The following is a 40,730-nucleotide window of genomic DNA, read 5'->3' as shown; positions in this document are numbered from 1 at the left end:
GGTCGCTGGTCGCGGAGGTCGGGGGTCACGCGATGAGCCATATTCAGGACCTCGTTCCCCCCCGCGCCGCCCCGGCCGTTGCGGACAGGCCGCTTACTATTTCGCGAAGCGTCGGCATCGCCGTCAGCACGCTCGGGCTGCTGCTCGCCGCCGGGCTGATCTTCGCCATGATCGAGGGCTGGGACTGGGACAAATTCCAGCGTTACGGACCGCGCTATATCGATGGTCTCATCACCACCATCACCCTCGTCGGCAGTTCGATCATTCTCGGCGCCATTCTTTCCGTGCCGATCGCCTTCGGCCGCATGTCGGAAAACCGCATCATCGGCGCGCTGGCCTATGCCTATGTTTACGTCTTCCGCAGCACGCCGCTTTTGGCGCAGCTTTTCCTGATCTATTACGGCCTCGGCAGTTTCCGCCAGGGGCTGGAAACCGTCGGCCTGTGGTGGTTCTTCCGCGAAGCCTGGTATTGCGGCCTGTTGTCGCTCACCCTCAACACCGCCGCCTATCAGGCCGAAATCCTGCGCGGCGCGATCCGCAGCGTGCCGCGCGGCCAGCATGAGGGCGCTGCCTCGCTCGGCCTGTCGAAACTCGTCACTTTCCGCAAGATCATCCTGCCGCAGGCGCTCATCGTCGCGCTGCGTCCCTATGGCAACGAAATCATCCTGATGATCAAGGGTTCCGCGGTGGTCTCTATCGTCACCGTCTTCGACCTTATGGGCCAGACCCGCTACGCCTTTTCCCGCACCTTCGATTATCAGGCCTATCTGTGGGCCGCGATCTTTTACCTGACGATCGTCGAAACGCTACGGCATGTCTGGGCATGGCTGGAAGCCCGCCTGACCCGGCATCTCAAGCGCTAGTCGCAACGTTGGCAGCACTCATCAATGAAGGCTGCCAACATTTTGAAAAATATAAATATTTTGTGACAACCCATGTCTTTGGCAAGCTTGGATTAACCATGACGTGTTCCCATATTCGATACAGCGGTAACGCTGTGATCGGCAATCATGGAAACGGGAACCGCCGTCATGAACAAGGACATGGAAATGATGCTGAGAGGCTACGGCCTCACCACCGCCCAGATATTTTATCGCCTGCCGGATCATCCGCTGGTTCTCCAGACCTATGTCTGGCAGGACTATGATCTTGCCCCGGACTTCCCTGAGATGCATGGCTTCCTCAAATTCTGGAAGGAAAAGCTCGACGGACCGCTGCATTCCGTCCGCTACGTGCACCGGCAGGTCATCTCGGCGCAGGAATGGCGCGCGCTCAAGGGGGAGTTCATCATCCACTGAGCCATCGCACCACATAAATATTGCGCCCGCCCCCGATGCGGCTTACAGCAAACCTCAACTGAAGATGCTGACGGATAAGGCACGATGACCAAGAACCAGAAAATCGACGAAGATGCGCTTGCCGAGGCCTATAACCGCGCGCTCGCGCTTGAAAAAGCCGGCGATGTGGACGCGGCGGTGAAGGCTTATGAAGAGGTTCTGGCCATCGATCCCGACGATCACGGCGGAGCGGCCGTTCGCATCGCGGCGATGGGCCGGGGCGAAACACCGCCGAAGGCGCCCGACGCCTATGTAGAAACCCTGTTCGACCAGCATGCAGAAGCTTTCGAGGATATTCTTGTCGAACAGCTCGGTTACGCCGTTCCGATGATGGTGCGCCAGCGGCTGCAGACGCTGAACCTCGGCCCCTTCAAGCGCCTGCTCGATCTCGGCTGCGGCACCGGCCTCACCGGCGAAGCGCTGCGCGACATGGCCGACGATATCACCGGCATCGACATTTCCGAAAACATGGTCGAAATCGCCCATGAAAAGGACCTCTACGAGACGCTCTACGTCGCCGAAGCCGAGGATTTTCTCGAGGATAATGACGACGAACCTTTCGACATCATCACCGCCACCGATGTGCTGCCCTATCTCGGCGCGCTGGAGCCGCTGTTTTTCGGCGCCGCCGAAAACCTCAATGCCGGCGGCCTGCTGATCTTCTCGTCGGAAACCCTGCCCGAAGAAACCCTGGCCGGACGCCCCTATATGGTCGGCCCGCACCAGCGTTTCGCCCATGCGGAAACCTATGTCCGCGAAAGACTGGCCGCGACCGGTTTCGAGGTTCTCGAGGTGACCGACATCAACGTGCGCATGCAGGACGGCAATCCGACACCCGGCCATCTGGTGATCGCCAAGCTAAAGGGTTGATGCCACATAGGAGGCTTGTGCCCCCGACGTTTCGGCAGTTTTCTTCTCCCCCCCCGGGGAGAAGGTGGCCCGAAGGGTCGGATGAGGGGGCTAGCTCTCCGCATATCTCTACCCTTGCCCCCTCATCCCGCTGCCGCGGACTTCTCACCGGCGGGGAGAAGAAACAAGCGGCACGGGCTCGCCCTATGCGGCAAGAATGGCATTTTCCTGAATCAACCTCTCAGCAACACCCGCCAGCAGGTTGAAGAGACTCACCTTTTCCGACCCGCTCAGCTCGCCTTCGGCCGCCAGACGATATCCGCCACGTTGAGTTTCTTCGGCACGATCTTCAGATCGTAGAACTCATCCGCAAGTGCCTGCTGATAGGCGATGGCTTGATCCGGAACCAGCGAAACCCGCCCGAGATCGGCGCCCGGCCGCGTTAGCGAGACCTTGGTGACATCCTCGGGAACGCCGGTGATCGACGCCAGCGACTTTGCCGTTGCATCGATATTGGCCTGCGCTTTCGCACCCACATTCGCCAGCTCCTTGAGGATCAGTGGCACGAGATCGGGATTGGCCTCCACGAAATCGCCATTGGCAAGGAAATAGCTCCACGGATCGACGATTCCTTCGGCGGTCGAAAGAACCCGTGTCGTCGGCTCTTTTTCCGCCACCGCAAAATAAGGATCCCAGATCGACCAGGCATCGATGCTGCCGCTGCGGAAGGCGGCGGCCGCATCCGGCGGGGCAAGATCGACCGGCGTAATATCATTCAACGTCAACCCTGCCTTTCGCAACGCCTTGACGGTGACATTATGCGCGCTGGAGCCGCGCTTGAAGGCGACTTTTCTGCCTTTCAGGTCTTCCAGCGTCTTCAGCGGCGAATCCTTCTGCACGAGGATGGCCGATCCGCCGGCCGCCGCTTTGTAAGTGCCCACATAACGCAGATTGCCGCCGGCGGCCTGCGCGAAAAGCGGCGGCACATCGCCGGTCGGGCCGATATCCAGCGCACCGGCACCCAGCGCTTCGAGAAGCGGCGGCCCGGAGGAGAATTCCGACCATTTGACCTCGATACCGCGATCCTTCAGCAACGCTTCGAGCGCGCCCTGGCTTTTCGCGAGCGCTATCACGCCATTCTTCTGCCAGCCAATCCGCAATGTGGCGGTTGCGGCACTCGCCCGCCGGATATGCGGCAGAAACACCGCCCCGGTCGCACCTGCAATCAGTCCCAATGTTCCGCGTCGTGTAAGCATATGGATATCCCTCGCTATTCCATCCTTCGACAGTAAAAGCGTAGATATTCGAGAGATTTTATCAAAATCGCAGTTTGCGCGCAGACAGCTCCGGGAGAATTGAATGTGCGAATTTGCCACGATGGGCGGAATAGAATTGTCGTGCCCCGGCGGCGGCTACCGGGATGGACCTTCCGGCTGGATCAGCCCTTGGCGGGCCAGATCGACGGGAAAAACGACCCGCAAATGAAAATGCCCTCCCCGGCAACCGGAAGGGCATTGGTCGAAAAACTGGCCGGCGGCGGATCACTCCTCGCCGGATTTCGGATTGTCCAGCAGCATGTAGTCGAGCGGCAGCTCGGTCGTATATTTGATCTGCTCCATCGCGAAGGCGGAGGACACGTCGCGAATTTCGATCTTGGCGATCATGCGCTTGTAGAAGGCGTCATAGGCCGCGATATCGGGCACAACGACGCGCAGCAGGTAATCGACATCGCCGCTCATGCGATAAAATTCGACGACTTCCGGAAACTCGGAAACCACCTCGGAGAAACGCTTCAGCCATTCGATGGAATGGGAGGCGGTGCGGATGGAGACGAAAACCGTGACCTTCGTGTTTACCTTGACCGGATCGAGCAGCGCCACGCGCCGGCGAATAACGCCGTCTTCCTCCATCTTCTGGATACGCCGCCAACAGGGCGTCGTGGAAAGGCCGACCTTTTTCGCCAGATCGGCAACGGCCAGCGTGGAATCCTCTTGCAGAATGCGCAAAATCTTACGGTCTAGGCGATCCAATGCGTCTATCCTCCTGAATTAATTTCCTTTCAATACACTAATTTTTGCAGAAAAACAGAAAATTGTTTCACTAAAGCCGCATTTCCACATGTTGTCGCAGAACCGGCAGCAGTTCCTCGGTGAACCATGGGTTCTTTTTCAGCCAGCCGGTATTGCGCCAGCTTGGATGCGGCAGGGGAAAAATGCCGGGGCCGGAATTGGCATGGAGAAAGCCGCGCCAGTCCTGCACCGTTTCCGTCATGGTCTTGCGCCGCCTTTCACCCAGATGAAAAGCCTGCGCATATTGGCCGATGGCGAGGATCAGCTCCACCTGCGGCATCGCCATTATTACCCGCTCACGCCATTGCGGCGCGCATTCGCGCCGGGGCGGCAGGTCGCTGCCTTTTTCGTCATAACCGGGAAAACAGAAGCCCATGGGCACGATGGCGAAACGATCCGGATCATAGAATGTCTGCCGGTCGACGTTCAGCCATTGGCGCAGCCTGTCGCCCGAGGCATCATTGAACGGCAGCCCCGTTTCATGCACGCGAAGCCCCGGCGCCTGCCCGGCAATCAGGATGCGCGCCTTGGTCGACATGACGACCACCGGCCGGGGTTCGTGCGCCAGGCGATCGGCCATTCCCCTGAGCGGCTTGTCGCGACAGAGACGACAACGGGCGATTTCGCCGCGCAATACGTCAAGCCCGTCATCACGCACCGGCACTGGTTCAACCATGATCCCACCCCAGAAGATGACGGACAATGGTGAGGAAACCCGCCGCCGGCGTTTCCAGATCCGCGGCACGGTGTTCCCGCCGCCATTGCGACGGTTTCTCGAATTCTCCCGCCCAGATGCCGCGTGCCTGCCTGCGCGCCGCCGCCTGCTCGCTGGAGAACTGGAAATAACCGGATGCGACGGCAAAACCCGCCGACACCATTTCCAATGAGACATCTCTGCCGCCGGCGGAACAATAAACCAGCAGCCGCCCGTAACGGTCCCTGGAACTGCCGGAACAGGAAAAATCCACAGCCCCGGCCAGCCGTTGCAGAACACGGCGCGCTTCCTCGCCGCACGGCCAGCTTTCGCTGCCGCGCAGGCATGTCTGCGCAAGCTCCGGCGCATCGATGCCAAGCAGCCGGAAACGTTCCTCCCCCTTCGACAGCGTATCGCCATCGATCACGAAGAAGCGGCCGCTATAGGTTTCGCTGTTGATCTGGTCGAGCTTGGCCGCGATCAGAATGCCCAGAAAAACCGTGGCGAGAAAAAGCCCGCCATCGCGAAATGCCGAAAACCGCCTGCCCTTGCCTCCATTTCGTCTCATGTAACAACAAACCCTTGTCAGAAATGGCAAACAAATCCTTTCACGGCAGCATCTTCTTAAGATTTTGCGCGTAGTCTGCAAGGGTTCATGTCACCCTGCGTTGTAACAATGAGTAAAAGCGTCAGCACGTCCACCGACAAGATCATCGTCGACCGGTCGAAAAAGCATCGCAACAAGGCGGTCTTCGACACGGTGAAGACGACGCGTGAACGCCTGCAGCAGGGGGCCGGCGCAAGCGACGCCTATGAACGCGAAATGCTGACCATGCACATCGCCGAAACCCTGCAGGGCGCGATGATCATGCCGCTTTTCATCCTGCTCGCCTCCATCATCGGCCTTTATATAACGCGCGACATCAGCCTGATCATCTGGTCGCTGATTGCGCTGAGCTTCCACGCCTTTTCCCTGCTCTTGGCCAAGCGGGCGGCAAAACAGGAAATCACGGCCGACAATCTTCAGCACTGGAAAAGTCTCTTCCTCGGCATGCAGATCCTCATCGGCTGCGCCTGGGCGATGTTTGCGTTGGCCGAACCCGTGCGCAACGACCCGACGCTCGTGCTTTTCTTCAAGGGCTCGACGCTGCTGATCGCGCTTTCGCTCACCGCCATGGCCAATTTCATGCTGCGGCGGGCGACCTTTATGACCTTTTTGCCGGTGCTCGCGGCTCTCTGCATGACCTCGGCCATTTCGCGCAATCCTTTCGATGTCGGTCTCGCGCTGATGTTCGGCATGGCCATCCTCTTCTGCCATCGCATCACCAGCCGGCTTTACCAGACCAGCATCAAGCTCCTCTCCTCGCAGACGGAAAAGGACGACCTGATCGCCGAACTCGAAGTCGCCAATTCGGTGTCCGACGAGGCACGGCGGCGCGCGGAAGAAGCCAATCTGGCAAAATCGCGCTTCCTCGCCTCCATGTCGCACGAGCTCAGAACGCCGCTCAACGCCATTCTCGGTTTCTCCGAGGTCATGTCCTCGGAAGTGCTCGGCCCGCTCAACAATCCGCTCTACAAGGAATATTCCGGCGATATCCATCGCTCCGGCCAGCATCTGCTTGATCTCATCAACGAAATCCTCGACCTATCGCGCATCGAAGCCGGGCGCTATGACCTGAATGAAGAAGCGATCTCGATGCTGGAAATCGCCGAGGATTGCATCGGCATGATCCAGCTTCGCGCCCGCGCCAAGAACATCAAAATTTCCCAGCAGTTCGAAAACAGCCTGCCGCAGGTCTGGGCCGATGAGAAATCCATCCGTCAGGTCATCCTCAACCTGCTGTCCAACGCCGTGAAATTCACGCCGCAGGGCGGCGAAATCCTCGTGAAGGCAGGCTGGACGGCAGGCGGCGGCCAATATGTCTCGATCAGGGATAACGGCCCCGGCATTCCCGAGGACGAAATTCCCGTGGTGCTGTCCGCCTTCGGTCAGGGATCGATCGCGATCAAGAGCGCCGAACAGGGAACCGGCCTTGGCCTGCCCATCGTTCAGGCCATCCTCGCCAAGCATGACGGCCAATTCATCCTGAAATCGAAACTGCGCGAGGGCACCGAAGGCATCGCCATCCTGCCAGCCAAACGCGTGCTGCAAAGCCTGCCGGCCGTGGAAGAAACCCACGCCATCCAGCCGCGCCGCCGGTCCTTCGCTTGAGGAATTTCCAGGAAAAGTGGCCCCGGGTTTTCCGTCCTGAAATGCCTTGAGGCTTAGAACTTCAGAAGAACAGCGTCGTTACCAGCGAATACAGCACGAAAAATCCGTTCGCCATCAACAGGCAGAAGACGGCGAAAGAGCCGAGGTCCTTGGCATGCCGCCCGACCGAGGAGATTTCCGGTGAAATGCGATCCACCAGCTCTTCAATGGCGGTATTCAACGCCTCCACCGAAAACAGAAGCAGCATCAGCACCGTAAAGACGAGAAGATGGGCAAAGGGTGCGCCGACGACCAGAAGCAGGGCAAGCCCGACGCCGAAGGCGAGAACCTCATGCCGGAACGCCGCTTCCTGCCACAGCCGGCCAAGCCCCTGCACGGAATAGCGCGCGGCGGCAAAAAGATGCCGCCAGCCTTTTTCCTTGCGGAAGGCGGGTTCCGGTTGCTTCTTTTGCGGCGTCACGTCCATCTTCAGCCTCAATGGTCGGTGCGGGAGCTGATGCGGGTGTCCACACCCGCCGCTTCGAATGTCGCCATGCCGGAATGGCAGGCGGCGGCGGCCTTGACGATGCCGGCGGCAAGCGCTGCCCCCGTGCCTTCGCCGAGCCGCATGCCAAGCGCCAGAAGCGGCGTCTTGCCGAGCTTTTCGATTGCGGCCAGATGCCCGGGCTCACCCGAGACATGGCCGATCAGGCAATGGTCGAGCGCCGCAGGATTGGCAGCCTTGAGGAGAGCGGCAGCGGCCGTCGCCACATAACCGTCGATCAGCACGGGAATGCGCTGCACGCGGGCAGCAAGGATAGCGCCGGCAATCGCTGCGATCTCGCGTCCGCCGAGACGGCGCATGATCTCCAGCGGATCGGACAGATGATCCTTGTGGAACTCCACCGCTGCTTTCACCGCCGCGATCTTGCGGGCCATGACTTCGCCTTCCGAACCGGTACCCGGACCGGTCCATTCTTCCGCGGTGCCGCCATAAAGCGCGAGATTGATCGCCGCCGCAATCGTGGTGTTGCCGATACCCATTTCGCCGACGCAGAGAAGATCGGTTCCGCCGGCAATCGCTTCCATGCCGAAGGCCATGGTGGCGGCGCAGTCGCGCTCGGAAAGCGCGGGCTCGCAGGTGATGTCGCCGGTCGGGTAATCGAGCGCCAGATCGAAAATCTTCAGGCCAAGATCGTTTGCAACGCAGATCTGGTTGATCGCCGCACCGCCTGCCGCAAAATTTTCCACCATCTGCTGGGTAACGGATGTCGGATAGGGCGTAACGCCGTGCCGGGTAACGCCATGATTGCCGGCGAAGATCGCCACCAGCGGACGGGTGACGGCCGGAGAACGGCCGGACCAGGCAGCCAGCCACATGGCGATTTCTTCGAGACGTCCGAGCGAACCGGCAGGCTTGGTCAGCTGCGCATTGCGCTCCTTGGCCGCCACAAGCGCGTGCGTATCCGGGCCGGGAAGCTCGCGCAGCAGCGCGCGGAAATCGTCGAAGGGCAATCCGCTCATGCTCATGATATCTGTCTTTCTCCTCGTCGGGTTGGCTGTCGCATCGGCTCATGCGTCCGGAACTTGTTTTTTCCGGCAAATCGGTCTTTGTTGCGCCTCTCATAATCGCGGATGCGCCGCGGAACAACCGGAAATGCAGCGACTGCAACGGAGAGAGCATGAAGGCCGGGGATTTTATAACAGATGTCATGCATTCCCTCGCCTTTCTGAGCCGCCTGCCCGTTCCCTCGCGGTTTTTCGATGATGCCGACGGCGTGTCGATGCGCCGCACAGCCCGCGCCTTTCCCGCCGCCGGCCTGCTGATCGCCCTGCCCGCCGCTTTCCTTATTGTGGTTTTCGCAGCCTTCGACGCCTCTCCGCAACTTACCGGCTGGCTCGTTATCGGCCTGACGGCGCTCATCACGGGGGCTCTGCACGAAGACGGCCTCGCCGACATGGCCGACGGTTTCGGCAGCGGCAAGGAGAAGGCCCGCATGCTTGAGATCATGAAGGACAGCCGCATCGGCAGCTATGGCACGATTGCCATGATCCTTTCCTTTGCGCTTCGCGCCACCGCACTCACCTCGCTCATTGAGACGCTGCCGGCAAAGACCGCCGCCGCCGCCCTGATCGCCGCACTCGTCCTGAGCCGCGCCCTGATGGTGTGGCACTGGCAGTCCCTGCCTGCCGCCAAAACCTCCGGCGTCGCCGCCGGCGCCGGTCAGCCGGGCTCCAGCGAGCGCAACATCGCGCTGGTGATCGGGCTGCTGCTTTTCACACTCTTCACGCTACACGCCCTGCCGCTCCTGTCGATTGCCCTCGTGCTGGCGGCAGCCTTTCTGGCAGCTGTCCTTTTCGGCAGGCTCTGCGACAGCAAGATCGGCGGCCATACCGGCGACACCATCGGCGCCTGCCAGCAGATCACGGAGATCGTTACCCTCATCGCCCTTGCCCTTGCGGCGTGACGGCCTGATATAAATCACCATGGAAACACCCTGCATCCATATCTGCCGCCTCGATGAAACCAGCAACCTCTGCATCGGCTGCGGGCGGACGCTGGATGAAATCGGCGGCTGGGCAGGCTATAGCGACGAGAAGCGCCGCGAAATCATGCGGTCGCTGCCGCAAAGACTGGCAAACCTACCCGAGACCGCCAAGGAGACGCATACCGCATGAACAGGCTGACCATCGTTCTCCTCCTGCTGACCGTCGGCCTTGGCCTGCTTCTCATCAATCACGACGGCGGCCGAACGCTCGGCATCGACAATGATCAATTCGCCCAAGTGCTTTATCTTCTGCCCATTGCCGGCCTATTATCGGCCGGCATTCTGGCGGGAAGACGCGGCAGCCTCAGCACCGTCATCCGCCAACTCGCCGTCTGGCTCGTCATCATTCTTGGCCTCGTCTCGCTCTATCTCTATCGCTACGACCTGCAATCCTTCGGCGACCGGTTGCTCGGCGGCCTGATGCCCGGCCGCGCCGTGGTGGTGACGACAGCTGGCGGCGAACAGGAAATCGCCCTGCACAAATCGATGAGCGGCCATTTCGAGGCAAATGTCGGCGTCGAAGGCAAGACGATCCACATGCTCGTCGATACGGGTGCAAGTTCCGTGGTGCTCGACAATGCGGATGCGGCAGAAATCGGCATCGACACCGCAAATCTCCGCTATACCGTGCCGGTGATGACCGCGAATGGCCGCACGGCGGCAGCCCCCGTCACCCTGTCGGAAATCAGTATTGGCCCGATCATGCGACGCAACATCCCCGCCCTCGTCGCGCAGGATGGCCAATTGGGCCAAAGCCTGCTCGGCATGAGCTTCCTGTCGACGCTCGGTTCGCTGCAGATGCAGACCGATGAATTGCGATTGCGGGATCGGTAAGCTGCTCTCGGAGAAGGCACCTTATCTTGCGATCAAACGCCCCCATCACAATATATGTGAAGTAACGAGGAAAGGGTTGATCAACGCTGACCCGCTGAAGCAGTGGCTTATCTCGAAAAATACCGCCACCTCGGCAAATCATTGACAGGCCGCATTGACCATGAGACAAGATTACATATTCAACGCAGGAGTTCTCAACATGATCGGTCCAGATCCTATCCTACTTTGATCTAAACGCCCTTCCACTGTAGAGAAGCGAAGCGTCGAACTATGGTTTCGGCGCTTTTTGGTTTTTTGAGATGCCCGGCGAACGGATTTTTCGCTTTAGTTTGTATCCCCTGTATTTTCCTTCCATTGTCTGCAAAAGCTTCTCGCCGGTTTTCTTTGCCTCTTCCGCGTGCTCGTAGAGGCTACGAATGGCACTCTCCCGACCCTCGAGTGAAATATTGGTGAAACTCTTACGGTATATTCCATCTATCTTGGCGCGGATTTTATCCAGAACACCATAGAAATAGACGACATCGCCAATATACTCTCTTCCAGTGGCCGATATGGAATCGATATTCTTCAGATAAAAATGGGTGTGACGCGCATCTGTAATATGCGGGACGAAATCTTTGTTTTCCTTGATGCGTTCCCTGAAAGTCACATAGGAAATAGGTGCGGCAAGGAAGATCGCCATATCGGCTGTATTAAAGTCGATTTCCGCATACAGGGACCGAATGAATTTCTCTTTTTCTCGCGATTTTTTCCAGAATCCTACGCCCACCGCTACAAATTGTCCAAGTATCCACAGCGTGAACGCTGTAGAAGCCGCGACCAACGCGGCAAGCAATTGCGGGCTTTCAGATATTTGCTGCGTCGCTGACATGCAACAATTCCCTTAAATATAAGAAAATACATATTGCGATAATGACAATATAAAAATCACAAGACGCCAATATTAACAACATAAATACGATACTTCAGATGGCGAACTGGCCAGGATTGCGCCGCCAATATCAAATCGGTCTCGATAGAAAAACGCAGTAGGAACTCGACCTGAAACGGGCGGAACTAAAATGCTCGTAGAAACGCCTTTCCGAGAGATTTCTTTCTGCCCGGCACCCGCCCAACGAACCATTGCCCCTTGATTCCTTCCCATTTGATAATTTATGTTGGTTCCGTTCTCAGGGCGGGGTGCAATTCCCCACCGGCGGTATCGGGATTTTTCCCGGAGCCCGCGAGCGCTTCCGGTCTCCAAAGCCGGAAGGTCAGCAGATCCGGTGAGAGGCCGGAGCCGACGGTATAGTCCGGATGGAAGAGGACAAGGCATAGGACGCCCGCGCGTGAGCGGGCTTCGCATTGCATTGTTCGCCCAAGGGATATTTGGCGCTTCTCGAAGCGCGAAAATGCCGCAAAACGGCATAACCCTTGAAAGGCTTGAAAGAAAATGACCATTGCCAAAATTGAAGACGCGATCGAAGCCATTTCCCGTGGTGAGATGGTGATTGTGGTTGACGACGAAGACCGCGAAAATGAAGGCGATATCATCGCCGCCTCCGACAGCATCACCCCACAGCAGATCGCCTTCATGATGAACCATGCGCGCGGGCTGATCTGCGTCGCCATGCCGGGCGAGCGTCTCGATGCGCTCGATATTCCGCTGATGGTGTCGCGCAACACCGAATCCCTCAAGACGGCCTTCACCGTCTCGGTGGACTATATTCCGGGCACCACCACCGGCATTTCCGCCGCCGACCGCGCAAAGACCGTGCGTGCGCTGGTATCGGAAGAATCGCGCCCGGAAGATTTCGCCCGCCCCGGCCACATCTTCCCGCTGCGCGCCAACCCACAGGGCGTTCTCGGCCGCACCGGGCACACCGAAGCAGCCGTGGACCTCTGCCGCCTCGCCGGCAAATATCCCTGCGGCACCATCTGCGAAGTCGCCAATGACGACGGCACCATGGCCCGCCTGCCCCAGCTCGAAGTCTTCGCCGAACGCCACGGCCTGCTGGTCGTGACGATCAAGGACCTTGTTGCTTACCTCAAGGGCGAGGTTGTCGAGGAAGTGGCGCAGAAGCAGGTCGCTTGAGCTGCGCCTGCTTGTGCTTTGAATACGAAAACGCCCGGCGAAAGCCGGGCGTGATGCTTGTGAAACCGTCTGGCTTCTCCTCTTCCGTCATGCCGGACTTGATCCGGCATCCAGCCACGGCGCGTCTGCGCCGTGAGAAGAGTCTTTTGCGATCAAAGACTTGATCGCACTGGACCCCGGATCAAGTCCGGGGTGACGGAGGGAAAAAGCCGCGTCAACCCGGCCCATAGGTCTGGCGCGCCCTATCGTCCACCTCAGCGCTACCGCGTCGGGAACCCTACCAGCAGCAGAAACCGCCATCCACCAGCAAATCAACGCCCGTCACGAAGCTCGCCGCATCGGAGAGCAGGAATATCGCCGGGCCGACCATTTCATCCACGCCCGCCATGCGCTGCATCGGCGTCTGTTCTTCGAAGAGCTTCGTCTGGTGCACCATTTCCGGCCGCGTGTTCATCGGCGTCGCCGTGTAACCGGGCGAGATGGTGTTGACGCGGATGCCGCGACCCACCCACTCCATCGCCATGGATTTCGACATGTGGATGACACCCGCCTTCGAGGCATTGTAGTGGCACTGCATCAGCCCGCGATTGACGATGACGCCGGACATGGAGGCGATGTTGACGATTGCGCCGCGCCCGTTCTTCAGCATGGCATTGGCTTCCGCCTGGCAGGACAGGAAAACGCCCTTCAGGTTGATGTCCATCATCGTCTGGAACTGGCTTTCCTCCATCTCCTCGGCAGGATTGGCATTGGCGATGCCGGCCGCATTGACGGCGAGTGAAAGCGCGCCAAGTTCGGCCTCGGTGCGGGCAACCGCATCGGTCAGCGCCTCTTTGCTGGTCACGTCAGCGGCAATCTGGATCGACTTGCGCCCGGCCTTGGCGATGAAATCCGCCGTCTGCGCCAGACCGTCATCGGTGCGGCGGTCAAGCAGCGCGACATTGGCGCCGGACTGGGCAAGCCCCATGGCGATCCGCTGGCCGATGCCGGAACCGGCGCCGGTGACGAGCGCCACCTGGCCGGAAAGATCGAACAGTTTCGGCGCGTTGAGGGTGATGGTGGACATTTCTGTTTCCTTCTTCAGATGGTCGCCAGTTCCATGACCGAGACGTCGTTTGCTTCGTCACGGTTGAGGATGCCGGCCTGTTTTCCCTGCGCAAGCACGAGGATGCGGTTCGAAACGCCCAGCACCTCCTCGAGATCGGAGCTGACGACGATGACGGCCACGCCGCTTTTGGCCAGATCGACGATGATATCGTAAATGCCCGCCCGCGCGCCGACATCGATGCCGCGCGTCGGCTCGTCCAGCACCACCACGCGCGGATTGCGGGCAAGCCATTTGGCAATGACCACCTTCTGCTGGTTGCCGCCGGAAAGATCAGATGCCGGCTGTTCGCTACGGCCCTTCACGCCAAACTTGGCGATGGCCTCCTTGGTAAAGGCGCGCTTGATACGCGGCGTGATCCAGCCGGTGCCTACGCGGTCGAGATTGGCATAGATCAGGTTTTCGCCGATCTCGTGCTCCACCACCAGCCCCTGCAATTTGCGGTCTTCCGGCACCATGACGATGCCCTTGGCGATGGCGTCCGCCGGGCTTTTCAACGTCAGCACCTTGCCATCCAGCAGCACCTCACCCGCACTCGTCGGATCGGCGCCGGAAATGGCCCGCACCAGTTCGGTGCGTCCCGCGCCGATAAGACCGGCAATACCGAGAATTTCACCGGCGCGAACGCCGAAGCTAATGTCGCGGAAGGCATTGGTCGCGCCGGTCAGCCCCTTGACCTCCAGCACCACCTTGTCCTGCGGTTCCGGCAGCGTCGGAAACAGGCGTTCCAGCGAGCGGCCGACCATGCTTTCGACAATGGTCCGTACCGGCGTCGCGCTATCGGCGAATTCATGCACCCGCTCGCCATCGCGCAACACGACGATGCGGTCGGTGATCTGTTTGATCTCTTCCATGCGGTGAGAAATATAGATGATGCCCACGCCCTCGGCGCGCAGCTTGCGCACCTGCTCGAACAGCGCCTGCGTTTCCGCGCCGCCAAGTGCCGCCGTTGGCTCGTCGAGGATCAGAAGTTTGGCGTCCAGCGCCAGCGCCTTGGCGATTTCGATCAACTGCTGGTTGGCGGTCGAAAGGCCGGCCACCTTGCGGGTTGCGGGAATGTGAAGGTTGAGGCGCGCCAATTGCTGCTGGGCTCTGCGCACCATCTCGGCACGGTCGACAACGCCGTTCTTCATCGGCCAGCGGCCAATGAACACGTTTTCGGCGATGGAAAGCTCCGGCAGGAGCTTCAATTCCTGATGGATGAGGACGATGCCCTTGTCGATCGCCTCTCGCGGCGAAGACGGTGCATAGGGCTGGCCGAGCCATGTCATCGTGCCTTCGGACGGCTCGCGCGAACCGGCGATGATGCCTGACAGCGTGGACTTGCCCGCGCCGTTTTCACCCAGCAGGGCCACCACTTCGCCGGGATAAACGTCGAGATCGACGTTTTTCAGGACCTCGAGCGGACCGTAACGTTTGCTGATGCCACGGAGCGAAAGAACCGGCTCGCGCATGACGGGACCTCCCAGGACATGATCGCGGCGGAGATCCGCCACAGCCTTGTGTCCAAATTGCATAAAGACAAACCAATGAATGCCCCGCGCATCCCAGCGGACGCGCGGGGCGGATGCATCAGGGATGGTTGGCGATGAAGCCTTCGACATTTTCCTTGGTGGTCAGCGTCGCATCGGAAAGCTGCACTGCCGGAACCTTCTCACCGCCGACGATCTTGACAGCCATCTCGACAGCCATGCGGCCCATCTTCTGGGTCTGCTGCGTCGCGGTCACGTCGAAGACGCCGTTCTTCAGCGCCTCAAGCGCTGCCGTATCACCATCAAAGCCGCCAACGACGATCTTCTGCGAAGGGTTGGCGACCTTGATTGCCTGTGCAGCGCCGAGCGCCAGACCGTCGGCCTGCGCAAAGACGATGGAAACATCCGGATTGGCCTGCAGCATGTTCTGCATGATCTGGAAGCCTTCATCCTGGCTCCACATGTTGGACCACTGTTCGGCAACGATCTTCACACCGGAATTGGCCTTCACCGATTCCATGCAGCCCTTTGTGCGGTCCACTTCCGGCGTCGTGCCCTTCTGGCCGTGGATGATGACCATCTTGCCCGAACCGCCGGCCTGCTTGATGATGTAATCGCATACCGCCTTGGCGGAAGCGACGGAATCGGTGGCAAGGAAGGTATCGCCCGGCGCGCCATCGGCATTGCGGTCGATGTTGATGACCGGAACGCCGGCGGCCTTGGCAAGCTTTACCGGAACGGTCGCGGCAGCGGCACCGGCCGGAATATAGATCAGCGCATCGATGTTCTGGGTCAGCAGATCCTGAATCTGATTCACCTGCGTCGGGCCGTCGCCCTTGGCATCGACGGTGACGACGGCAATGCCGCGCGTCTTGGCTTCGGCCTCAACGGCCTGCTTGATCTGGTTGAAGAAGTTCGCCTGCAGATTGGCGACGGCAAGGCCGATCTTCTTGACTTCGGCGGCGTTGGCAGAGCCGAGCGACAGGGCGAGAAGGGCGGCGGATGTCAGCAGAATGCGTGAAAATTTCATGATTATTCCTCCATTTGTTGATTGTTGACCTTCGGGCAGATCGAACCTCCTCCCCTCCGGCCGTTTATTTCACGCCTCCCCAATAAGGAGGGTCGTTTATTGCGCGGACGGCTCAGCACCGTCCGCAGGCAAATTCAGCTTCTGCGGCGGCGTAATGTTTCAGCGCCAACGGCCAGCACGATGACGACACCGATGATGACCTGCTGCAAAAAGGGAGAGACGTTGAGCAGGTTGAGGCCGTTGCGCAGCACGCCGATGATCAGCACGCCGATCAGCGTTCCGCCGATGCCGCCCGCACCGCCCGAAAGCGAGGTTCCGCCGATGACAACGGCCGCAATCGTATCCAGCTCGTAACCGAAGCCGCTGGAGGGCTGTACCGAGTCGAGACGTGCCGCAAGAACGATGCCGGCGAGACCGGCAAGAACTGCACAGGCGACATAAACGCAGATCGTCACCAGCGGCACATTGATGCCGGCAAGGCGCGCCACTTCCGGGTTACCGCCGACCGCATAGACCGTCCGGCCTTCCGAACGGAAGCGCAGGAACAACCAGGAAACCAGAACGACGACGAGCATCAAAAGCACGGTCGCTGTCAGCACGCCGAAATGGCGGTCGATTGCCAGCATCATGAACCAGTCAGGGAAACCGACAATCTGCTGTCCATCGGTGATCATGTTGGCGAGACCGCGCGCCACCGACATCATGGCCAGCGTGGCGATGAAGGCCGGCACGCGGAAGGCAGTGACGAGAATACCGACTACGAGGCCGCAGGCGGCGGACGCGATCAGCGCCAGCACGATGGCCATGCCCATCGGCATGCCCGCCACATTGGCCGTCCAGCCCATGATCATCATCGACAGCGCCAAAACCGAGCCGACAGACAGATCGATGCCGCCAAGCAGGATCACGAAGGTCATGCCGACGGCCATGATGCCGAGAACGGTGATCTGGTCGAGAATGTTGAGCCCATTGCGCAGCGACAGGAAATTCTCGCTGGCGAAGGTCAGAAACACGCAGAGCAGCAGCAGGCCCAAAAGAGGTCCGGTCGCTCCGCTCAACCAGGCAAGCGGGCTCCTGGTGTGCGTGACCCCCTCATTGCGTTCAATCGCGGACATGGCTCCTCCCGGTGACTGTCTTGCATTTTTTAAACCGATTAGAATAATTATTCATAGTCGGTGAAACATGCATAAGCCAGTTTCGAGAAGGTTGTCAATAGGGCGTTAATGGCGAGGTCTGCCGTGAACGAAGACCGGCAACTGCCTGCCTGTCGCCTCTCCCCTCATTCCTGTGCTTGTCACAGGAATCCAGCCGACGCGCGTCTGCGCGGCGAAAAGAGTCCCTACAGCCCAAGGACTTGGGCTGACTGGATTCCTGTGACGAGCACAGGAATGAGGGCTGCGTGGGTATCTGCCGCTTGGGATGTTGCACCATCGCCATGCCCGCTCACGCCGATCCAAACAACACAATTCACAATTCCGGCTTGACAGAAACGCCATCTCTGCAATTATATAAATAGCTGTATAAATATTCACACGCATGTTTTGAAGAGGATTCCATGCAGTCCCAGGAGCTAGAGCGCATTGCGCGCCAGATTCGCCTTCGCGACGTACAGGCTGTTTTTGAAGCGGGTGCGGGCCATGTCGGCGGCGAAATGTCAGCTATCGACATCATGACGGCCCTTTATTTCCGCGTCCTGCGCATCTGGCCGGATGATCCGAAGAACGCTGCCCGCGACCGTTTCGTGCTTTCCAAGGGCCATACGGCCTGCGCGCTTTATGTGACGCTGGCCAAGCGCGGCTTCATCCCCGAAGAGGAAATCTCGACTTTCCTGCAGCCGAATTCGCGCCTTAACGGCCACCCGAACTGTAACAAGGTGCCGGGTGTGGAAACCAATACCGGCCCGCTGGGTCACGGACTGCCTGTTGCCGTCGGCATGGCCAAGGCGGCCAAGCTTTCCGGCGCGGATTACCATACCTATGTAATGACCGGCGACGGCGAGATGCAGGAAGGCTCCAACTGGGAAGCCATCATGTCCGCCGCACAATTCGGCCTCAACAACCTGACGCTGATCGTCGACCACAACCGCTTCCAGCAGGGTGCGGCGCTTTCGGAAACCAACGATGTCGCACCGCTTCGCCCGAAGCTCGAGGCTTTCGGCTGGGAAGTCAGCGAAATCAACGGCAACGCCATGGCGGAAGTCGTGCCGGCGCTGGAGCATCGTGGCGACCGCCCGCATTGCATCGTCGCCCACACCAACAAGGGTCATGGCATTTCCTTCATGCAGGACCGCGTCGACTGGCACCATAAGGTTCCGAGCAGGGAACAGTACGAAATTGCCGTCAAAGAACTTTCGGAGACATTGTAATGAACGCGCCCGTAACCGCCGCCAAGCTTTATGACTGCCGCGACGCCTTCGCCGAAACGCTGGAAGCGCTGGCCGCCGGCAATGACAGGGTCGTCGCCGTCTGCAACGATTCGGTCGGCTCCTCGAAGCTCGGCGGCTTCAAGTCGAAATTCCCCGAGCGCCTCGTCAACGTCGGCATTGCCGAACAGAATATGGTCGGCGTCGGCGCCGGTCTCGCCAATGGCGGCCAGCTGCCCTTCGTCTGCGGCGCATCCTGCTTCCTCACCGGCCGCGCGCTGGAGCAGATCAAGGCCGACCTTGCTTATTCCAACGCCAATGTGAAGCTGATCGGCATATCCTCGGGCATGGCCTATGGCGAACTCGGCCCGACGCATCATTCCATCGAGGATTTCGCCTGGACCCGCGTTCTGCCGAACCTGCCGGTCATCGCCCCCTGCGACCGCATCGAGACGGCGGCCGCCGTCAAATGGGCAGCAGACTATGCCGGCCCGTGCTTCCTGCGCCTGTCGCGCGTCGGCGTGCCGGATCTGCTCCCGGAGGGCCATGTCTTCGAACTCGGCCGCGCCAACCTGCTGCGTGAAGGTTCCGACGTCACGCTGATCGCCAACGGCACGCTGACCCACCGCATCGTCAAGGCCGCCGATATTCTGGACAGCCGCGGCGTCAAGGCTCGGGTTTTGAACATGGCGACCGTGCGTCCCATCGATGAGGCGGCCGTCGTCGCAGCAGCAAAGGAAACCGGCGCGATCCTGACGGCCGAGGAACATTCGATCTTCGGCGGCCTCGGCTCGGCCATTGCCGAAGTCGTGGTCGAACAGGCCCCCGTACCGATGAAACGCCTCGGCGTTCCGGGCGTCTTCGCCCATACCGGTTCTGCCGAATGGTTGCTCGATGAATTCGGCATGGCGCCGGCCGCCATTGCGGATGCGGCCGAAGCGCTGATCAAGAGAAAATAAAGTCTCCTCCCAGAGTCGTCGCGTGTCTTCGGATGCGCGGCGACACCCTTTCTGCAATATCGTCGTTTAATCGCCGCAAGGCGGAAACGAAAACTGCCGACGAAAGACTCCCATGATGCGCGCCATCCTGTCCATCGATCAGGGCACCACCAATTCCAAGGCCATTCTCGTCTCGGAAAGCGGAGAACTGCTGGCGCGCGGCTCATCACCGGTCGGCATCGCCTATCCGCAGCCCGGCTGGGTGGAACAGGAACCGCAGCGCATCTGGGCCTCGGTCTGCGAAGCGATCTCCGCCTGCCTCGCCGCCGCGCCCTCCACCGTCGATGTCGCAGCCATCGCCATTTCCAACCAGCGCGAATCCGTAACCATCTGGGACGGCGAAACCGGCGAGCCGCTCGGCCCGGTGCTCAGCTGGCAATGCCGCCGCACGGCGCAGGATTGCGCCGAACTGATCGAGAAGGGCCATTACGAGCGCGTCATGGCGCTGACCGGCCTGCCGATCGACCCGATGTTTCCGGGCGCAAAAATGCGCTGGCTACTGGAGCGCGCCCCGAAGGGCCGCCGGCTCCGCATCGGCACCATCGACAGCTGGCTCATCCATTGCTTCACCGGCGGCAAGGTGCATGCCTGCGACGCCTCCAACGCCGCCCGCAGCCAGGTGCTCGATCTCAACCGGCAGGTCTGGAGCAATGAGCTTTGCGAGCTCTTCGGCATCGATATCAACGCCCTGCCCGATCTGCGCGACAGCAGCGGCGATTTTGGCGTCACATCAGGCGTTCCCGGCATCAAGGACGGCACGCCGATCCTCGCCGCCATCGGCGACAGCCACGCTGCTCTATTCGGCCATGGCGCCTTCAATCCGGGCGATGGCAAGGTCACTTTCGGCACCGGCTCTTCGGTCATGACAACCCTGCCGCATTTCATCGCGCCCGAACGCGGCATCACCACCACCGTCGCATGGCGGCTCGGCGGCAAACCGACCTTCGCCTTCGAGGGCAATATTCTCGTTTCGGCCGCCTCCCTACCCTGGATGACGGAGATTCTCGGCCTGCCGGATGTCAGCGCCCTTGTCGAGCTGGCCGCCACTGCTGAGCCAAACGGCCCCGGTTTCGTGCCGGCCTTCGTTGGCCTCGGTGCACCCTATTGGGACACCAATGCGCGCGCCCTGTTCTCACAGATCAACTTCAGCACCACGCGTGCCCAGATGGCCCGCGCCGTCACCGATTCCATCGCCTTTCAGGTCCATGACGTCTTCGCCGCCATGCGCGCGCAGTCGCCTTCCGGTTTCGGGCGCCTGTTCGTGGATGGCGGCCCGAGCCAGAACCGTTTCCTGATGCAATGTGTCGCCGACATGCTGCAACACTCCGTCATCCAACGCGATGCGCCGGAAGCCTCGGCACTGGGTGCCGCCTATCTCGCCGGCCTCGCCCTCGGTGTCTGGAGCGATCTCGATGCCATCGCGGCGCTGAACAGCAACGGCAACACCATCGCGCCGTCCGCGAGCGAAAACAGCCAGCAGCTCGGCATCTGGCGCGACGCGATTGCCCGCTCGACCTTGCCTGTAACCTCGGGTAATGGTGAATAAAAATTCACCCTGGAGGGCTTATGGGCAGGCTAAACGAACTTCGAATGATTTCCCGCGTGGCGCAGATGTATTTCGGCGAGCACAAACGTCAGGCGGAAATCGCCCAGCATCTCAATCTCTCGCAGGCCACCGTCTCGCGCATGTTGAAGCGCGCCGAGGCGGAAGGCATTGTCCGCACCAGCATCATTCCGCCGCCCGGCACCTATAGCGATCTGGAAGCGCAACTACGCGAACGTTTCGACCTGCCGGAAGCCATCGTTGTCGATTGCAGCGAGGATCGCGACGGCGCAATCATGGCCCGCATCGGCGAGGCAGCAGCGCATTTTCTCGAGGTGACGCTGTCGCAGAACGAGATCATCGGCGTCTCCAGCTGGAGCCAGACGATCTTCAAGATGGTGGAAAACATCCACCCGCTTAAAGGCGCCAAGGCGCGCTATATCGTCCAGACGCTGGGCGGGATGGGCGACCCATCGGTACAGACGCATGCGACCCAGATCACCACGCGTCTGGCGCGGCTGACGGAGGCCGAGCCGAAACTGCTGCCGGTGCCGGGCGTCGCCACCTCGCGCGAAGCCAAGCTTTTGATGCTCGCCGACCCCTTCGTGCGCGAAACCATCGATCTCTTCGGGTCGATCACCCTCGCCGTCGTCGGCATCGGTGCGGTCGAGCCGTCGGAGCTTCTCGCCCGTTCCGGCAACATCTTTTCCGCCAAGGAACTCGCCGATCTCGCGCAGGCAGGTGCGGTCGGCGACATCTCGCTGCGCTTCTTCGACAAGGACGGCAAACCGGTGAAGACTCCGCTCGACGACCGGGTCATCGGCCTGCCGCTGGAAAACCTCTCCAATGTCGACCGTGTCATTGCGCTCGCCGGCGGCTCGAAAAAAACCGAGGCGATTGCCGGTGCGCTCAGAACCGGCGTGATCGACGTGCTCGTCACCGATAAATTCACCGCCGAACGACTGGTCGGCCAGGAAACATAGCCAAAATCCCATAAGGAGGAGACATGAGGCGCTTTGAAGGTCAATCCGTATTCGTGACCGGAGGCAACAAGGGCATCGGTTACGGCATCGCCCGCCGTTTTGCCGAGGAAGGTGCGAAAGTCGCCATCGCCTCTGTCGACAAAGACACGCAGGATGCCGCCAAAAAACTGGCGGACGAAACCGGCGCCGTCACCCATGGCCTCATCCTCGACGTTCGGGATGCGGCAGCGGTGCGCGAGGCCTATGGTGCCGCCGAAGAAGCGATCGGCCCGCTTTCCATCTCCGTCCAGAACGCCGGCGTCATCACCATTTCGAAGATCGAGGAACTGACGCAGGAACAGTGGGATTTCAATCTCGACGTCAACACCAAGGGCGCGTTCCTCTGCTGCCAGGAGGCGATCCGCCGCTTCCGCGAAAGCGGTACCAAAGGTCGCCTCGTCAATACCGCCTCCGGTCAGGCGCGGCAGGGTTTCATCTATACCCCGCATTATGCCGCCTCGAAGTTCGGCGTCGTCGGCCTGACGCAGAGCCTTGCCAAGGAACTCGCGCCGGAAGGCATTACCGTCAACGCCATTTGCCCAGGCATCATCCACACCGAAATGTGGGACTATAACGACCGCGTCTGGGGCCAGATGCTGGGTGAGTACAAGCCCGGCGAACTGATGGCCGAATGGGTGCGCAACATCCCCATGCGCCGCGCCGGAACGCCCGCCGAAGTCGCCGCACTGGTGGCGTTTCTGGCTTCCGACGACGCGGCCTATATCACCGGCCAGACGATCAATGTCGATGGTGGGTTGATTATGTCGTAAAGGGGCTTGCTAAAGCCTCTCCTCCGTCATCCTCGGGCTTGTCCCGAGGATCTAATCACGTCCAATAAAATCAATCGGTTGCAGATCCTCGGGACAAGCCCGAGGATGACGTCGCGTGTGAGGGGAAGCTTTCCGCTATCTCTAACGATTGAGCCGTCAGTTGCGCAGCCTATACCCCGTCTTGAACATCCAGCCGACAACACCGAGGCAGAGCGCCAGAAACAGCGTGATCATCGCAAGGCTGATGGCAGGATTGACGTCGGCGATCTCGTAGAAACTCCAGCGGAAACCGCTGATGAGATAAAGCACCGGGTTGAAGTGGCTGACCGTCTGCCAGAAGGGCGGCAACATGTCGATGGAATAAAAGCTGCCGCCAAGGAAGGTCAGCGGCGGCACCACCAGCATGGGAATGAGGTTCAGCTGCTCGAAATTCGTCGCCCAGATGCCGATGATAAAGCCGAACAGGCTGAAGCTCACCGCCGTCAGCACAAAGAACAGGATCATCATGAACGGGTGGGCGATGGTGATATCCACGAAGAAGGAGGCCGTTATCAGGATGATCGTGCCGATCATCAGCCCCTTGGTCGCCGCCGCCCCGACATAACCGGCCAGAATTTCCGTCATCGCCACCGGGGCGGAGAGAATTTCATAGACCGTGCCGGTGAATTTCGGGAAATAGATGCCGAAGGAGCCGTTGCCGATACATTGCGTCAGAAGCGTCAGCATGATGAGGCCGGGCGTTATGAACGCGCCGTAGGAAACACCGCCAACCTCCTGAATCCGCGAACCGATCGCGGTTCCGAAGACGATGAAATAGAGCGAGGTGGAAATGACCGGGGAGACCACGCTCTGCAGCAGGGTGCGGCGCGTGCGCGCCATTTCGAACAGATAGATGGCCTTGATGGCTTCGAAGTTCATTTCTGGCCTCCCACCAGCGAAACGAAGATATCCTCAAGCGAACTCTGCCGCGTTGAAATATCCTTGAAATGGATGTTGGCGGCGAAAAGGGCGCTCAGAACGTCGGCAATGCGGCTCTGTTCGCCATTGTCCTCGATTTCGTAGGTAACGGTGCAGCGGTCATCGGAAAGCGTCAGCCCGAAGGGCGCAAGACTGTCGGGCAATTGCTCCACGGGTTGGGCAAGCTCCAGGAAAAGCTGCTTGCGGCCGAGTTTCTTCATCAGCGCCGTCTTTTCCTCCACCAGCAGCAATTCGCCGCCATTGATGACGCCCACACGGTCGGCGATTTCTTCGGCCTCTTCGATGTAATGCGTGGTGAGGATGATCGTGACGCCCTTGGCGCGCAGCTCTGAAACGACGTTCCACATGTCGCGGCGCAGCGCCACATCCACGCCGGCCGTCGGCTCGTCAAGGAACAGAACCTTCGGCTCATGCGCGAGCGCCTTGGCGATCAGCACACGCCGCTTCATGCCGCCGGAAAGTTCCCGCAGCATGTTGTCCTTCTTGTTCCAGAGCGACAGGGATTTCAGGATGCGCTCGATCAGTTCCGGGTTCTTCTTTTGCCCGTGCAGGCCGCGCGAGAAGCTGACGGTGTTCCACACCGTCTCGAACTGGTCGGTGGTCAGTTCCTGCGGGACGAGGCCGATCAGGGCGCGGGTCTGGCGAAAGTCCTTCACCACATCATGCCCGCCGACGAGCACCGAGCCTTCACCGGGATTGACGAGGCCGCAAACGATGGAGATCAATGTCGTCTTGCCAGCACCATTCGGGCCGAGAAGAGCAAGGATTTCCCCCTCCTTGATATCGAGGCTAACACCTTTGAGCGCCTGAAAGCCGTTTGCGTAGGATTTTGTCAGATTCCGTATCGAAACAATGGCATTCATGGCGAATCTTTCGAAAAACCGAGTAAGATGCACGCCATATAGGCCGGGAAAGGCGCAAATGCCAGTCCGACGGGCTGAACACTGCGTTCGGCGATTAAGGAAAATCAGCCGTAAACGCTATAGAAAAACTGCGCCGCAACGAAAACCAGAAACAGTCCGAAGGCGCGCTCCAGCTGCTTCTTGCTGAGCGCATGCGCCAGCCGCGCACCATAGGGAGCAACGACAAGCGTGATGGGGATCAGCAGTACCACGGCGATCCAGTTGATGAAGCCGGTGGAAAACGGCGGCAGGCCCGCATCGCCCCAGCCGGCCCAGATATAACCCAGAAGCCCCGGCAGCGAAATCAGCACACCGACACCGGAAGACGTGGCGACCGCTTGGTGGATGGTGCGTCCGTAAAGTGTCATGAAGGTGTTGTTCATCACCCCGCCGCCCACGCCCATCAGGCCCGAAAAAAGCCCGATGCCGGTGCCCACCAGAAAACGGCCCGGGTTTTGCGGCAGATCGGAACCGAGATGCCAGCTTGCCCGGTTGAAGATCATCCGGAAGGCAAGAGCCAGCGCGATGAAGGCGAAGATCAGCCGCAGCGCAACGCTCGAGGCATAAGCGGCAACCACGGATGCGAGGATGGTGCCGAGCGGCACGGCGACGATCCAGCCCTTCAGCAGATCGATATCGACCGCGCCTTTCTGACGATGCGTCAGGAACGAACGGATGGAGGTGGGCACGATAATGGCGAGCGATGTGCCGAGCGAGAGATGCATGCGCACCGCCTCCGGCACATCCAGCAGCCCGAAGACCTGGTAGAAGACGGGCACCAGCACCGCACCGCCACCGATGCCGAACAACCCTGCCAGAAGACCGGCGACCACACCCGCTGCCGCAAGCGCCGCAGCAAAGACCATCAGCTCTGAAACAGGGGGCATAAAGGCAGGCTCCCGAAGGCCGTTGTCACAAACATGTGACCCTCATAGCGTATCAGAAGAGCGCGGCAAGCCATGTTGGCCGCAGGTCAGTACGGCGCGATGTCTTTTGCCGCACATCCGCGCCGGATGGACCACTCCTTGGGATCGTTTCCCATTGCATGCCCTTGCAAAGACGCCGATATCCCCCCGATAAGGCTGTCTTCTTCAACCGGCCTTCGGGCCGGTCTTTTTTTGTGGGAATGTGACAGAGGAGTTGGAATTCCGACAGTGAATCCACACTTCCGTCATTCCGGCCTTGAGCCGGAATCCAGCCAGATCAAGTCCTTGAGCTGAAAGGAGTCTTCCCGTCGCGCAGACGCGCGTCGGCTGGATTCCGGCTCAAGGCCGGAATGACGGAAGTTGCAAACGTGAAGCATCACAGCGAGCGTCTAAAACGCCGCCCGACTATTGCCCTGCCCAATCACGCCGTTCTTGTCCCAATCCCCTAATCGCAATGCCTGTAACCTGACTTGCGGGTACGCAGGTCGAAGTGAAAATGGTTCCAGTGATTGGGATCGCTGCCCGGTCCGAGAACGGTGGAGAAATATTTACAGCTGTCGGACCTCACCGCCTTCAGCAGCGCCTTTTCGCGGAAGGCGAAGAAGCTCTTTTTGCGAACGTCGATTTCCTTGCCGTTTTTCAGCGTGATGGTGCCGATATCGATGGCGTTGCCGCGCGCATGTTCGGACCACGGATTGCTGGAGCGTGAATTCATCTTGCGGCAGGAATAACCGCCCATCGGCGTAATGCGGCCGACGCCGGAGAGATAGCGGAAACGCGAGGACGGTACGAGTTCGAACTTCACCCATTTCGCAAAGGCAAGCGTAACCTGGCAATTGAGCTTCACCGCCGGACGAACCGCGACGCCGCTGGCGAGACCGCTGAGCTCGATTGGGTAATCGATACCGCAGGTCGGACCGTCGGCAATGCGCGCTACATCCCGGAAAGCGACGCCGAGACGGCGAAGTTCGGAGCGGCAGGCAACTTCGGAGGATGGCATGACGCCGGGCGGCATCGAGCGGTTGCTTTGCAGCCCGCCACCCGCCATCGGATCGTTCGGCATCACCATCGCCACCTCTTCCACTGGCTGGCGACGGGAGGAGGCGCCGAGCGGCGGCGGCGGGATGAGCCGCGATCGGCTGGCCCGTTGCGGCTGGCGGGCCGGAGGAACGGCCACGGGATTATCGGTGCCGATACCGTCCACCACCGGCTGCGCCGACGCGCCTTCGGCAATATCCGCATCCTGTTCTTCGGCAAGTCCGCGAACCGGCTCCACGCCCAGCATGGAATCCATGTTCACGCCGCCTTCGCCTTCGGCGATCTGGTTGCTGGTCATCTGCTGCGCGGGCATGGTCTGCCCCTGCATCGTCTGGCCCTGCATTGTCTGCGCCGGCATATTGCCATGGCCGCTTGCCGCCATGCGCGCCTGATGCTGGGAATCGAGCGTTGAATAACCCTGTCCGCCCTGCGGCGATTGCAGCAGGGGATCCTGCGAGGCGTAAGGCTCCGGCATCGGTTGTGAAACGGCTGCCGGATAATCGGCGCCCTGCCCGGCCTGCTCGGCCTGATACACCGCACCCGCCGGCGCGCTGTAACCCTGCTGCCGCGAGGAGCGGATGGCGCTGACGCGCGTGGTGCCGTCCACCTCCGCCGGTGGCACGAGGCCCTCCGCCGAACACGACACCATGACCGTGGAAATCATCAGCAACGTCACAAGACGACGCGGAAGGGAAACATACGCCATACGAGAACCTGTACCTTCAGCGGCCGCTATTCGCGGCAATACAGGATAAATTTTAAAGAAATGAGGTAAACGAAACCTTATTGGTTGCGGGAAATAACGAATGATGTGTTTGGCGCAGTCCCATCCACACAAGACCGTGACAATTGCGTCCAACGACGACGCGGGCCGATAAAGTCTTGCCCATAACAAAGGGCGCGGCCAAAGCCGCGCCCTTTAACTTTCCTGAAACACCTGAAATCACGCGGCCCGCGAAACCTCGCGCCCGGCACCATGTCCAAGCTCGAAACGCGACAGTAGCGAGCGCAGCTGGCGGCTTTCCTCGGCGAGCGTCTGGCTGGCCGCCGTCGTTTCTTCCACCATGGCGGCGTTCTGCTGTGTCATCTGGTCCATGTGGTTGACGGAGGTGTTGATCTCCTGCAGGCCGGTCGCCTGCTCGCGCGCTGCCGTGGCGATGGAGTTGACATGGCCATCGACACGATTGACCAGCGCCACGATCTCCTCCAGCGCGTCGCCCGTCGAGCGCACCAGTGCGACGCCGCCGCCGACTTCTTCGGCCGAGCGGTTGATGAGGGTCTTGATTTCCTTGGCCGCATTGGCGGAACGTTGCGCCAGTTCGCGAACCTCCTGCGCCACGACGGCAAAACCACGCCCGGCCTCGCCCGCACGCGCCGCCTCAACACCGGCATTCAGCGCCAGAAGATTGGTCTGGAAGGCGATTTCGTCGATGACCGAGATGATCTGGCCGATGCGCTTCGACGACTCCTCGATGCGGCCCATGGCGTCGACGGCATTGCGCACGATCTCGCCCGAGCGGCCGGCGCTGGTTTTCGTGTCCTGCACCATCTGCCGGGCCTCGTTGGCACGCTCGGAAGCGGTGCGCACCGTGGCGGTGATCTCGTCCAGAGCCGCCGCCGTCTCCTCCAGCGCCGCCGCCTGCTGTTCGGTCCGGCGGGAAAGATTGCCGGTCGCACCGCTGATGTCGGAGGCGCTGTCATTGACCACATGGCCGGTTCTGGCAATCGCCTCGATCGCACCGTGCAAGGCGCCGACGGCACGGTTGAAGTCCATGCGCAGCTTTTCATAATCCGCGCCGATATCCGCAAGCGAAACGGTCAGATCGCCATTGGCAAGCGCCTCGAGCGCATCGCCCAGTTGCTCCATGGCGTGGGCCTGCCGCTCGGAAGCGGAGCGCAGAACCATCTCGTTACCATGCCGCTCCTGCTCCAGTGCCCGCTGCTGGTCGGCCTCGCGGGCCTGCAGCGCGCTGCGCTCATTGACGCTGTCGCGCAGTACCAGCAGCGTCTTGGCAATCGCGCCGATTTCATTGCGACGGTCGGCGAACTGTATATCCGCCGCGCCGTCACCATCGGCAATCCGCCGCATGCTCTGGCGGATGAGATCGATCGGCCGCGTCACGCTGCGCACGACGGCTGCGGCAACGCCGACAACAACAAGACCGGCGGCGATGCAAAGACCGCCATTAAAATAGACGTCGCGCCAGAATACCGCTTCAAGATCGTCTACATAAACACCGGTGCCGACAATCCAGCCCCAGGGGGCGAAACCGGCGACATGGGAAAATTTCTCGACCGGCTCCGGCGCGCCGGGCTTCGGCCAGTAATAATCGACAAAGCCCTTGCCGTCCGCCTTGACCGTGTTCACGAACTCGACGAACAGCGCCTTGCCGTTCGGGTCCTTGTTGGCGGTAAGGTCCGTGCCGTTCATTTCAGGTTTGATCGGATGCATCACCATTTTGGGATGCATATCGTTGATCCAGAAATAGCCACTGCCATTGCCGTAGCGCATTGCCGCAATGGTCGTCTTGGCCTGCTGTTGCGCCGCCTCCCGCGTCAGGCTCCCGCCCTGCTCCAGCCGGTAATATTGATCGAGAATGGCAACAGCGGTTTCATTCATTGCCGCAAGCCCGGCTTTCCGTTCGCGCTCCATTTCGTGGTAGCTTTCAAACAGGCTGAATGTCAGGGCCGCGGCCAGTATTGCCAGAAACAATGCGACGAGCGCATAAAGGCGCGTAGATATTGTTACGTTTTTCATGTTCCCCCTCAACGTCGCTGATGCACTTCGACCAGCCGATGTTAAAGGCAAAAAATTTATTATTATTAAATACACATATTATACGTTGGTATTATTCTTATATGCTCATACGCCTTGGCGCCATCATGCCAGACAGGCACAGCAAGCGTGAATTTTCAAACCGGCCGGCGGCATTTAAAGACACCGTTAACCGTGCGGCCCCTATCCTCTTTGACCGAAATTACTTTACAGGGAGGGCGCGATGGCCCGGCCGAATTTTCGCTATACGCATTATGACCTGAAGGAATTGCGGGCAGGAACTACCCTTGAAATATCCCTGTCAGCCGTCAACAATGTCCGGCTAATGACGGGCGCGAATTTCCAGCGCTTCACCGAGCTGCTCGATTTCAAATATCTCGGCGGCGTCGCGAAAAAATCGCCGATCCGCATTGCCATTCCCGAGACATTGCACTGGCATCTGGTGATCGATGCCGAAGGCCATAGCGGCCTGGCGGAATCCTCGGTCAAGATGCTGCCCGCGCAGCCGCAGGCGGCACCGCATCGCAAGGCATCTTGATCTTCCTTAAAAAACAGCGAGTTGTCGCGGTTTCGCGACTCTTTTTGCCAGCGGCCTGAATCTTTTTCTTAAGATCGGCCGCGATATGGCTTTCGGCGCAATCGCGTAAATCCTAGCGCGATCCACGCTCGCGACGCAGCTTCGACCACCAGTCCAGACGCTTGCGGATTTCCCTTTCGAACCCCCGATCAGGCGGATCGTAAAAGGTCGTGCGCCCCATTTTCTCCGGGAAATAATCCTGTCCGGAAAAGGCATCCGGCTCGTCATGGTCGTAACGGTAACCGTCGCCATAACCCTCGCCCTTCATGAGCTTGGTCGGCGCGTTCAGAATATGTTTCGGCGGCACCAGCGAACCGTTTTCCTTGGCCGCCCGCATCGCCGACTTGAAGGCCGTATAGACGGCGTTCGATTTCGGCGCGGTCGCGAGATAGACGCAGGCCTGCGCCAGCGCCAGCTCACCCTCGGGTGAGCCGAGATAATCATAGGCATCCTTGGCGGCATTGCAGACGGCGAGCGCCTGCGGATCGGCAAGGCCGATATCCTCCACCGCCATGCGCACCAGCCGGCGGCCGATATAGAGCGGGTCCTCGCCGGCATCGAACATGCGGGCGAGGTAATAAAGTGCCGCATCGGGGTCCGAACCACGCACCGATTTATGCAGCGCTGAAATGAGATTGTAGTGGCCGTCCTGGCTCTTGTCGTAAACGGGCGCACGGCGTTGCACGATGCGCGTCAGCCCTTCGATATCGAAAGTTTCATCCTTGCGGGCGGCGCGCCAAACCTCTTCGGCAAGCGTCAGCACGGCGCGGCCATCGCCATCGGCCATGCGGATCAGACTCGCCCGCGCATCCTCGGTAAGCGGCAGGGGCTTGCCCTCCGCCTCCTCGGCGCGCTTCAGAAGCTCGCTCAGACTGTCCTCGTCATGCGAGCGGAATGTCAGGACACGCGCGCGCGACAACAGAGCGGCATTGAGTTCGAAAGACGGGTTCTCGGTGGTGGCGCCTACCAGAATAATGGTGCCGTCTTCCATCACCGGCAGGAAGCTGTCCTGCTGGGCGCGGTTGAAACGATGAATCTCGTCTACGAAAAGCAGCGTCTGCCGGCCATTCATCCGCCGTGTGCGCGCCGCTTCGAAAACCTTCTTGAGATCGGCGACACCGGAAAAGATCGCCGAGATCTGCTCGAAGGCAAGCCCCGCTTCGCCGGAAAGCAGACGGGCAACCGTGGTCTTGCCGGTGCCGGGCGGCCCCCAGAAGATCATCGATCCCAGTGAGCCGCTATCGATCATGCGGCGCAGCACGCCCTCCTCGCCCGTCAGATGCGGCTGTCCGCTCACCTCCGCCAGCGTCTTTGGACGCAGGCGATCGGCAAGAGGCCGCCGGTTGGCGACCTCCACGGGCACTTGCGGGGCGAAGAGGTCGTCGCTCATCGCAAGAACTGCCGGATGCGCTGCCCGTCACGCAGGATTTCCACCCGCCAGAAGCCGGGATTATCGTCCAGCGCCTTCTCGACAGCGGCGGTGGTGCCGATATCCGCGCCGTTCAGCGACAAGATCACGTCCTTCGGCTGGAAGCCGACACGATAGGCCGGGGAACCGCGCTTCACATCGGTAATGACAACGCCGGTCACCTGCGACGGCATGCGCAATTCATCGGCAAGCTTCGGCGAAAGATTGGCGACAGTCGCACCGGCGAAGGGATTGCGACCCTCGATCAGCCGTTCATCGCGGGGTGCGGTTTCCGGCGCGGTATCGAGCGCGATGGTCACCTTTTTCTCTTTCCCCTTGTCCATGACAGTGAGTTCGGCGGATTTGCCGATGCCGGCGGTCGTCAGGCGATAACCCAGCGCATCCGGATGTTCCACCTCGAAGCCATTGACGGCGGTAACCACCTGTCCGGGTTCGATGCCCGCCTTTTCGGCCGGCCCACCCTTGACGACGCTGACGACCAGCGCGCCGCGGGCGCGATGCAGGCCAAGCGCCTCGGCAACATCGGATGTCACCGGATCGAAGGTCGCACCGATATAGGGCCGCTCGAAGCTTGCATCCCCACGCTCGGCGGCAGCGACGAAAACCCGGACCAGATTGGCGGGAATGGCGAAACCGATACCGTTCGAGCCGCCGCCCTTGGAGAAGATGGCCGTATTGATGCCGATCAGTTCACCCGCCATGTTCATCAATGCGCCGCCGGAATTGCCGGGATTGATGGAAGCGTCGGTCTGGATGAAGAAGCCGAAATCGCCCTGCGTCACCTGGTTGCGCGCCAGACCAGAGACGATGCCGCTCGTCACCGTCTGGCCGACACCGAAGGGGTTGCCGATGGCCAGCACCAGATCACCCACTTCAATCGCATCGGAATTGCCGAGCGACAGCACCGGGAATTGCTCCTTCGCATCGATCTGCAGAATGGCGAGGTCGACGCGATCATCCTTAAGCAGCACCTTGGAGGAGAACTCACGCCCATCCGCCAGCGCTACCTTGATGTCATCGGCACCGTCGATAACGTGATTGTTGGTCACCACGAGGCCGCCGGCGGTCACGATGACGCCAGAGCCGAGCGACGACTGCTTTTCCGTGCGGTTCGGCATCTGCTGGCCGAAGAACTGTTCGAAGAAAGGATCACCGGCAAAGGGCGACAGACGCCGCTGCACGACGCGTTCGGCATAGACATTCACCACCGCGCCCGCGGTGCGCTTGACCAGCGGCGCGAAGGAAAGCTGCATTTCCGTGTGGCTCGACGGCACGGTCCTGTTATCCTGCGCCGCAGCACCCAAGGGCAGGAGAATGAGTGCGGCGAGAAAGCCGGTGGACAGATACTTCAACACGCTTCGCATGTGATTCCTCATCGTCATCAGTATGATGGAGTTATAACGCCAAAGCCTGTAAAGCAAAGAGCGGCAAGATGATGGCCGTCCTTTTCCAGGCATGGATCGGTGGGCGACATTGGAACCAACAGCGCCCCTTTTCGGTTTCACCGGCACCTGACTGTCCTTAAAAAGAGACGACCCATGCATCTGAAACCGCTCCTCCTTGCCTGCGGCATCCTGCTTGCCCCCTCCTTCATTTCGCTGGCCAGCGCGGCGAGCTTCGATTGCGAAAAGACCGATCTGGCCGCGGACGAGAAGGCGATCTGCGACAACCGCATGCTGAACGATCAGGATGTGAAGATGGCCACCACCTTCGACATCCTCACCCAGCTGATGGCGATGGGCGCACGCGACACGCTGCGCGACGAGCAGAGCCAGTGGTTGAAGAAACGTCAGGAATGCGCAGCGGACGTTGCCTGCCTTACCAGCGCTTACGAGGAACGCATGAAACGTCTCGGAGAGGCGTTCCAGAGCATCAACCGGCCGCTCTGACCTCCTCACACCGCCCGGATAATGGTCTCCATAAGGCCATGCAACTGGTCACGATAACCGGTTCGGGCGGAAGGCGCGTCCTCGCGAGAGGTCATCACGACCGATAGCCGTCTGGCGGGTACGATATAGAGCATCTGCCCGCCATAACCCCAGGCGTAATAGACCGTCTCGCCTGCCATCTCCTTGATGAACCAGCAATAGCCATAGCCGTCGCCGTTGAAGACGGAATTGGTGCGCTGCCTCCACGATTGCTCGATCCAGCCCTGAGAAATCAACCGCTCGCCGCCGGGTGTCACACCACCCAGGCGGTAAAGCTCACCGAAGGCCAGCAAAGACCGCGCGGTCATCGCCATCTGGTTGCCGCCGAGATAGATGCCCTGCGGATCGCGCTCCCAGCCGCCGATGGAAAATCCTTCAAGCGGTCGGAACCAGTCGCGCGCAAGCGACAGCGTCGAACGGCCGGACGCTTTCGTCAGGATCGCCGAGAGCAGATGGGTGGAGCCGGTGGAATAAAGCATGCCGCCGCCCGGTTCCCCGCCAAAACCGGAACCCAGCGCCATCCGCACCCAGTTGCGGCTGGCGACCCAGCGGCCGTAATTGGGGCCGGACATGCGCTCCAGGCCGGATTGCATCGACAGCAGGTTGCCGACGGTAATCCGTTCCAGCCGGGGATCGGGATTTTGCGGAAAATCGCCGCGCAGAACAGTCGCGATCGGCTGGTCGGCGCCTTCGAGAATCTTTCGATCGATCGCCATGCCCACCAGCGCCGAGATGATCGATTTCGAGGCCGACTTGATATTGGTGGAGCCGTTCAAACCCGCGCCGTGATAAGCGCGGCTCGCGACCTCCTCGCCATCGATGCTGACGATGACCGCCTTGAGGCTGGAAAGCGCATCCGCCTCCCGCAGCAACGGATCGAAACGGATGCCATTGCCGGTGCTTTGCGCGCGGGCAAGCGAGGCGAAAGGCAGGGAAGCGATAAGGGCAAGTGCGGTTCTTCTTTTCATGTCACTGAGCTAGGAAGCCATACGGCGATGAAAAGAGGAAACACCGCCAATCACTCCAATGTGACCTTATTTCAAGCACCGGATTTCCCCACCTCAATTTGATGGTCTGGCGAAATATCTATGAAAACAGGGCGTTGGCCTGCATTCCGGAATCGAGATACAAAGCGCTTGAATCAGTTTCTGATCTTGAGGACTATTGCCCCGCTGCAAATGCAAAAGTCATGAAACGATGCCGCAACTGAAATCATCACGCCTTGTCCTGCGGCCTTTTAAAATGACGGACGCCTCGCCACTCGCCCGGCTGACGAACGATCCGCTCACTTTGCGCAATCTGCTGCGCACGACCTACCCTTTCGAAACCGATGAAGCACGGCGTCTGATCAGGCGCATTGCTGAGCGTCGGCTGCCGGTATGGGCTGTGGATGATGGCAGGCTGGTCGGCCTCATCGGCCTTTCGGGCGAATTCGGCCTTTGGCTTGATCGCCGTGTCTGGGGAAAGGGCTATGGAGAAGAAGCCGGACGCCTCGTCATCGATTATGCCTTTCAGCATATGGGCATCAGAACCCTGCATGCCAATCCGCTGTTCGACAACAGGGCGTCGCACCGTCTGATGGACAAGCTGGGCTTTGTTGCGACCGGCCGTGCAAATGCCTTTTGCCGGCAACGGGGAAAAATCGTGCCGCTTCGACCTTATCGGCTCGATAAAGAGTGATCGGCACAAAAAAGCCGCCGTTTATCAACGGCGGCCTTTTATCATCTCGCAAATCCGGAACTTACTCCGGCAGAATCCGCACTGCGCCCTTGTCCGCGCTGGAAGCAAAGGCGGCATAGGCCTTCAACGCCGTCGTGACATTGCGCTTGCGCGGCGCTTCCGGCTTCCAGCCCAGTTCTTCCTGCTCGGCGCGGCGTGAAGCCAGCTCCGCATCGGTGACCTTCAGGTTGATCGTACGGTTCGGAATGTCGATTTCGATCAGGTCACCCTGGCGTACGAGGCCGATGGCGCCGCCCTGCGCCGCTTCCGGCGAGGCGTGACCGATGGAGAGGCCCGAAGTACCGCCGGAGAAACGGCCGTCGGTGATCAACGCGCAGGCTTTGCCGAGACCCTTGGATTTCAGATAGCTGGTCGGATAGAGCATTTCCTGCATGCCCGGCCCGCCCTTCGGCCCTTCGTAACGGATGACGACGACGTCGCCCGCCTTGACCTCGTTGCCGAGAATGCCCTTCACCGCCGCATCCTGGCTTTCGTAAACCACTGCCGGACCAGTGAATTTCAGGATGGATTCATCGACGCCCGCCGTCTTCACGATGCAGCCGTCGAGTGCGATGTTGCCGTAAAGCACGGCCAGACCGCCATCCTTGGAGAAAGGCTTCTCGACCGAGCGGATAACGCCGTTTTCGCCGTCCGTATCCAGATCATCCCAGCGCGAGGATTGGCTGAAAGCCACCTGCGTCGGCACGCCGCCGGGGGCGGCCTTGAAGAACTGGCGCACCGTCTCGCTGTTGGTACGGGTGATGTCCCAGCGGTCGATGGCATCGCCCAGCGTCGCCTCATGCACGGTATAGGTATCGCGATTGATGAGCCCACCGCGTTCCAGCTCGCCGAGAATGCGCATGATGCCGCCAGCGCGGTGAACGTCTTCCATGTGCACGTCCTGCTTGGCGGGCGCGACCTTGGAAAGGCAGGGAACCTTGCGGGAAAGACGGTCGATGTCCTCCATGCCGAAATCGACGCCGCCCTCATGCGCCGCCGCCAGAATATGCAGCACCGTGTTGGTGGAACCGCCCATGGCGATATCCAGCGACATGGCGTTTTCAAACGCCGCCTTGTTGGCGATGGTGCGCGGCAGGACGGTTTCGTCCTCCTGCTCATAATAACGGCGCGCCAGATCGACGATCAGGTGGCCGGCCTCGACGAACAGCCGCTTGCGGTCGGAATGGGTGGCAAGCGTCGAACCGTTGCCGGGCAGCGACAGACCCAGCGCCTCGGTCAGACAGTTCATGGAATTGGCCGTGAACATGCCGGAACAGGAACCGCAGGTCGGGCAGGCCGAACGCTCGATAACCTTCACATCCTCGTCGGAAATCTTGTCGTCCGCAGCCGCGACCATGGCGTCGACCAGATCGAGCGCAACCGTCTTGCCATGCAGGACGACCTTGCCGGCCTCCATCGGACCGCCGGAAACGAAGACGGCGGGGATGTTGAGGCGCATCGCCGCATTCAGCATGCCGGGGGTGATCTTGTCGCAGTTGGAAATGCACACCATGGCATCGGCGCAATGGGCATTGACCATATATTCCACCGAATCCGCGATGATCTCGCGCGACGGCAGCGAATAGAGCATGCCGTCATGGCCCATGGCGATACCGTCATCGACCGCGATGGTGTTGAATTCCTTGGCGACACCGCCGGCCGCCTCGATTTCGCGGGCAACGAGCTGGCCGAGATCCTTCAGGTGCACATGGCCCGGCACGAACTGCGTGAAGGAATTGACCACCGCGATGATCGGCTTGCCGAAATCGCTGTCCTTCATGCCGGTGGCGCGCCAAAGGCCGCGCGCGCCCGCCATGTTGCGGCCGTGGGTTGTCGTTCTGGAGCGATAGGCTGGCATGGTGTTTTCCTCGATCTCTGGCGAAGAGCGCATTTCCGCAAACGCGGTAAAAATAGCTCCTGCCCTATTTTGCGGTTTTTCTAGCGCAAACCGCAAGCCCTGTCACTGTCACCTCGGGGCAAAACAGTACGGTTCGGTACGGTACGCTTTCTCTTCATCGTGCTATCCGGCCGCGCCTTCATCACAAATGCGCGATTTCCGCCGCCCCACCGTTGTTTTTCCGCAGAGCGCTGAAACATATCTGTGCAGCGGCCGTATTGGCTATCATAATCGATTTATCGCCGATGTACCCGGCTTTTGTGGAGGTTCCAATGCCCGCCTATCGTCCGCCCCTCATCTCGGCAAATGAAATCACGCCGAAGAATATCTACCTGTCCAGACGTGGCTTCCTCGGCACGGCGGCGGGGCTGGCGGCAATCGGGCTGGCTGGGCGCGAAGCTGTTGCCGCGCCGCTTTCCGCAAAACCCGGCGCCTACAAGCTGGATGAGAAACTCACCCCGCTCGATGCTGTCACCAGCTATAATAATTTCTACGAATTCGGTGTCGGAAAATCCGACCCGAAGGAAAATTCCGGCAAGTTCAAGCCTACCCCCTGGACGGTGAAGGTGGATGGCCTCGTCTCCAAACCGCAGGAATTCGGCATTGAAGAGCTGATGAAATATCCCCTCGAAGAGCGCACTTACCGCATGCGCTGTGTCGAGGGTTGGTCGATGGTTATTCCGTGGATCGGCTTCCCGCTCGCCACCCTTCTCGACAAGGTGGAACCGCTTGGCAGCGCGAAATATGTCGCTTTCGAAACCGTGGTGCGGCCAGATGAAATGCCGGGTCAAAGCGGTCTGTTCCAGCCTCTCTCATGGCCCTATGTCGAGGGGCTTCGCCTCGATGAAGCACGCCATCCGCTTACCATTCTCGCCGTCGGCCTTTATGGAGAAACGCTGCCGAACCAGAACGGTGCGCCGATCCGTCTCGTCGTGCCATGGAAATACGGTTTCAAGGGCATCAAATCCATCGTCCGCATTTCGCTGGTCGAAAAACAGCCAGAAACGACGTGGAAAAACTCCAACGCCCGCGAATATGGCTTCTATTCCAACGTCAACCCGAATGTGGATCATCCCCGCTGGAGCCAGGCGACGGAACAGCGCATCGGCGAAGGCGGTTTCTTTGGCACCCAAAACCGCCCTACCCTGATGTTCAACGGTTATGACGAGGTGGCAAGCCTCTATGCCGGTATGGACCTGAAAGCGAATTATTGACCATGGCCTTCGCCCTGCCTCTTCCCTCGCTGCCGAAGCGTTACCAGCCGGCGGCCATCTGGTCGCTTTATGTAATCGGCCTCTGTCCGGGTGTCTGGTATTTCTATCTCGCCGCAACCGGCGGCCTCGGCTTCAATCCGGTCAAGGATTTCGAGCACCTGCTCGGCATCTGGGCGCTGCGCTTCCTCTGCCTCGGGCTTCTGGTGACGCCGCTACGCGATCTCTTCAACATCAACCTCATCGCCTATCGCCGCGCGCTGGGGCTGATCGCCTTTTATTACGTGCTGGCGCATTTCACCGTCTATCTGCTGCTGGACCGCGGCCTGATCCTCGGTTCCATCGCCGGCGATATTCTGAAGCGCCCCTATATCATGCTCGGCATGGCCGGCCTTCTCATGCTCATACCGCTGGCGCTCACCTCCAACCGCTGGTCGATCCGCAAACTCGGCAGCCGCTGGAACACGCTGCATAAACTCGTCTATCTCGTGCTCATCGTCGGCGTGCTGCATTTCGTGCTGGCGCGAAAGTCGATCACGCTGGAGCCGGTGTTTTATATCAGTATGATGGTGGTGTTGCTGGGGTATCGGCTGATACGGCCATCGATCATGTCGATGAAGAGAGCCAAACGCGCGAGACCCGTCCGGCCATAGTGGCGGCAGCCCCAATCCCCGCGATATAACAGACTATATTCCATAGCGAAAAAACACGGCCGAGCAGCAAAGCGCCGGCCGTCGTTGCGCGAAACGCATCCAGTGCCGGAAAATGAACAAGCCGGATGAGTTCCACGAGAACGACGGCAAGAATGGCGATGTGAACCTCATAACCGTGCCAGCGGGATAGGAAGAAGGCTGCTAGCAGCAGATAGATCATCGCCCCCCAGAGCACGGATCCGCCATATTTTACCGCCACGAACGGCAATCCCACGTCGTAACCGAAGCTTCGCAGGCAAAGGCCGCAGACGATCACCGCCATCGCCGCCGCCAGAAGCCGGATGCGGGCGAAATAAGATGGGGATACGCGCGGCAGGCCCATACGGCTTCCTTCGGGTTTTCGTATGAAAGGTGACGAAGTGAGATCGGGGACGGAAATGAGCACAGCAACAAGCCCGGCCGCAAGCCGCCTCTCCGTCTTGGACAATCTGCTCTGCGATACCTATCCCTGGGGCGAACTCAAGGGCATCAGGCGTTTTATCGTCGAGTTTCTTTATTTCGGCATCAAGGAAGCCCGCGCCTGCATGTTTGCGGGCTTGTTCTTCGTCTCCATCTTCGTGGTGCCGCATGGCGGCGTGCTCGGCATTCCCCGATATGACGTGCTGCTGATCATTGCGCTCGCAATCCAGTTCTTCATGATCTGGAGCAGGCTCGAAACGCTTGACGAGGCCAAGGCCATCCTGCTGTTCCACATCGTCGGCTTCGCACTGGAGGTGTTCAAGACATCGAGCGCCATCCAGTCATGGTCCTATCCAGATTTCGCCTATAGCAAAGTCCTCGGCGTGCCGCTCTTTTCCGGTTTCATGTATGCCGCCGTCGGCAGCTACATCATTCAGGCGTGGCGGCTGCTGGATGTGCGCATTCGCCACTATCCCACCTACTGGATGGCGACTCTCATCGGCATCGCCATTTACGCCAACTTCTTCACCCACCACTTCATCGGCGATTACCGCTGGTACATCGCCGCCTGCGCCATCGGGCTCTACTCCCGCGCAACGGTGATCTTCCGCCCCTATGATCGGGATCGAAAGATGCCGCTACTTCTCGCCTTCATCCTGATCGGCTTTTTCGTCTGGCTGGCGGAAAATATCTCCACCTTCTTCGGCATCTGGAAATATCCCGACCAGCTCGGCGCCTGGTCCGTCGTGCATATCGGCAAATGGAGTTCATGGTCGCTGCTGGTCATCATGACTTTCACGATCATCGCACACCTCAAGCACATCAAGGATCGTATTTACGTTCCGGAGTGAGAAAGATGAATTACTCCAAGGCACTTTCAAGTCTCGCAAGTTTTACAACTAAGCGCGTAGGCCTGAAATCCAACAATAAAGCTGGCGGCCCTATATTCGCATTCCTAATAATCGCTTTGGCCGGTTGTGGTGTAGATTCACCTGATCGTTTGCGCAGTGATATCCCGGACGGCATCCCCGCTGGTGAGACGGTCTATTACAATACCAGATGGTTTGAATGCGCTGTCGCCATTTACAAGCTCGACTCCGTTTTCATGGATGAGGTCCATCGGAACGGATTGCTTTCTTTAAACAAAGCAACATCCGCGCCTTGGGCTGAGACGTCGGTACTGGGGACGAATTACGTCATGGATCGCTGGATCGCCGATTTTGCAAGTAGCTTGGATTGCATCCAAGACCAGAAGCTGCAGGCGCTCTTTGAGCGGATATCAGCCAAAGGTGGCTATTTTCAAGTCCAGCCAACAAACTCGATAACCCTAATCGCGCC

41 protein-coding genes and 1 riboswitch are annotated in these 40,730 nt (G+C 60.0%); of the genes, 20 read left to right on the top strand and 21 right to left on the bottom strand.

The genetic code is table 11. The features are described from left to right. Positions 1-32 precede the first annotated feature (32 nt). From RAC79_RS23260 to RAC79_RS23250, 3 genes are all read left to right on the top strand, one after another. Positions 33-863: an ABC transporter permease gene (locus tag RAC79_RS23260; RefSeq protein ID WP_374997575.1), complete on the top strand. Its 831-nt coding sequence runs from the start codon at positions 33-35 to the stop codon at positions 861-863. A gap of 168 nt (positions 864-1,031) precedes the next feature. Then, positions 1,032-1,298 carry an usg protein gene (locus tag RAC79_RS23255; RefSeq protein WP_003522173.1) on the top strand — a complete coding sequence of 89 codons (267 nt, stop codon included), beginning with the start codon at positions 1,032-1,034 and terminating at the stop codon, positions 1,296-1,298. An 84-nt stretch (positions 1,299-1,382) separates the two neighbouring features. Beyond that, positions 1,383-2,207, top strand: coding sequence for a class I SAM-dependent methyltransferase (locus RAC79_RS23250; protein ID WP_174039368.1), 825 nt, complete (start codon positions 1,383-1,385; stop codon positions 2,205-2,207). Positions 2,208-2,476: 269 nt separating this feature from the next. On the opposite strand, the gene RAC79_RS23245 is transcribed toward RAC79_RS23250, so the two are convergent. From RAC79_RS23245 to RAC79_RS23230, 4 genes are all read right to left on the bottom strand, one after another. Continuing rightward, positions 2,477-3,442 carry an aliphatic sulfonate ABC transporter substrate-binding protein gene (locus RAC79_RS23245; RefSeq protein WP_078052761.1) on the bottom strand — a complete coding sequence of 322 codons (966 nt, stop codon included), beginning with the start codon at positions 3,440-3,442 and terminating at the stop codon, positions 2,477-2,479. Between the two features lie 285 nt (positions 3,443-3,727). Next, a complete protein-coding gene (locus tag RAC79_RS23240; protein ID WP_003507846.1) occupies positions 3,728-4,216 on the bottom strand; it encodes an Lrp/AsnC family transcriptional regulator in 489 nt (162 codons plus the stop codon). A 70-nt stretch (positions 4,217-4,286) separates the two neighbouring features. After that, positions 4,287-4,931 (bottom strand): uracil-DNA glycosylase family protein, encoded by a 645-nt coding sequence (locus tag RAC79_RS23235; protein ID WP_174036154.1) that lies wholly within the window; start codon positions 4,929-4,931, stop codon positions 4,287-4,289. After that, positions 4,924-5,517: a thermonuclease family protein gene (locus RAC79_RS23230; RefSeq protein ID WP_174039369.1), complete on the bottom strand. Its 594-nt coding sequence runs from the start codon at positions 5,515-5,517 to the stop codon at positions 4,924-4,926. The genes RAC79_RS23235 and RAC79_RS23230 overlap by 8 nt, the downstream gene beginning before the upstream one ends. A 108-nt stretch (positions 5,518-5,625) precedes the next feature. On the opposite strand from RAC79_RS23230, the gene pdhS2 reads away from it, so the two are divergent. Next, on the top strand, positions 5,626-7,161 hold the full coding sequence (pdhS2, locus tag RAC79_RS23225; protein WP_035262217.1) for a two-component system sensor histidine kinase PdhS2: 1,536 nt from the start codon (positions 5,626-5,628) through the stop codon (positions 7,159-7,161). Between the two features lie 61 nt (positions 7,162-7,222). On the opposite strand, the gene RAC79_RS23220 is transcribed toward pdhS2, so the two are convergent. Beyond that, positions 7,223-7,627, bottom strand: a complete 405-nt coding sequence (locus RAC79_RS23220; protein WP_020012886.1) for a diacylglycerol kinase — start codon at positions 7,625-7,627, stop codon at positions 7,223-7,225. 8 nt (positions 7,628-7,635) lie between these two features. After that, a complete protein-coding gene (gene cobT, locus RAC79_RS23215; RefSeq protein WP_003522166.1) occupies positions 7,636-8,670 on the bottom strand; it encodes a nicotinate-nucleotide--dimethylbenzimidazole phosphoribosyltransferase in 1,035 nt (344 codons plus the stop codon). Positions 8,671-8,822: 152 nt separating this feature from the next. Between cobT and RAC79_RS23210 the strand changes: the two genes are divergently transcribed. From RAC79_RS23210 to RAC79_RS23200, 3 genes are read left to right on the top strand one after another with little or no spacing between them, the layout of a single operon-like run. Further along, positions 8,823-9,608 (top strand): adenosylcobinamide-GDP ribazoletransferase, encoded by a 786-nt coding sequence (locus RAC79_RS23210; protein WP_065655963.1) that lies wholly within the window; start codon positions 8,823-8,825, stop codon positions 9,606-9,608. A 19-nt stretch (positions 9,609-9,627) separates the two neighbouring features. Beyond that, a complete protein-coding gene (locus tag RAC79_RS23205; protein ID WP_174039370.1) occupies positions 9,628-9,819 on the top strand; it encodes a DUF1289 domain-containing protein in 192 nt (63 codons plus the stop codon). Further along, positions 9,816-10,523 (top strand): TIGR02281 family clan AA aspartic protease, encoded by a 708-nt coding sequence (locus RAC79_RS23200; RefSeq protein WP_374997574.1) that lies wholly within the window; start codon positions 9,816-9,818, stop codon positions 10,521-10,523. Before RAC79_RS23205 ends, RAC79_RS23200 begins: the two co-directional genes overlap by 4 nt. Before the next feature lie 268 nt (positions 10,524-10,791). Here the strand turns inward: RAC79_RS23200 and RAC79_RS23195 are convergent, their stop codons facing one another. Next, positions 10,792-11,394 carry a hypothetical protein gene (locus RAC79_RS23195; RefSeq protein ID WP_125146930.1) on the bottom strand — a complete coding sequence of 201 codons (603 nt, stop codon included), beginning with the start codon at positions 11,392-11,394 and terminating at the stop codon, positions 10,792-10,794. Between the two features lie 290 nt (positions 11,395-11,684). After that, positions 11,685-11,835: riboswitch (FMN riboswitch) on the top strand. A 120-nt stretch (positions 11,836-11,955) separates the two neighbouring features. Here RAC79_RS23195 and ribB point away from each other — a divergent pair. After that, positions 11,956-12,597, top strand: a complete 642-nt coding sequence (ribB, locus tag RAC79_RS23190) for a 3,4-dihydroxy-2-butanone-4-phosphate synthase (protein ID WP_065655913.1) — start codon at positions 11,956-11,958, stop codon at positions 12,595-12,597. A gap of 277 nt (positions 12,598-12,874) precedes the next feature. On the opposite strand, the gene RAC79_RS23185 is transcribed toward ribB, so the two are convergent. From RAC79_RS23185 to RAC79_RS23170, 4 genes are all read right to left on the bottom strand, one after another. Further along, the gene (locus RAC79_RS23185; protein ID WP_035262232.1) at positions 12,875-13,663 is read right to left on the bottom strand and encodes an SDR family oxidoreductase; all 789 of its coding nucleotides are present in this window, start codon (positions 13,661-13,663) and stop codon (positions 12,875-12,877) included. Between the two features lie 14 nt (positions 13,664-13,677). After that, entirely contained in the window at positions 13,678-15,156 is a 1,479-nt protein-coding gene (locus RAC79_RS23180; RefSeq protein ID WP_125147032.1) for a sugar ABC transporter ATP-binding protein, read from the bottom strand. 118 nt (positions 15,157-15,274) lie between these two features. Then, positions 15,275-16,204 (bottom strand): sugar ABC transporter substrate-binding protein, encoded by a 930-nt coding sequence (locus tag RAC79_RS23175; RefSeq protein WP_142846400.1) that lies wholly within the window; start codon positions 16,202-16,204, stop codon positions 15,275-15,277. A gap of 134 nt (positions 16,205-16,338) precedes the next feature. Next, on the bottom strand, positions 16,339-17,319 hold the full coding sequence (locus RAC79_RS23170) for an ABC transporter permease (RefSeq protein ID WP_065655910.1): 981 nt from the start codon (positions 17,317-17,319) through the stop codon (positions 16,339-16,341). A 440-nt stretch (positions 17,320-17,759) separates the two neighbouring features. On the opposite strand from RAC79_RS23170, the gene RAC79_RS23165 reads away from it, so the two are divergent. The 5 genes from RAC79_RS23165 to RAC79_RS23145 all read left to right on the top strand — a co-directional run bounded on the left by RAC79_RS23165 (position 17,760) and on the right by RAC79_RS23145 (position 22,899). Beyond that, complete coding sequence (locus RAC79_RS23165; protein ID WP_174039372.1) at positions 17,760-18,569, top strand: transketolase; 810 nt, start codon at positions 17,760-17,762, stop codon at positions 18,567-18,569. Beyond that, positions 18,569-19,525: a transketolase family protein gene (locus RAC79_RS23160; protein WP_174039373.1), complete on the top strand. Its 957-nt coding sequence runs from the start codon at positions 18,569-18,571 to the stop codon at positions 19,523-19,525. Before RAC79_RS23165 ends, RAC79_RS23160 begins: the two co-directional genes overlap by 1 nt. A gap of 115 nt (positions 19,526-19,640) precedes the next feature. Beyond that, positions 19,641-21,110 carry an FGGY family carbohydrate kinase gene (locus RAC79_RS23155; RefSeq protein ID WP_174039383.1) on the top strand — a complete coding sequence of 490 codons (1,470 nt, stop codon included), beginning with the start codon at positions 19,641-19,643 and terminating at the stop codon, positions 21,108-21,110. Positions 21,111-21,130: 20 nt separating this feature from the next. Continuing rightward, positions 21,131-22,090: a sugar-binding transcriptional regulator gene (locus tag RAC79_RS23150; RefSeq protein ID WP_174039374.1), complete on the top strand. Its 960-nt coding sequence runs from the start codon at positions 21,131-21,133 to the stop codon at positions 22,088-22,090. Between the two features lie 23 nt (positions 22,091-22,113). Next, the gene (locus RAC79_RS23145; protein WP_059760432.1) at positions 22,114-22,899 is read left to right on the top strand and encodes an SDR family oxidoreductase; all 786 of its coding nucleotides are present in this window, start codon (positions 22,114-22,116) and stop codon (positions 22,897-22,899) included. 156 nt (positions 22,900-23,055) lie between these two features. On the opposite strand, the gene RAC79_RS23140 is transcribed toward RAC79_RS23145, so the two are convergent. The 5 genes from RAC79_RS23140 to RAC79_RS23120 all read right to left on the bottom strand — a co-directional run bounded on the left by RAC79_RS23140 (position 23,056) and on the right by RAC79_RS23120 (position 29,501). Continuing rightward, complete coding sequence (locus RAC79_RS23140; protein ID WP_003520396.1) at positions 23,056-23,817, bottom strand: ABC transporter permease; 762 nt, start codon at positions 23,815-23,817, stop codon at positions 23,056-23,058. Next, positions 23,814-24,740, bottom strand: coding sequence for an ABC transporter ATP-binding protein (locus tag RAC79_RS23135; protein ID WP_078052751.1), 927 nt, complete (start codon positions 24,738-24,740; stop codon positions 23,814-23,816). Before RAC79_RS23135 ends, RAC79_RS23140 begins: the two co-directional genes overlap by 4 nt. Positions 24,741-24,844: 104 nt before the next feature. Beyond that, complete coding sequence (locus RAC79_RS23130) at positions 24,845-25,666, bottom strand: sulfite exporter TauE/SafE family protein (RefSeq protein ID WP_065655906.1); 822 nt, start codon at positions 25,664-25,666, stop codon at positions 24,845-24,847. A 484-nt stretch (positions 25,667-26,150) separates the two neighbouring features. Continuing rightward, the gene (locus RAC79_RS23125; protein ID WP_174039375.1) at positions 26,151-27,449 is read right to left on the bottom strand and encodes an extensin family protein; all 1,299 of its coding nucleotides are present in this window, start codon (positions 27,447-27,449) and stop codon (positions 26,151-26,153) included. A 237-nt stretch (positions 27,450-27,686) separates the two neighbouring features. Continuing rightward, a complete protein-coding gene (locus RAC79_RS23120; RefSeq protein WP_174039376.1) occupies positions 27,687-29,501 on the bottom strand; it encodes a methyl-accepting chemotaxis protein in 1,815 nt (604 codons plus the stop codon). A 241-nt stretch (positions 29,502-29,742) separates the two neighbouring features. On the opposite strand from RAC79_RS23120, the gene RAC79_RS23115 reads away from it, so the two are divergent. Next, positions 29,743-30,057: a DUF1883 domain-containing protein gene (locus tag RAC79_RS23115; protein ID WP_003520391.1), complete on the top strand. Its 315-nt coding sequence runs from the start codon at positions 29,743-29,745 to the stop codon at positions 30,055-30,057. A gap of 112 nt (positions 30,058-30,169) precedes the next feature. Here the strand turns inward: RAC79_RS23115 and RAC79_RS23110 are convergent, their stop codons facing one another. After that, complete coding sequence (locus tag RAC79_RS23110; protein WP_174039377.1) at positions 30,170-31,486, bottom strand: replication-associated recombination protein A; 1,317 nt, start codon at positions 31,484-31,486, stop codon at positions 30,170-30,172. Further along, the gene (locus RAC79_RS23105) at positions 31,483-32,889 is read right to left on the bottom strand and encodes a DegQ family serine endoprotease (protein WP_065655902.1); all 1,407 of its coding nucleotides are present in this window, start codon (positions 32,887-32,889) and stop codon (positions 31,483-31,485) included. Before RAC79_RS23105 ends, RAC79_RS23110 begins: the two co-directional genes overlap by 4 nt. A 174-nt stretch (positions 32,890-33,063) precedes the next feature. Here RAC79_RS23105 and RAC79_RS23100 point away from each other — a divergent pair, with 174 nt between their 5' ends. After that, positions 33,064-33,414 carry a lysozyme inhibitor LprI family protein gene (locus RAC79_RS23100; RefSeq protein WP_125146809.1) on the top strand — a complete coding sequence of 117 codons (351 nt, stop codon included), beginning with the start codon at positions 33,064-33,066 and terminating at the stop codon, positions 33,412-33,414. Positions 33,415-33,419: 5 nt separating this feature from the next. Here the strand turns inward: RAC79_RS23100 and RAC79_RS23095 are convergent, their stop codons facing one another. Continuing rightward, a complete protein-coding gene (locus RAC79_RS23095) occupies positions 33,420-34,421 on the bottom strand; it encodes a serine hydrolase (protein WP_174044588.1) in 1,002 nt (333 codons plus the stop codon). 229 nt (positions 34,422-34,650) lie between these two features. Between RAC79_RS23095 and RAC79_RS23090 the strand changes: the two genes are divergently transcribed. Further along, positions 34,651-35,133, top strand: a complete 483-nt coding sequence (locus RAC79_RS23090; protein ID WP_272872068.1) for a GNAT family N-acetyltransferase — start codon at positions 34,651-34,653, stop codon at positions 35,131-35,133. Positions 35,134-35,194: 61 nt separating this feature from the next. Here the strand turns inward: RAC79_RS23090 and ilvD are convergent, their stop codons facing one another. Continuing rightward, entirely contained in the window at positions 35,195-37,030 is a 1,836-nt protein-coding gene (gene ilvD, locus RAC79_RS23085) for a dihydroxy-acid dehydratase (RefSeq protein WP_003521018.1), read from the bottom strand. Between the two features lie 311 nt (positions 37,031-37,341). On the opposite strand from ilvD, the gene msrP reads away from it, so the two are divergent. Both msrP and msrQ read left to right on the top strand, forming a co-directional pair. Further along, entirely contained in the window at positions 37,342-38,283 is a 942-nt protein-coding gene (msrP, locus tag RAC79_RS23080) for a protein-methionine-sulfoxide reductase catalytic subunit MsrP (protein WP_020809721.1), read from the top strand. Between the two features lie 2 nt (positions 38,284-38,285). Beyond that, positions 38,286-38,933: a protein-methionine-sulfoxide reductase heme-binding subunit MsrQ gene (gene msrQ, locus RAC79_RS23075; protein WP_174044593.1), complete on the top strand. Its 648-nt coding sequence runs from the start codon at positions 38,286-38,288 to the stop codon at positions 38,931-38,933. Here msrQ and RAC79_RS23070 read toward each other — a convergent pair. Continuing rightward, entirely contained in the window at positions 38,887-39,315 is a 429-nt protein-coding gene (locus RAC79_RS23070) for a DUF2809 domain-containing protein (RefSeq protein WP_065655894.1), read from the bottom strand. The genes msrQ and RAC79_RS23070 overlap by 47 nt on opposite strands. A 55-nt stretch (positions 39,316-39,370) precedes the next feature. Between RAC79_RS23070 and RAC79_RS23065 the strand changes: the two genes are divergently transcribed. Beyond that, complete coding sequence (locus RAC79_RS23065) at positions 39,371-40,243, top strand: DUF817 domain-containing protein (protein ID WP_174039380.1); 873 nt, start codon at positions 39,371-39,373, stop codon at positions 40,241-40,243. 5 nt (positions 40,244-40,248) lie between these two features. After that, positions 40,249-40,730 (top strand): hypothetical protein (locus RAC79_RS23060; protein ID WP_374997573.1); only part of this gene is annotated, 482 nt, incomplete at its 3' end.

Source organism: Agrobacterium sp. LR_9, assembly GCF_041954855.1.
GTDB lineage: Bacteria > Pseudomonadota > Alphaproteobacteria > Rhizobiales > Rhizobiaceae > Agrobacterium > Agrobacterium leguminum.
The sequence above is the reverse complement of the archived record's forward strand: the minus strand, read 5'-3'. Positions and strand labels throughout refer to the sequence as shown.

Coding starts and splice junctions, on each gene's coding strand:
- RAC79_RS23260 (WP_374997575.1), top strand. CDS start 33: ATGAGCCATATTCAGGACCTCGTTCCCCCCCGCGCCGCCCCGGCCGTT.
- RAC79_RS23255 (WP_003522173.1), top strand. CDS start 1,032: ATGAACAAGGACATGGAAATGATGCTGAGAGGCTACGGCCTCACCACC.
- RAC79_RS23250 (WP_174039368.1), top strand. CDS start 1,383: ATGACCAAGAACCAGAAAATCGACGAAGATGCGCTTGCCGAGGCCTAT.
- RAC79_RS23245 (WP_078052761.1), bottom strand. CDS start 3,442: ATGCTTACACGACGCGGAACATTGGGACTGATTGCAGGTGCGACCGGG.
- RAC79_RS23235 (WP_174036154.1), bottom strand. CDS start 4,931: ATGGTTGAACCAGTGCCGGTGCGTGATGACGGGCTTGACGTATTGCGC.
- RAC79_RS23230 (WP_174039369.1), bottom strand. CDS start 5,517: ATGAGACGAAATGGAGGCAAGGGCAGGCGGTTTTCGGCATTTCGCGAT.
- pdhS2 (WP_035262217.1), top strand. CDS start 5,626: ATGAGTAAAAGCGTCAGCACGTCCACCGACAAGATCATCGTCGACCGG.
- RAC79_RS23220 (WP_020012886.1), bottom strand. CDS start 7,627: ATGGACGTGACGCCGCAAAAGAAGCAACCGGAACCCGCCTTCCGCAAG.
- cobT (WP_003522166.1), bottom strand. CDS start 8,670: ATGAGCATGAGCGGATTGCCCTTCGACGATTTCCGCGCGCTGCTGCGC.
- RAC79_RS23210 (WP_065655963.1), top strand. CDS start 8,823: ATGAAGGCCGGGGATTTTATAACAGATGTCATGCATTCCCTCGCCTTT.
- RAC79_RS23205 (WP_174039370.1), top strand. CDS start 9,628: ATGGAAACACCCTGCATCCATATCTGCCGCCTCGATGAAACCAGCAAC.
- RAC79_RS23200 (WP_374997574.1), top strand. CDS start 9,816: ATGAACAGGCTGACCATCGTTCTCCTCCTGCTGACCGTCGGCCTTGGC.
- RAC79_RS23195 (WP_125146930.1), bottom strand. CDS start 11,394: ATGTCAGCGACGCAGCAAATATCTGAAAGCCCGCAATTGCTTGCCGCG.
- ribB (WP_065655913.1), top strand. CDS start 11,956: ATGACCATTGCCAAAATTGAAGACGCGATCGAAGCCATTTCCCGTGGT.
- RAC79_RS23185 (WP_035262232.1), bottom strand. CDS start 13,663: ATGTCCACCATCACCCTCAACGCGCCGAAACTGTTCGATCTTTCCGGC.
- RAC79_RS23180 (WP_125147032.1), bottom strand. CDS start 15,156: ATGCGCGAGCCGGTTCTTTCGCTCCGTGGCATCAGCAAACGTTACGGT.
- RAC79_RS23175 (WP_142846400.1), bottom strand. CDS start 16,204: ATGAAATTTTCACGCATTCTGCTGACATCCGCCGCCCTTCTCGCCCTG.
- RAC79_RS23170 (WP_065655910.1), bottom strand. CDS start 17,319: ATGTCCGCGATTGAACGCAATGAGGGGGTCACGCACACCAGGAGCCCG.
- RAC79_RS23165 (WP_174039372.1), top strand. CDS start 17,760: ATGCAGTCCCAGGAGCTAGAGCGCATTGCGCGCCAGATTCGCCTTCGC.
- RAC79_RS23160 (WP_174039373.1), top strand. CDS start 18,569: ATGAACGCGCCCGTAACCGCCGCCAAGCTTTATGACTGCCGCGACGCC.
- RAC79_RS23155 (WP_174039383.1), top strand. CDS start 19,641: ATGCGCGCCATCCTGTCCATCGATCAGGGCACCACCAATTCCAAGGCC.
- RAC79_RS23150 (WP_174039374.1), top strand. CDS start 21,131: ATGGGCAGGCTAAACGAACTTCGAATGATTTCCCGCGTGGCGCAGATG.
- RAC79_RS23145 (WP_059760432.1), top strand. CDS start 22,114: ATGAGGCGCTTTGAAGGTCAATCCGTATTCGTGACCGGAGGCAACAAG.
- RAC79_RS23140 (WP_003520396.1), bottom strand. CDS start 23,817: ATGAACTTCGAAGCCATCAAGGCCATCTATCTGTTCGAAATGGCGCGC.
- RAC79_RS23135 (WP_078052751.1), bottom strand. CDS start 24,740: ATGAATGCCATTGTTTCGATACGGAATCTGACAAAATCCTACGCAAAC.
- RAC79_RS23130 (WP_065655906.1), bottom strand. CDS start 25,666: ATGCCCCCTGTTTCAGAGCTGATGGTCTTTGCTGCGGCGCTTGCGGCA.
- RAC79_RS23125 (WP_174039375.1), bottom strand. CDS start 27,449: ATGGCGTATGTTTCCCTTCCGCGTCGTCTTGTGACGTTGCTGATGATT.
- RAC79_RS23120 (WP_174039376.1), bottom strand. CDS start 29,501: ATGAAAAACGTAACAATATCTACGCGCCTTTATGCGCTCGTCGCATTG.
- RAC79_RS23115 (WP_003520391.1), top strand. CDS start 29,743: ATGGCCCGGCCGAATTTTCGCTATACGCATTATGACCTGAAGGAATTG.
- RAC79_RS23110 (WP_174039377.1), bottom strand. CDS start 31,486: ATGAGCGACGACCTCTTCGCCCCGCAAGTGCCCGTGGAGGTCGCCAAC.
- RAC79_RS23105 (WP_065655902.1), bottom strand. CDS start 32,889: ATGCGAAGCGTGTTGAAGTATCTGTCCACCGGCTTTCTCGCCGCACTC.
- RAC79_RS23100 (WP_125146809.1), top strand. CDS start 33,064: ATGCATCTGAAACCGCTCCTCCTTGCCTGCGGCATCCTGCTTGCCCCC.
- RAC79_RS23095 (WP_174044588.1), bottom strand. CDS start 34,421: ATGAAAAGAAGAACCGCACTTGCCCTTATCGCTTCCCTGCCTTTCGCC.
- RAC79_RS23090 (WP_272872068.1), top strand. CDS start 34,651: ATGCCGCAACTGAAATCATCACGCCTTGTCCTGCGGCCTTTTAAAATG.
- ilvD (WP_003521018.1), bottom strand. CDS start 37,030: ATGCCAGCCTATCGCTCCAGAACGACAACCCACGGCCGCAACATGGCG.
- msrP (WP_020809721.1), top strand. CDS start 37,342: ATGCCCGCCTATCGTCCGCCCCTCATCTCGGCAAATGAAATCACGCCG.
- msrQ (WP_174044593.1), top strand. CDS start 38,286: ATGGCCTTCGCCCTGCCTCTTCCCTCGCTGCCGAAGCGTTACCAGCCG.
- RAC79_RS23070 (WP_065655894.1), bottom strand. CDS start 39,315: ATGGGCCTGCCGCGCGTATCCCCATCTTATTTCGCCCGCATCCGGCTT.
- RAC79_RS23065 (WP_174039380.1), top strand. CDS start 39,371: ATGAGCACAGCAACAAGCCCGGCCGCAAGCCGCCTCTCCGTCTTGGAC.